The organism is Streptococcus sp. SCPM-O-B-15294 (M123) (genome assembly GCF_058200455.1).
The window spans coordinates 1-57,671 of the sequence record NZ_JBYQGU010000012.1 but is presented as its reverse complement, the minus strand read 5'-3'; the positions used below and the strand labels follow the sequence as shown (position 1 = coordinate 57,671).

Annotated in this window: 50 protein-coding genes and 5 tRNA genes (1 of these 55 running past the window's edge); 5 read left to right on the top strand and 50 right to left on the bottom strand. The window is 44.2% G+C overall.

Going from position 1 to position 57,671, the window contains the following annotated elements:
* The 6 genes from AC3E8G_RS08165 to AC3E8G_RS08140 form a co-directional block, all read right to left on the bottom strand.
* Positions 1 to 594, bottom strand: partial view of a sensor histidine kinase gene (locus AC3E8G_RS08165; protein WP_414286469.1) — the 5' portion only. Its footprint begins 726 nt before the window's first position; the window shows 594 of its 1,320 coding nt (coding positions 1-594); the start codon lies at positions 592 to 594; the stop codon falls past the left edge of the window.
* Entirely contained in the window at positions 594 to 1,580 is a 987-nt protein-coding gene (locus AC3E8G_RS08160; protein ID WP_490677457.1) for a substrate-binding domain-containing protein, read from the bottom strand. Before AC3E8G_RS08160 ends, AC3E8G_RS08165 begins: the two co-directional genes overlap by 1 nt.
* 219 nt (positions 1,581 to 1,799) lie before the next feature.
* Positions 1,800 to 2,195, bottom strand: a complete 396-nt coding sequence (locus tag AC3E8G_RS08155; protein WP_061564657.1) for a single-stranded DNA-binding protein — start codon at positions 2,193 to 2,195, stop codon at positions 1,800 to 1,802.
* 238 nt (positions 2,196 to 2,433) lie between these two features.
* Positions 2,434 to 3,060 (bottom strand): YtpR family tRNA-binding protein, encoded by a 627-nt coding sequence (gene ytpR, locus AC3E8G_RS08150; RefSeq protein WP_485769776.1) that lies wholly within the window; start codon positions 3,058 to 3,060, stop codon positions 2,434 to 2,436.
* A 14-nt stretch (positions 3,061 to 3,074) separates the two neighbouring features.
* Positions 3,075 to 3,392: a thioredoxin family protein gene (locus tag AC3E8G_RS08145; protein WP_048789487.1), complete on the bottom strand. Its 318-nt coding sequence runs from the start codon at positions 3,390 to 3,392 to the stop codon at positions 3,075 to 3,077.
* Entirely contained in the window at positions 3,389 to 3,679 is a 291-nt protein-coding gene (locus tag AC3E8G_RS08140) for a DUF4651 domain-containing protein (protein WP_233331953.1), read from the bottom strand. The genes AC3E8G_RS08145 and AC3E8G_RS08140 overlap by 4 nt, the downstream gene beginning before the upstream one ends.
* Before the next feature lie 146 nt (positions 3,680 to 3,825).
* Between AC3E8G_RS08140 and pepA the strand changes: the two genes are divergently transcribed.
* Both pepA and AC3E8G_RS08130 read left to right on the top strand, forming a co-directional pair.
* Positions 3,826 to 4,890: a glutamyl aminopeptidase gene (pepA, locus tag AC3E8G_RS08135; protein WP_485769774.1), complete on the top strand. Its 1,065-nt coding sequence runs from the start codon at positions 3,826 to 3,828 to the stop codon at positions 4,888 to 4,890.
* A 158-nt stretch (positions 4,891 to 5,048) separates the two neighbouring features.
* On the top strand, positions 5,049 to 6,533 hold the full coding sequence (locus AC3E8G_RS08130) for a DUF1846 domain-containing protein (RefSeq protein ID WP_154859072.1): 1,485 nt from the start codon (positions 5,049 to 5,051) through the stop codon (positions 6,531 to 6,533).
* Positions 6,534 to 6,642: 109 nt separating this feature from the next.
* On the opposite strand, the gene AC3E8G_RS08125 is transcribed toward AC3E8G_RS08130, so the two are convergent.
* The 24 genes from AC3E8G_RS08125 to pbp1b form a co-directional block, all read right to left on the bottom strand.
* Entirely contained in the window at positions 6,643 to 6,798 is a 156-nt protein-coding gene (locus AC3E8G_RS08125; protein ID WP_233331956.1) for a hypothetical protein, read from the bottom strand.
* 96 nt (positions 6,799 to 6,894) lie between these two features.
* The gene (gene folK / locus AC3E8G_RS08120; RefSeq protein WP_233331989.1) at positions 6,895 to 7,710 is read right to left on the bottom strand and encodes a 2-amino-4-hydroxy-6-hydroxymethyldihydropteridine diphosphokinase; all 816 of its coding nucleotides are present in this window, start codon (positions 7,708 to 7,710) and stop codon (positions 6,895 to 6,897) included.
* A gap of 26 nt (positions 7,711 to 7,736) precedes the next feature.
* The gene (folE, locus tag AC3E8G_RS08115; RefSeq protein WP_006595126.1) at positions 7,737 to 8,291 is read right to left on the bottom strand and encodes a GTP cyclohydrolase I FolE; all 555 of its coding nucleotides are present in this window, start codon (positions 8,289 to 8,291) and stop codon (positions 7,737 to 7,739) included.
* A gap of 1 nt (position 8,292) precedes the next feature.
* Complete coding sequence (locus AC3E8G_RS08110) at positions 8,293 to 9,597, bottom strand: bifunctional folylpolyglutamate synthase/dihydrofolate synthase (RefSeq protein ID WP_233331957.1); 1,305 nt, start codon at positions 9,595 to 9,597, stop codon at positions 8,293 to 8,295.
* Positions 9,598 to 9,613: 16 nt separating this feature from the next.
* The gene (folP, locus tag AC3E8G_RS08105) at positions 9,614 to 10,570 is read right to left on the bottom strand and encodes a dihydropteroate synthase (RefSeq protein ID WP_490677456.1); all 957 of its coding nucleotides are present in this window, start codon (positions 10,568 to 10,570) and stop codon (positions 9,614 to 9,616) included.
* Between the two features lie 158 nt (positions 10,571 to 10,728).
* A complete protein-coding gene (locus AC3E8G_RS08100; protein WP_490677455.1) occupies positions 10,729 to 11,403 on the bottom strand; it encodes a CPBP family intramembrane glutamic endopeptidase in 675 nt (224 codons plus the stop codon).
* A gap of 153 nt (positions 11,404 to 11,556) precedes the next feature.
* The gene (locus tag AC3E8G_RS08095) at positions 11,557 to 12,753 is read right to left on the bottom strand and encodes an acetate kinase (protein ID WP_154859083.1); all 1,197 of its coding nucleotides are present in this window, start codon (positions 12,751 to 12,753) and stop codon (positions 11,557 to 11,559) included.
* 48 nt (positions 12,754 to 12,801) lie between these two features.
* Positions 12,802 to 13,755 (bottom strand): class I SAM-dependent methyltransferase, encoded by a 954-nt coding sequence (locus tag AC3E8G_RS08090; RefSeq protein ID WP_154859085.1) that lies wholly within the window; start codon positions 13,753 to 13,755, stop codon positions 12,802 to 12,804.
* A 31-nt stretch (positions 13,756 to 13,786) separates the two neighbouring features.
* Positions 13,787 to 14,233, bottom strand: a complete 447-nt coding sequence (gene comGG / locus AC3E8G_RS08085; protein WP_490677454.1) for a competence type IV pilus minor pilin ComGG — start codon at positions 14,231 to 14,233, stop codon at positions 13,787 to 13,789.
* Entirely contained in the window at positions 14,199 to 14,651 is a 453-nt protein-coding gene (gene comGF, locus AC3E8G_RS08080; RefSeq protein WP_490677462.1) for a competence type IV pilus minor pilin ComGF, read from the bottom strand. Before comGF ends, comGG begins: the two co-directional genes overlap by 35 nt.
* A complete protein-coding gene (gene comGE, locus AC3E8G_RS08075; RefSeq protein WP_006595134.1) occupies positions 14,635 to 14,928 on the bottom strand; it encodes a competence type IV pilus minor pilin ComGE in 294 nt (97 codons plus the stop codon). The genes comGF and comGE overlap by 17 nt, the downstream gene beginning before the upstream one ends.
* A complete protein-coding gene (comGD, locus tag AC3E8G_RS08070; RefSeq protein ID WP_490677461.1) occupies positions 14,894 to 15,298 on the bottom strand; it encodes a competence type IV pilus minor pilin ComGD in 405 nt (134 codons plus the stop codon). Before comGD ends, comGE begins: the two co-directional genes overlap by 35 nt.
* The gene (comGC, locus tag AC3E8G_RS08065) at positions 15,288 to 15,605 is read right to left on the bottom strand and encodes a competence type IV pilus major pilin ComGC (protein WP_023022076.1); all 318 of its coding nucleotides are present in this window, start codon (positions 15,603 to 15,605) and stop codon (positions 15,288 to 15,290) included. The genes comGD and comGC overlap by 11 nt, the downstream gene beginning before the upstream one ends.
* Positions 15,602 to 16,633, bottom strand: coding sequence for a competence type IV pilus assembly protein ComGB (comGB, locus tag AC3E8G_RS08060; RefSeq protein ID WP_490677460.1), 1,032 nt, complete (start codon positions 16,631 to 16,633; stop codon positions 15,602 to 15,604). The genes comGC and comGB overlap by 4 nt, the downstream gene beginning before the upstream one ends.
* Complete coding sequence (comGA, locus tag AC3E8G_RS08055; RefSeq protein WP_490677453.1) at positions 16,566 to 17,507, bottom strand: competence type IV pilus ATPase ComGA; 942 nt, start codon at positions 17,505 to 17,507, stop codon at positions 16,566 to 16,568. Before comGA ends, comGB begins: the two co-directional genes overlap by 68 nt.
* Positions 17,508 to 17,610: 103 nt before the next feature.
* Positions 17,611 to 17,988, bottom strand: a complete 378-nt coding sequence (locus AC3E8G_RS08050) for a DUF1033 family protein (RefSeq protein WP_006595139.1) — start codon at positions 17,986 to 17,988, stop codon at positions 17,611 to 17,613.
* 532 nt (positions 17,989 to 18,520) lie between these two features.
* On the bottom strand, positions 18,521 to 19,624 hold the full coding sequence (locus AC3E8G_RS08045) for a family 8 glycosyl hydrolase (RefSeq protein WP_272123310.1): 1,104 nt from the start codon (positions 19,622 to 19,624) through the stop codon (positions 18,521 to 18,523).
* Positions 19,625 to 19,632: 8 nt separating this feature from the next.
* The gene (locus AC3E8G_RS08040; protein WP_490677452.1) at positions 19,633 to 20,943 is read right to left on the bottom strand and encodes a glycosyltransferase family 2 protein; all 1,311 of its coding nucleotides are present in this window, start codon (positions 20,941 to 20,943) and stop codon (positions 19,633 to 19,635) included.
* Positions 20,936 to 21,076: a hypothetical protein gene (locus AC3E8G_RS08035; RefSeq protein ID WP_006595142.1), complete on the bottom strand. Its 141-nt coding sequence runs from the start codon at positions 21,074 to 21,076 to the stop codon at positions 20,936 to 20,938. The genes AC3E8G_RS08040 and AC3E8G_RS08035 overlap by 8 nt, the downstream gene beginning before the upstream one ends.
* Positions 21,077 to 21,085: 9 nt before the next feature.
* Positions 21,086 to 21,874, bottom strand: a complete 789-nt coding sequence (locus tag AC3E8G_RS08030; RefSeq protein WP_490677451.1) for a hypothetical protein — start codon at positions 21,872 to 21,874, stop codon at positions 21,086 to 21,088.
* 2 nt (positions 21,875 to 21,876) lie between these two features.
* Entirely contained in the window at positions 21,877 to 23,028 is a 1,152-nt protein-coding gene (gene wecB / locus AC3E8G_RS08025; protein ID WP_490677459.1) for a non-hydrolyzing UDP-N-acetylglucosamine 2-epimerase, read from the bottom strand.
* A 389-nt stretch (positions 23,029 to 23,417) separates the two neighbouring features.
* Complete coding sequence (gene rpoC, locus AC3E8G_RS08020; protein ID WP_314368360.1) at positions 23,418 to 27,071, bottom strand: DNA-directed RNA polymerase subunit beta'; 3,654 nt, start codon at positions 27,069 to 27,071, stop codon at positions 23,418 to 23,420.
* Positions 27,072 to 27,221: 150 nt separating this feature from the next.
* Positions 27,222 to 30,791 carry a DNA-directed RNA polymerase subunit beta gene (rpoB, locus tag AC3E8G_RS08015; protein ID WP_048717467.1) on the bottom strand — a complete coding sequence of 1,190 codons (3,570 nt, stop codon included), beginning with the start codon at positions 30,789 to 30,791 and terminating at the stop codon, positions 27,222 to 27,224.
* Positions 30,792 to 31,212: 421 nt separating this feature from the next.
* Positions 31,213 to 33,654, bottom strand: a complete 2,442-nt coding sequence (gene pbp1b, locus AC3E8G_RS08010; protein ID WP_490677450.1) for a penicillin-binding protein PBP1B — start codon at positions 33,652 to 33,654, stop codon at positions 31,213 to 31,215.
* 199 nt (positions 33,655 to 33,853) lie between these two features.
* Here pbp1b and tyrS point away from each other — a divergent pair, with 199 nt between their 5' ends.
* Positions 33,854 to 35,110 (top strand): tyrosine--tRNA ligase, encoded by a 1,257-nt coding sequence (tyrS, locus tag AC3E8G_RS08005; RefSeq protein WP_272080422.1) that lies wholly within the window; start codon positions 33,854 to 33,856, stop codon positions 35,108 to 35,110.
* A gap of 56 nt (positions 35,111 to 35,166) precedes the next feature.
* The gene (locus AC3E8G_RS08000) at positions 35,167 to 36,009 is read left to right on the top strand and encodes a methyltransferase domain-containing protein (protein ID WP_490677449.1); all 843 of its coding nucleotides are present in this window, start codon (positions 35,167 to 35,169) and stop codon (positions 36,007 to 36,009) included.
* Between the two features lie 51 nt (positions 36,010 to 36,060).
* Here AC3E8G_RS08000 and AC3E8G_RS07995 read toward each other — a convergent pair whose 3' ends face one another.
* The 10 genes from AC3E8G_RS07995 to AC3E8G_RS07950 form a co-directional block, all read right to left on the bottom strand.
* Positions 36,061 to 37,359: a response regulator transcription factor gene (locus tag AC3E8G_RS07995; RefSeq protein ID WP_490677448.1), complete on the bottom strand. Its 1,299-nt coding sequence runs from the start codon at positions 37,357 to 37,359 to the stop codon at positions 36,061 to 36,063.
* 12 nt (positions 37,360 to 37,371) lie between these two features.
* Positions 37,372 to 39,018 (bottom strand): sensor histidine kinase, encoded by a 1,647-nt coding sequence (locus AC3E8G_RS07990; protein ID WP_490677447.1) that lies wholly within the window; start codon positions 39,016 to 39,018, stop codon positions 37,372 to 37,374.
* A 2-nt stretch (positions 39,019 to 39,020) separates the two neighbouring features.
* A complete protein-coding gene (locus AC3E8G_RS07985) occupies positions 39,021 to 39,632 on the bottom strand; it encodes a YesL family protein (RefSeq protein WP_154859119.1) in 612 nt (203 codons plus the stop codon).
* Positions 39,633 to 39,826: 194 nt separating this feature from the next.
* Positions 39,827 to 41,308: an ABC transporter substrate-binding protein gene (locus AC3E8G_RS07980; RefSeq protein WP_154859121.1), complete on the bottom strand. Its 1,482-nt coding sequence runs from the start codon at positions 41,306 to 41,308 to the stop codon at positions 39,827 to 39,829.
* Positions 41,309 to 41,371: 63 nt separating this feature from the next.
* Positions 41,372 to 42,304: a carbohydrate ABC transporter permease gene (locus tag AC3E8G_RS07975; protein WP_048717481.1), complete on the bottom strand. Its 933-nt coding sequence runs from the start codon at positions 42,302 to 42,304 to the stop codon at positions 41,372 to 41,374.
* A gap of 13 nt (positions 42,305 to 42,317) precedes the next feature.
* Positions 42,318 to 43,247, bottom strand: a complete 930-nt coding sequence (locus AC3E8G_RS07970) for an ABC transporter permease (RefSeq protein ID WP_023022063.1) — start codon at positions 43,245 to 43,247, stop codon at positions 42,318 to 42,320.
* 216 nt (positions 43,248 to 43,463) lie between these two features.
* A complete protein-coding gene (locus AC3E8G_RS07965) occupies positions 43,464 to 45,344 on the bottom strand; it encodes a beta-N-acetylhexosaminidase (protein ID WP_490677446.1) in 1,881 nt (626 codons plus the stop codon).
* On the bottom strand, positions 45,338 to 46,207 hold the full coding sequence (locus AC3E8G_RS07960; RefSeq protein ID WP_233331972.1) for an ROK family protein: 870 nt from the start codon (positions 46,205 to 46,207) through the stop codon (positions 45,338 to 45,340). The genes AC3E8G_RS07965 and AC3E8G_RS07960 overlap by 7 nt, the downstream gene beginning before the upstream one ends.
* A gap of 83 nt (positions 46,208 to 46,290) precedes the next feature.
* A complete protein-coding gene (locus AC3E8G_RS07955) occupies positions 46,291 to 48,936 on the bottom strand; it encodes an alpha-mannosidase (protein ID WP_490677445.1) in 2,646 nt (881 codons plus the stop codon).
* 241 nt (positions 48,937 to 49,177) lie between these two features.
* Positions 49,178 to 50,458, bottom strand: coding sequence for a glycoside hydrolase family 125 protein (locus AC3E8G_RS07950; RefSeq protein WP_490677444.1), 1,281 nt, complete (start codon positions 50,456 to 50,458; stop codon positions 49,178 to 49,180).
* A gap of 348 nt (positions 50,459 to 50,806) precedes the next feature.
* Between AC3E8G_RS07950 and AC3E8G_RS07945 the strand changes: the two genes are divergently transcribed.
* Entirely contained in the window at positions 50,807 to 52,885 is a 2,079-nt protein-coding gene (locus AC3E8G_RS07945) for a GH92 family glycosyl hydrolase (RefSeq protein ID WP_490677443.1), read from the top strand.
* A 60-nt stretch (positions 52,886 to 52,945) separates the two neighbouring features.
* Here AC3E8G_RS07945 and AC3E8G_RS07940 read toward each other — a convergent pair whose 3' ends face one another.
* The 10 genes from AC3E8G_RS07940 to AC3E8G_RS07895 all read right to left on the bottom strand — a co-directional run bounded on the left by AC3E8G_RS07940 (position 52,946) and on the right by AC3E8G_RS07895 (position 57,656).
* Positions 52,946 to 53,491 (bottom strand): DUF6287 domain-containing protein, encoded by a 546-nt coding sequence (locus AC3E8G_RS07940; protein ID WP_490677442.1) that lies wholly within the window; start codon positions 53,489 to 53,491, stop codon positions 52,946 to 52,948.
* Positions 53,492 to 53,604: 113 nt separating this feature from the next.
* On the bottom strand, positions 53,605 to 55,104 hold the full coding sequence (locus AC3E8G_RS07935) for a zinc ABC transporter substrate-binding protein AdcA (protein WP_490677441.1): 1,500 nt from the start codon (positions 55,102 to 55,104) through the stop codon (positions 53,605 to 53,607).
* An 8-nt stretch (positions 55,105 to 55,112) separates the two neighbouring features.
* A complete protein-coding gene (locus AC3E8G_RS07930) occupies positions 55,113 to 55,916 on the bottom strand; it encodes a metal ABC transporter permease (protein WP_023022055.1) in 804 nt (267 codons plus the stop codon).
* Entirely contained in the window at positions 55,909 to 56,613 is a 705-nt protein-coding gene (locus AC3E8G_RS07925) for a metal ABC transporter ATP-binding protein (protein ID WP_048691339.1), read from the bottom strand. The genes AC3E8G_RS07930 and AC3E8G_RS07925 overlap by 8 nt, the downstream gene beginning before the upstream one ends.
* On the bottom strand, positions 56,613 to 57,050 hold the full coding sequence (locus tag AC3E8G_RS07920; protein ID WP_125335638.1) for a zinc-dependent MarR family transcriptional regulator: 438 nt from the start codon (positions 57,048 to 57,050) through the stop codon (positions 56,613 to 56,615). The genes AC3E8G_RS07925 and AC3E8G_RS07920 overlap by 1 nt, the downstream gene beginning before the upstream one ends.
* A gap of 185 nt (positions 57,051 to 57,235) precedes the next feature.
* Positions 57,236 to 57,319, bottom strand: a tRNA-Leu gene (locus AC3E8G_RS07915).
* A 9-nt stretch (positions 57,320 to 57,328) separates the two neighbouring features.
* Positions 57,329 to 57,400: transfer RNA gene (locus tag AC3E8G_RS07910), tRNA-Gln, on the bottom strand.
* 13 nt (positions 57,401 to 57,413) lie between these two features.
* Positions 57,414 to 57,486: transfer RNA gene (locus tag AC3E8G_RS07905), tRNA-His, on the bottom strand.
* Positions 57,487 to 57,498: 12 nt separating this feature from the next.
* Positions 57,499 to 57,569, bottom strand: a tRNA-Trp gene (locus AC3E8G_RS07900).
* Positions 57,570 to 57,575: 6 nt separating this feature from the next.
* Positions 57,576 to 57,656: transfer RNA gene (locus tag AC3E8G_RS07895), tRNA-Tyr, on the bottom strand.
* Positions 57,657 to 57,671: the final 15 nt, after the last annotated feature.

Below are 57,671 nucleotides of genomic sequence, written 5' to 3'. Positions count from 1 at the left end.
AGAAATAATAAAGACAACCATATTCAAGGAAGCTAGCGCATTTTTAGCGAATAGGATGAGCATCCGAATCGATGAAGGGTAGAAGGTGATATAGGTATCTAGCGATGGCAGTTGCACGACGAGAGAGAGGATGTCATAGTTGGTCACAAGGAGGACAATGAAACTCAAAAGGATAAAGGCAAACCAGTAGCGCCTGTCCTTGGAACTACTAAACTCCTTAGAACCGTAAAAGATATCAGCAAATACCAAAAGAATGATCCCATTGTAGGAGAAGCTGAGGGACATCATGACGCCTAACATCAGTAATATTTCTAGGATATTCCACTTGTCAAAAACCGACCACTCCTGTGTCCCTGGGCGCATCCGATAAAAGGTAATGAGAAGAATCCCTCCAAAGAGGAGGATGGAGATCCAAAAGTTCTGAGCGGGAGAAGTTGGTATTTCTCTCAATTGCTCCAACAATTGATAGCCCTGCCCCTTGGCAATGATGTAATTGGTCGCATGCAAGTAGAGGGAACTGCTAAATAAGATGGCGATAAAATTAATGATTTTTAGCAAAATCAAACTATACCGAATGCCACGAAGTTTGGTCATTACTGCCACCCGTTGACATCATAGTGGTCAACATTATCCTTATCAATCATCTCTACTGGAATCTTATATTGTTCCTTGTAGGATTTACCTGTCCTCATGCACTCAATCACTTGCATCACCTGTCTCCCCATTTTAAGAGGAGATTGGGCAACCGTCCCTTCGATATCATCCGTCGTCGAGAGCAAAACTTTCATATCCGGAGAGCCGTCGATTCCATAGATAGAAATCGGCTGAGCTAATTGGTTTTCCTTGATGGCCGCTAGAGCTCCGATAGCTGCCCGATCATTTAAAGCCACGACAGTATCAAATACCAGACCATCCTGAATGACCTGGGAAACAGCTGGTAAGGCCAGTTCCGTTTGGCCACGGGTCTCTTCTCTCCCAACAACCTGATAGGCAGGATCCGACTGAATGGTATCTAAGAACCCTTGGATCCGTTGCTCTGCCGATACCGTCCCCTTATGCTCTAAGAGTAGGATCTTCGCCTCATTTTTCTGCTTCATCAAGCGCTGGGCGACCAAGACCCCGGCTTGGTAATTATCCGACACCACACTGGCATCCACCGTGAAATGGCTGAGCTGACTATCCACTGCAATGATTTTAATCCCTGCCTCTTGAGCTCGCTTCAGGGAAGCAATGATTTTAGGGCTATCTCCTTTGACGGGGTTAATCACAATCACATTGACCTTTTGTTGACGAAAATAATCTATTTGCTGACTTTGTTTTTCCTCGTCCAGTTCTGGATTACGAACTAGAAGCAAATCCCCTTTTTCGTCAGCCACTCGTTCAATCTCTGCATTCAGTGTTTGGTAGAATTCATTGTTCATGGTCATGTAGGTCACACCAATCCGCATCTGCCCTTTTACCGGTTTTAGTTGGCTAGCATTCAAATAGATGACCACTACCACAAAAACCAGGCTCCAAAATATCGTATAGATCATCACTCGATTGTGTTTCTTTTGAACAGCTTCCTCTTCTAACCTCATCTCTTCTCCTCTTAAAAAACGAACCATTTTACTATATAAAGATTTTTTGTTCGTATTTATTACCTTGTATTATAGCATTTTTTACCAAGAGCTTGAAGGTTTTCAGAAATGAATGCGTTTTACTCATAAATCTATATGATGACTTCCCCCTGCAACTTCCGTGAGAAGTTTCGAAAAAGAAAAAACGACACAGCTGACCAGCTGCATCGTTCTCTTCTGTTAAAAGGGAAGCTCTTCCTCTTCCAGGATCAGATCCGCTAAATCTCCTCCTGCTCCATTGGCCCGCATCGCTCGTTGAGCACGACTTTCTAAGAGTTGGAAGCCTTGACAGAGCACTTCTGTCACATATTGTGTCGCCCCATTCTTCTCATAGCGTCTGGTTCGAAGCTCCCCATCCACAGAGAGCAAGCTCCCTTTATTGGCATAGGAGACAAGAGTCTCTGCTAATTTCCCCCAGACCACGAGAGTGATAAAGTCCGCCTCCCGCTCGCCATTTTGATCCTTATAACGACGATTGACAGCCAGGGTCGCACGCGCAACTGACTTGTCCGTACTGGTCTTATGAAGCTCTGGGTCAGCCACAAGGCGCCCGATTAAAATTACTTTATTGTACATATTTCTTCCTCCTACTTATATAATTCGTAGTTTTTTAGCCATTTGGAGAAAGAAAATAAAAAAGAAGCTGGGACAAAAGTCCTAGCCTCTCAATTGTCTTTGGATTGTCGAGCAAGGCGCAGTGGTTGAGTGGGCTCTACTACGCTGATTTCATCAGCTTTTACAGCCCTACTCAACTGTGCGGAGGTGGGACGACGAAATCGAATTCTAACGAATTACCGATTTCTGTCCCACTCTCTTATCCTTGCCAGTGACGGGCAGGGTCAAAGGGAGTTCCCACCTCTTCTGTATCTTGCAATTCGATAATACCACGTTTTTGTGGAGCATTTGGCAAGTGCAATTCGCGTGGACTACACATCATGCCAAAGCTCTTTTCTCCACGAAGGGCTCCTGGGAAAATCAGGCTGCCATCTGGCATCATGGCACCTGGAAGAGCCACAATCGTCTTGAGACCTTCACGCGCATTTGGCGCACCTGCTACGATTTGAACTGTCTTGTCTGATCCGACAGCCACTTGGCAGATGTTGAGGTGGTCACTATCTGGATGAGCCACCATTTCCACGATTTGCCCCACGACAAACTTAGGCTCCTTGTCATTGACCAAGACCTCTGCAAATCCTTCAGCTTGCAATTCTTGATTAAGGCGTGCAACCTGCTCATCACTCAAGAAAATTTGCCCCTTACCTTCAAGGGCAAAGAAAGTCGAAGCCTCAAAAATATTCCAGGCTACGGTTTCTTGCTTGTCTTCACGGTAGACACGGGCTACTTTGCCTTTGCGCTCTACTGCTAACTTGGCATCCCCACTGTTTTTCAAGGTAAGCATTAAAACATCGCCGACTTGTTCTTTATTATAGGTTACAATCATTCTTTCTCTTTCTCCTACTTCAATCCTGCTAAAAATTCTGAAATCTGAGCCTTGGTTTTGCGATCACGATTGACGAAACGACCCAGTTCCCTATCCTTATCTAGGACCACTAAACTCGGAATACCATAAATATCCCAAAGCTTAGCCAGGTCTAGATACTGGTCTCTGTCGACCAAAATGAAGGTAAATTCAGGGTTTTCTGCTTCAATCTCTGGCAAAAAGGGCTGGATATACCGACAATCACCACACCAATCCGCTGAAAAGAAGAAAACCTTCTTTCCTTCTTGCTCGACGTAGCTAGCTAACTCCTCTAAAGACTGTGGAATAATCATAGTTTTTCCTCTTCATAGTGAAGGAGGCCCTCTTCATAGACAAAGCGATAGTGGCGCTCATCTTCAAAAATGAGCCCTCCTACCAGACGCTCTTCGCTTGATTCATAGAGCTCCACATAAAGGGTCGCAATCTTCCCCATATTCTCCATTTGCTCACGGACTTCTGCGACTAACTCTTCTTGCGTCCGCAGACGTTTTTGATCTTTGACAATTTTATAGGCCCCAAGGGCAAGAGCACTTGCACTAGCTGCTGCAAGGCTGGATAAAATGATTTTTTTAGCTTTCATACCTCATATTGTAACACAAAATACAAGCTGGGACAACGAAGGAGAATAGTTCTCCCCATCATGACGATCTGCTTTCATTCCCGTCAACTGCCACTACCATCTCGACTAAAAAAGTGATAAAATAACAATCAGAAAGAAGGTAACTTATGACTGATTTATTTTCTAAAATCAAAGAAGTAACAGAACTTCCTGCCATCTCTGGCCACGAAGCGCCTGTTCGCGATTATCTACGCAAACAGATCACTCCACATGTGGATGAAGTGGTCACAGACGGCTTGGGAAGTATTTTTGGGGTACGCCACTCAGAAGTGGCTGATGCTCCTCGCATCATGGTCGCAGGCCATATGGATGAAGTTGGCTTTATGATCAGTGAGATCAAGGCAGACGGCACCTTCCGCGTGGTGGAAATCGGTGGTTGGAACCCTATGGTGGTCAGCAGCCAACGTTTCACCCTTTTGACCCGCGATGGCCATTCCTACCCTGTCATTTCTGGATCTGTTCCTCCGCATTTGACACGGGGCGCAAACGGTCCTGCCCTTCCAGCAATCGGGGATATTGTCTTTGATGGTGGCTTTGCCAACAAAGAAGAAGCTGAGAGCTTTGGGATCCGTCCAGGCGACACCTTGGTCCCTGAAAGCACTGCAATCTTAACAGCCAATCAAAAAAACATCATTTCCAAAGCTTGGGACAACCGTTATGGGGTCTTGATGGTCAGCGAATTGGCACAAGCCCTCTCTGGACAAGCCCTAGCAAACGAACTCTATGTCGGAGCGACTGTCCAAGAAGAAGTCGGACTGCGCGGTGCAGGGACTTCTGTGACCAAGTTTGATCCAGACATCTTCCTGGCTGTTGACTGTTCTCCAGCGGCAGATGTCTACGGAGGCCAAGGAGCTATCGGTGAGGGAACCCTCCTTCGTTTCTTTGATCCAGGTCATCTCATGTTGCCAAATATGAAGGACTTCCTCCTCACCACCGCTGAAGAAGCCGGCATCAAATACCAATACTACTGTGGAAAAGGCGGAACGGATGCTGGAGTAGCTCACTTACGAAGTGGTGGTGTTCCATCTACTACCATCGGAGTCTGCGCACGCTACATCCACTCCCACCAAACCCTCTACGCTATGGATGACTTCCTTCAAGCCCAAGCCTTCCTTCAAGCCTTGGTCAAAAAATTGGATCGTTCAACCGTTGATTTAATTAAGAATTATTAATATTTTTCCAAAACAATTGTTTTAAACCCCCATTTTGGGTTTTTTTTGATATAATACTGAATGAATATTGCAACGGGTGTTCTTTTGCACTCCCCTTTCCCTATGTGAAAGGCGGAGCACCGCTAAAGATCACCCTCGCTTCTTTATTGGAGGTTTAAATGAAGAAACAAGCTTTTAGTTCCGAAAAGTATTTGAATTTGCAACGCGATCATATCCTCGAGCGCATCAACCAATTTGATGGCAAGCTCTACCTAGAGTTTGGAGGAAAAATGTTGGAAGATTTCCACGCAGCTCGTGTCCTTCCTGGTTATGAACCAGATAACAAAATTAAGCTTCTCCAAGAACTTCGTGACCAAGTGGAGATTGTGATTGCTATTAATGCTAATAATATTGAGCATTCAAAAGCGCGTGGTGACCTAGGAATCTCTTACGACCAAGAGGTCTTCCGCTTGATCGATAAATTCAACGAATTGGGCATCTATGTTGGCTCTGTCGTCATCACTCAGTACGCTGGTCAACCTGCTGCAGACCTTTTCCGCAAGCAGTTGGAAAAGAACGGCATCGCTTCTTACCTCCACTACCCAATCAAGGGCTACCCAACGGATATGGACCACATCATCTCTCCTGAGGGAATGGGGAAAAACGACTACATTCAAACTAGCCGTAATCTCGTTGTCGTGACAGCTCCTGGTCCTGGTTCTGGTAAATTGGCGACTTGTATGTCCAACATGTACCATGACCAATTGAATGGCATCAAATCTGGTTATGCTAAATTTGAAACCTTCCCAGTTTGGAACCTGCCTTTGCATCACCCAGTGAATTTGGCCTATGAAGCTGCTACTGCAGACCTTGACGACGTCAATATGATTGACCCCTTCCACCTCCAAACCTATGGCGAAACAACGGTCAACTACAACCGGGATATCGAAATCTTCCCTGTCTTGAAACGGATGTTGGAACGCATCCTCGGAGAATCTCCTTACGCTTCCCCAACAGATATGGGTGTGAACATGGTCGGCTTTGCCATCGTGGACAATGACGCAGCGATTGAAGCCTCTAAGCAAGAAATTATCCGCCGTTACTACCAAACCATTCTAGATGTGAAAGCAGAGCGTGTCGGAAACGGAGCTATTAAGAAAATTGAACTCTTGATGAATGACTTAGGCATTTCACCAAAAGACCGCCAAGTCACCATCCTTGCCCGTCAAAAAGAGGAAGAAACCGGTGAACCTGCCTTGGCACTAGAATTGCCGAACGGAGAAACTGTGACAGGTAAGACTTCTGACTTGTTTGGTCCAACGGCAGCTGTTCTCATCAATGCTATCAAGAAATTAGCCCATATTGATAAAGAAACCAATTTGATTGAGCCAGAGTATGTCAAACCAATCCAAGGATTGAAGATCAACCACTTGGGCAGTCGCAACCCTCGCCTCCACTCAAATGAAATCCTCATCGCCCTCGCCATTACCGCCATGAACCATCCAGAGGCCAATCTTGCCATGCAAGAATTGGGTCGATTGAAAGGGAGCGAAGCCCATTCAACAGTCATGTTGACCGACGAAGATAAGAACGTTCTTCGCAAACTGGGCATACATGTGACCATGGATCCAGTTTACCAATACGATCGCTTGTACCGCAAATAATGAAAAGCAAGGCTAGATCATTGGTCCTAGCTCCATATAGAAAAAATCCCCTGAGTGCTTGAACCAGTTGGCACCCAGGGGATTTTTCATAGTCTAATTGGATGGAGAGTTACCTCTCCTTAAAAAGATAGAGACCCACAATCAGTATCGGGACAAGGAGAATGGGATACACTTCTTTTGGCAGTAAGTTCGTTTCCAAACTCAACCAAAGGAAAAGAACAGCCAAGACAATCGCGATCAACCATTTTACAAGATAAGATTTCATGACACCCTCCTACTCCTAATCTATTTATGCATAGTATACTCCTGCTCAATTAACCTGTCAAGGTAAAAAAAGTAGTTGACCATTGGATCAACTACCCTATGTTTCTTTCACAGCCTCCCACAGTTGTCGGATCTGTTTTCTTTGGACAGGATCCACAAAGTAAGGAGCAATTTCATTTAAGGATTCTAGGACAAATGCCCGTTCTGCCACATACGGATGAGGGAGAATCAAATCTGGACTATAGAGGATCAAATCCTCCATATAAAGAAGATCCAAATCGATGACCCGTGGTCCCCATTTGATCTCACGGACCCGGCCCATTTCTAGTTCGATTCCTAGCAAGGTCTCAATCAAGTCTTGGGGCGTAAACCAAGTTTCGACCTCTACGACTTGGTTGAGGAAGCTATCCTGCTCGACCCCTCCCCAAGGTGCTGTCTCAATCTGAGAAGAGGTTTGGAGAATCGTGATCCCCTTTTCTTCTAGTCTAGATACAGCCGTCGCCAACTGTTGTCCCTTATCGCCCATATTGGTTCCCAGACCAATAAAGGCTCGTCTTTTTTCTCGTTCAATCGTGACCGAACAAGTATCCAAAGGTAGAGGAACTGGCGCCCAAGGTTTTTTCAGCTCAAGTCGAACCTTTTTGACAAAGTCATAGGTCGCAAAAATCTTCTCCACAAGCTGAAAAGCTACTGTCTCAATCAAATCAATTTTCTCAGCTTGAACCCAGTCTGTCAGTTGCTCTGCTAAGATTCCATAATGGATCGAAGCCGTCAAATCGCCCGTCCGAGCAGCCCGGGTCATCTCATAATCGACACAGACATCCAAGACAAAGCGCTGTCCCAATTCCTTTTCAGCGGAAAACACACCATGATAAGCATAAATTTCCAAATCTTTGATCCGTAATTGATCCACCATCGTCACCTCAGTTTATCTAGGGATTAGTGTCCCATTAGTTTATAGGCTTCGTTTTTCAAGTCTTTATCTGTCTCTAACAAGCCACGCGCTGCTGTCGTCACAGTAGCTGTCCCTGGTTTGCGCACCCCACGCATGTTCATACACATGTGCTCTGCTTCCACCCAGACAAGGGCTCCCTGCGCCCCCAGATACTCCATCAAGGCATCCGCGATTTCCACCGTCAAGCGCTCCTGGATTTGAGGCTTTTTGGCGTACACTTCCACCGTCCGAGCTAACTTAGAGAGTCCTGCTACGCGTCCATTTGGGATATAGGCAATGTGAACCTTGCCATAGAAGGGCAAGAAATGGTGTTCACACATCGAGTGGAAGAAGATATCCTTTTCCACCACCATATTGTTGTCCACAATCTCAAAAGATTTTGATAGGTGGACTTCCGCAGTTTGGTTGAGACCTGCAAAAATCTCTTGGTACATCTTGGCAATGCGTTCTGGTGTTTCTTGCAATCCCTCACGGCTTCCGTCTTCACCGACTGCGTCGATAATCATCTTCACGGCTTCTTGAATTTTCTTTGTATCCATGTCATCTCCTACTGATTTCTTCGATTAGAAAGGCTCTCACCTGAGCCAAAAAGTACAAGGATCCCGTCACTAAGAGGAGATCAGATTGTTGCGATTTTCTTTCTAGATATTGGGTTAAAAACAACTTCCATTCTTGATAAGGCAGGCCTTTTTGATGGGCTATTTCCTGCATGTCTCTCACGGAATAGGCGCGTGAATCCTCAAAGGTCGTCAAGGTTAATTGACTCTTTTCCAATCCGCTCCACAGTTCCAGCATCTCCTCAATCGCCTTGGTCTGGATACAGGTAAACAAGACTTGTTTGTCCAACTGTCCATACCGTTCTTTCATGGTGGCTACAAGAGGGGCCACTGCATGCGGATTATGGGCGCCATCTAGAATGATGAGGGGCTGGGTCGAAATAACCTCTAGGCGTCCCGGCCACTGGACCCCTTCCCAAGCTTGGAGGATTTCTTCTCGACTTAAGAAAGAGAGCCCCTTTTCTTGACAGAAGATATCGCAGAGAGCCAGGGCCAGCCCAGCATTGTCAACTTGATGAAGTCCCAAGAGCCCTGTCTTTAGTTGCAGTTCTTCCCGATACTGGCTCCGATAGCCAAAAACTTCCCCATCAACCAAAGACGCTTGGTAGCTAACTATAAAGTCCTGGCCTAACAGCTCTACTGGTGCCGATAAGCAGTTCGCTCGCTGCACAATGACTTCTTGGGCTTCCAGTTCCATCCGACCTAGCAAGACCGGAATCTTTTCCTTGATGATTCCCGCCTTCTCTCGAGCAATGGAGGCCAAATCCGGACCTAAGAGAGCCACATGGTCCAGGCCAATCGTCGTGATGGCTGTCAAGATAGGCTGACAAACATTGGTACTATCGAGACGACCACCCATGCCCACTTCCAGAATGACCACATCTGGCTTTTCTGCTGCAAAATAATCAAAAGCCAGAACGGTCATCAACTCGAACTCGGTTAAGCCCAGCAAGGTCTGATCAGAACTGTTTTTTGCAAGCAAGTCCTGATAGAGGGACAGATAAGTCTCTAAATCCTGATCTGAGATAGGAAGACCATTGATACTGATTTGCTCATGAAAGGAAACTAGATAGGGGGATGAGAAAACACCAACCCGCAACCCTTTTGCCTCTAGTAAAGACCGTAAATGGGCTAGGGTCGATCCTTTTCCATTAGTCCCAGCTAGATGGATTACAGGACAGGCTAAGTGTGGGTTTCCCCTCAAGGCCAGCAGGGCTTCCATTCGCTCCAAGCCAAAATGGGGCTCGGAAGAACGATAAGTGGCTAACCAACTGAGATCTACTGTCATATCTCTTCTCTTTTCTTTAGCGATATTGTTTCAAATGAAGGTCCTGCGCTTGATCGGCTTGGTAGACCGCACTACCGATAGCTACCGCCATCTTATGAAGAGGGATATCATGCACACGCACAATTTCTACCCCTTGGCTGGCAGCTACACTCGTCAAATGACTAGAGGCCAAATCCCGATTATAGAATCCTTCTTTCGTTTCAGGGTCAGTCTCAAATCCCTCTTCCTCCAGAATATTTACCACAAAGCGCTTCCGAGAGACTCCTAAAAAGATTGGATACCCCTTAGCATGAATGCTTTTTAAGTCCTGAAAGAGTTGGAGGTTTTCCCGTTTGGTCAAGCCAAAACCAATACCAGGATCTAAGAAGAGTTGATCCGGACTCAATCCTGCTTCCTCTGCCCGCTCAATGCTCTTAGCAAAGAAGGTCCACATGCTGTCTTGGATAGAAATGCTTTCAAACTGCGCCAACTCCTCTGATGAAAAGACCGGCTCAAAACCAAAGGTCGGAAAAATGACGGAACTTGGATGATGAGGACGAGCCATGACTGGATTAAACATAAGAATGGCTCCAGCCTGATCTTCTGCAATCACCCTCGCCATTTGCGGATCTCCTAGCAAGCCTGTGATATCATTGACCAAGTCTGCACCAGCTGCTAGGGCTGCACGAGCGACCTCTGACTTCCAAGTATCAACCGAAATCAAGATATCACTCTCTGCTCGAATTGCTTCAATGACGGGCACGACTCGCTGAATTTCTTCCTGAATTTCCACAAAATGGCTCCCTGGACGTGTGGACTCCCCACCAATATCCAGTATGCTTGCTCCTTCTGCTATTAACTTTCGAGCTTGCTCGAGAGCTCCTTCTACCGTTTGGTAGCGCCCCCCATCTGAAAAGGAGTCGGGGGTGACATTGAGGATACCACATAGAAGAGTCCGATCCTTGCCTAGTTGTCTCCATTCACTCTTTGACATATCTTCCTTCATCTTTCTAAGAAAAGCCAACCAAGCATAGAAAAGAGGTTAGAATCTTTCCAACCTCCGAGTTTGTCTCTATCTGCGCCTAGATGCTTCTTTGGTAGCTTACCAAAGCTTCTGAATAAAACCCATTGGTCCTATCATTCTACCATATTTTAAGCGGGAAGAAAAGAAACCAGAATAGTTATCAGAAAGGCAAAAGCATTCATGGTAAAGTGCAATAAAATCGAATATTCTACTCGTTTGTAGCGGTAGGCAACCCAAGTCAAGATGAGAGACATACCTCCATAGATGACCCAGGAGCCAAGATTACTTGGTGTGTGTAAATAGGCAAATACAAGAGCCCCAACCAAATAACCAATTTTTTCGTGCCCCTTAAAGATCAAGCGGGGAATCACAGCTCGACAGATAATTTCTTCTCCTAAAGGCGCCACTACGACAATGAGTAAACCCATTGCCAGCTGAGGGGCCAGGGAAGCCACCCCTTGGATGGTCTCTTGGTTAGCTGTTGTCGCCTCTCCCAACTGCCGAAGAAGGTTAACCCCAAGAGCATTATTGGCCAGCAACAGGAGAAAATAAAGGAAATTTCGCCCAATATCTCTGCCTTTGATTCGTGAAAAATCTAGTGAATCAAGTGGACTCCATTTCATAAACCACCAAAGCAAATAAACGAGGAGCATGGTAACCCCAAGGACTAGACTATTGATCGTCCAATTTGACCAAGCATTTTTAATCCCCAAGATCAAAGCGATCATGGGTAGTTGAGTCGCTATAAATAACGGTATTCCAATTAGTAACCACAGACCATTCGAAACCCATTTTTTCTCCATCCAATTTTCCATTATTTTACCTCGATTGTCAAACTATTTTTCTAGTATAGCATAGATGAGCTACTGGGGCAAGCCCAAGTAGTAGTCGCACAATAGAAAAAAGAGGCGCTTCAAATCAGCCTCTTCTCTCTTGTTTTTTTTTAGAATAAAGTCTTACCCCTTATTTTTAAAGCGTTCAACATCACGGGCAATGACTAATTCTTCGTCCGTTGGGATGACCAAGACTCTCACTTTAGCATCCGCTGTTGAAATATCGCCTTCTGCACCAAAGACATTCTTTTCTGGATCAAGCTCACAACCAAACCAAGTTATCCCGTTAATGACTTGTTCACGGATTGTTTTAGAATTTTCCCCGATACCAGCTGTGAAGATGATAGCATCTGCTCCATTCAAGACAGCAAAGTATTGACCGATGTATTTCTTAATACGATCGACAAAAATGTCGTTGGCCAAAAGTGCCTTGTCATTCCCATTGCGCATGGCTTCGTGGATATCACGCATATCGCTAGAAAGTTCAGACACCCCTAGAAGACCAGATTCACGGTTCAAAATACGACTGATATCTTCTGGATTATTGAAATCTTCTGTGTGCTCCATCAAGTAAGGAATAATGGCAGGGTCAATATCCCCTGTACGTGTTCCCATCATGATGCCACCAAGTGGTGTGAAGCCCATAGACGTATCGACAGAAATCCCTTTGTCTACCGCTGTAATAGAAGCTCCATTCCCAATGTGGCAGGTGATTAATTTCAACTCTTCGATTGGTTTTCCAAGAAGCTTCGCTGCTTCGTGGGCTACATACTCATGACTGGTCCCGTGAGCTCCATATTTACGTACCTTGTTTTCTGTATAGTACTTAGTTGGAAGAGGGTAACGATAAGCTTTTTCAGGCATTGTTGTATGGAAAGAGGTATCAAATACAACAACGCTGGTAATATCTGGTAACAATTCTTTAAAGGCACGAATCCCAGCAGCGTTGGCAGGATTGTGCAATGGAGCCAACAAAGAAAGTTCCTCAACCTTTTGAATGACTTCTTCATCTACAAGAGCAGACTCTTTGAAGTACTCACCACCTGCAACGACACGGTGCCCTACTCCAGTGATTTCATCGTAGGAAGCAATAATATTAAAACGAATCAAATCATCGAGAAGGATTTTAACCGCTTGTGTGTGGTTCTCAATATCTAAAACCTGTTTTTCTGCTCGACCATCGAATTTTACTGTCGAAATGGAATCTTTAAGTCCAATTCTCTCGATGAGCCCTTTTGCCAAAACTGTTTCTTCTGGCATTTGGTATAATTGCCATTTCAAACTTGAACTACCTGCATTAATTGCAATTGTTTTCGTCATTTTTTTACCTCTTTAAGCGTTTTCACTCCTATTATAGCAAAATTTTGTTTAAATTTCACTTTCTTTATTCCAGTTTTGAAAACTTTCACGGAATTTCATGAGGTCTTCCTGGTCTTGCAAATCAGTCAAAGGATAGACAAATGGTTGGACCACCGCTTCTTCTTGCTTGCGGAAAACAAAGATGGTTTTTGCTAGATTGGCTGATCGAAAGAGGTTCTCTGGCAAGTTCACCATGGCCAAGACCTGAGCATGATCCTGCATCCATTTTTTCAGCAGAGGACTCTGCTCACTCGTCAAGAGATCATTCGGAGCTAGAAAAATAGCGACGCCACCTGGTTTTAAGTATTTTAGCGATTGTTCAATCAATAAATGATGGGCATAGGTGTGGCCCTGAGGGGAAGCGACCTGGTAACGACTCGCAATGGCATCATCTGGATAATAACCGACAGGTAAATCGCTGATAATCACATCGCTCTCTTTCAAAACTTGTGGACGAATGGCATCACCTTGGGCAAAATTCACATCCGCCTTCATCACTTCTGCCATACTAGCCGCAAGGTCAATCAAGAGATCATCAATTTCCAAGCCCAAATAATCTAAGGAACGCTGACAGTTGTTCATCAAGGTTTGGGCCAAGTTCCCTGTTCCACTCCCCATTTCTAGCACATCTACTTGATCGGAACTAGCCAACTGATCCACTAGGAAGACCAGAAGAAATCCAATCCCATCTGGCGTAAATTGGTGATTGGCCTGTAGGGGCTCTGTTTGGGCAGCCTTCATCAAAAGATACTGGAAGGAACGACGCCACTCTTCCTTGTTTAAGTTCAAGTCCTTCAGGCGCTGGTTGTTTTCCTTCACTAGAGTCAACTCTGTTTGCCCATCCAGATAGATGGCATTCTGCTCCACTAGAGCATCATAAAAGTTGGTCTGTAAATCATTTTGGATAGTTTGGGTATTCTCTAATAGGTAGCCGTAGGCTTTCTCAATTTTTTCGAAATTCATGCTTTCCTCCATCTCTTAATCATATCAAATTTTAAGAGTTTTCGCTATGCTTTTCGAAGGCCTGAGGCTTCTCTTTCTCTGTTGTGGTCGAGTGATCTGTAGCCGAATCTGGAGTCTGCTTCTCCTTCTCCTTCTTGTCGGTTTTTTTCTTTTCCCGAGGAGGTAGAGCAAAGGTGAAATGGTAGCTTCCCCCATCTTGTAAGTGACTCGTTACGTTGGCAAAGCCCAATTTTTCTTCCAAATCGACTCGGCCAGTTGAGAAGGTCATGTTTTTTTCTTCCCGATCCCAAGTATCAATCGCCAATTGAGCTTGCGCATAAGCCTGGATCCGGTGCTGACTAGCAAGGAGGATCCGTCTCTCTGCCACTTGTCTGTTCAGGTAAAACTGAAGCAAGAGACTAAAAACCGCCGACATAAAAAGGGCATAAAGAAGGATCCCGGCCTCAATCTGCTTCTTTTTTATCCTTTTCCACCACACGGTAGACCACCTCCCTTTCTAACCCTTCTTCAAAGCGCAGTTGAATAGACACCAGATCCCCTCTTTTTTCAATCCAGGCGGATTCAACTCCATCTATCATCGGTTGATAGCCGCGGCCAGTCGCATCTGTCTTTCGGATATCTCCCCCCTTAGCCAGTCCAATGGCTATGGGTTTTTGATCTTGAACAAGATAGAGTTTGTTGTTTCTGACCTCTTCAAATTGACTACGAGACAATTCAATGTCCAGCTGATCCTGAAAGAGTAACCATTCCTCTTGCTTGATGTGACTTTGGTACTGGAGTTCTTGACGCAAGAGGCTTGTCAATCCTTGAAACACCAATAAACCACCGCTAATGACGAGCAGGGCAACCAAGGCCTCCAGTAAAGTAAAGGCTGGCAGTTTAGTTCTTTTCAACAGCAATCACAACCTTTCCTTCATGATAGACCTTTAAGGACTTGGCAGACCTCTCCACCTGGACACTGACCTGATTGATGCTCAATTGATCCTGCCTGGTCTGGATTGCCATTTTTGCGACTCGCAAGACTTCTCCTTGTCTCAACTCTTCTAAGCGCTGCTGTCGCGAGTCCCCTAGCTCTCCCAGCACAAGGGTCGTGAGGACACCAAACATCGCTAAGGCAATCAGTCCTTCTAACAAGAGACTAGCGGGGAGCCGTCGATTTTTTAATTTTTCCATTCCCAATTGCCAACTGATAGGTCACCACCTCTTTCTCTGTCTGAAATTGAATCTTGGTCAGGCTTGAATTGCCTCCTGCTGGATCAAAGGTCAGTTGCTTCTCTCTGACCACTTCCACCCCTTTTGGAAGCGGTAATTCTTGATAGGGACTATGAACCCCACCGTGGTCGATGGAAAGGAGAGCTCTCTCCTCTTTTGCAATACTCATCTTTTGCGTCTCCTGATAGACCCGTTCGAATTCCGAGAAAAACAATGTTTCTTCCACCTGCCCAAAGGCTTGATGGACTGACCCAGCTAGCAGCCAATATAGAAGGCTGACGACACCTAGAGTTAGTAAGCTCTCTAGAAGGGTGAAAGCCTTAATCTGCAACCGCACGGTGATCACCTGCATTCTTCACATAGTGAGCACGGTAGGCTTCTGCTTGTTTTTGAGTGATTTGTCCTTCTGCGACAAGCTTAGAAAGACTGGCTTTTTCATTCTGATGATTGAGTTCATAAAGCTCAGCCTGGCTCTCCACGACTTTGACGACTGCTCGATTTCCTGTATCTGTTACCGAATCTTTCTGCTTGGTCAAGTTCGGAACAAAGAGCAAGAGAAGAACGCTGATAATGAGCAAAACAACTAACATTTCAATCAGAGTAAAAGCTTTTACCTTGAGTGTACGCAATGATTTCATAAAGGAACCTCCAAATTTTCATAAATAGGCAGCAACATGGCTGCATAGAGCAAAACAATCATAAGAGCAACAAAGACAAAGACCAGTGGTTGGACGGCATTCATGGCCTTGTTCAAACGATGGAAAAAGCCTGCCCAAGTCTTGTCTGCATAGATCTCCAGCTCACTACCGAGCTTGGACTTAGCCTCCCCATATTCAATCATGAGGGCCAGCTCTCGTTTAAAGAAAGGATAGGTCTGAATATGGTCAGAAAAAGACCTGCCACGAGCCAATGCCCGTTCTAAATCCTGTCCAATCTCTCGAAAGAGACGGGAACGTTGCCCCTGCATCACAGGAAAAATTTGATTCAGCTCCAACCCTTGGGCAATCATACTTCCCCATTCTCGAGCATAAAAAGCTGTCAGATAATCCTGTAGGAAGGGGCGAAGAAAAGGAAGTCTAGCCAAATATGAAACCAGGGCCAGTCGCTTGGCACGACGGCCTAGGAAAAGGAGCATCAAAACTCCAATCGTCAGCACCATACTCCCTAACAAAACATACTGGGGAAAGACACTGATCAGTCGTGTCGCCCCGTTTTGACTCTCCAACTGAGGCAAGAGATAGTTTTTCAGCCCCAGCATAATCAAGATCAAAAATCCCAACAAGAGCACGGGATAGGTCGCCACCTCAACTAATTTCTTTCGAACCTGAGCCAAATTTTCCAGGTAGCTACGGATTTTTTCCAAACTTAAGGTGACATTTCCATGCTGCTCCGCTAGTGCTAATTGAGTCGTTACCTGATCGGAGAAACCTAGATCAGAGAGAATGGCTGACAAGGGCTTCCCGTTAGCCAGTCCAGCTTGCATTCTTTCAACAAAATTGGCTTCTACCAAATGGCTCCGACGGAGAAAGTCGATGACCTCAGATAAATGAAAGCCACTGCTGTAGAGATTGTGAAAGAGCTCAATGACATGTTCTTGCTTAGCAATCGATAATTTTTTCGGCTTGCGCCTGATCCAGCTCAATATGTCCCGCTTCATAAAGCGCATCCATTTGCTGGTTCCACTTTTGACTGGAGTGGTTTTGGTAATCTTGGATGGCAAAGTCAGTGACACCTCCTCCCTTTATCAAACGCTGGTAACATATTCCTTGAAGGACAATCCGTAACTCCTCCTCACTCACCCCCAACTCCAATAGGCGTTCGTAGACCCCAGGAATACTCTTGGCATGGATGGTGGAAAAGACCGTCACACCTGTCAGACTAGCCCGAATAACTGCACGAGCTGTCTCCGTGTCACGGATTTCTCCGATGAGGAGGAGATCTGGGCGATGGCGCAGAGACAGTTTAATCAAGCTATCATAGGTCATGCCAATCGCTTCATTGAGTTGCAGTTGCAGCATCTCTTCTTGCTTAATTTCTACCGGATCTTCAATCGACATGACTTGTTGCCCCGAAAATTTCTTCTTGGCCAAGGCATGCATCAGTGTCGTCTTCCCCGATCCGACTGGACCCGCAAATAAGTAGAGCCCCCGCTTACTCACCTTCTCTTCTAGCTCTTGAAGTTGGTCGAACCAGAAACGGAGCTCCCGGTCCTCATTGTGGAGCAGGCGAATGACCAAACTCTCATATCCCCTATAGTCTCCCACAGTAGACAAGCGTAAGGACAAGACCTTATCCCCTAGAGAATAGTCACAGGATCCCAATTGACTCCGGCGCCTTTCCCCCACATTCATCCCTGCCATAAACTTAAAATGGCTGATGACCGCTACCATTTGTTCTTGCGAATAGGTCTCGACAAAGCGTCGCTCATCCCCAACCCTTAGAAAGAGCTGATAGTCTGACGCTCGAGGAACAAAGTAAATATCCTGAGCTTCGGCATCCGATGCCATTCGAATTATAGATTGTGCAATTTCTTGAACCATATTTCCTCCTTTCACTATATAATTCGCAAATAATTGGCCAACTAGCGCTGGATTTAGAAAAAAGAGCAAAAAAAGAAACTCAACTGCACATTGAATTTCTCTTCTATAGATTATTGCTCTCGTAGTCTAGCTTACAAGAGCGATGAGCCGTGTGGGCATTCTCTTTTTCGTAACCTGGACGACGCTTGCTTCTCGGAATCTTCTGATCGTTTTCTAACAAGGCGACTGAATGATATTGTTGCACGTATTCCGCACACTCTTCACACCAGCGCTGATCCTCAGGATCCCAAAAAATCGTCATTAAATCACTTCTACTTTTAAATAATGGAGATTGCTCTCTTAAAAGCAACCATTGGCGTTTGTAGTATTTGAGGGCTTCATAATAGTCATCAAAACTCTGACTAGTGACAATGTCCTTCTCCCAATCTTCTAAAAACCACCAGGGTTCGTAATCCCCATACATTTCAATTACTTGATACATATTTCTCTCCGTCCTTTGTATCCAATATTATATATAAAATCCTTTGATAATAAAAGAATTCTGCTTATGAAAGAAAAATACAGTAAATTTTCCGAACATTTCCACTGATTTCTTTCAAAATCTCCCCTTATGGAGGAGAGACAGGCTATTTTTTGACAAGAAAAAACTGAGAAGCCTAAGCTCTCAGTTCAGATTGAATATAAAATCTTCTGAAAAACTTCCTTTAGGTGAGTACGGACGTCAGCGACCTTCTACGAAGTTCCATGACTTAGTTTTGAGCCTCTTCGCTTTTCAATTTTTAGGCTCAGGCTAAAACAGTTTCCCAAACTGTTTTACTCTCAAAACTCCCGAGTGCTAGAAACACCAGTGTTTCTAGCACTTTTCTCACTGTGGAAAGTTTTTAATCTTCTTAAACGGCTAAAAAATAAAAGTCACTTTTTTGAAAATCAACTAGCCGTTTTATGAAAAACAATAGTTTGTCTACATTCAAAAATGAGAACCTAAAGTTCTCATTTTTTCAAATGCCGATTCATTAGAACAATTGAAGGGCAATCATGGTTGTCATGGTTGCATCGTAATAATTTTCTGTTGATAGATCTTGCATAAAGATAAACTTGTTCTGCTGCACCAACTTGAGATAGCCATCTCCATTTTCAGCTGCATAAGATACAGGAGCAATGAAGCTGGCTGCTTGGTACTGATGAAGGGCATTGCCTTTCAGATCATAGCCTGCATAGATATTTCGTTGCTTCATAAAGAAGTCCAGCATTTTCTTGCCCAATTTTTGACTGGTCTTGTCCTGGCTTTGAGCCAAGTTGTATGGCAGGCGACAAGCGTTGTAAGAATAAGCACCATCGTACTTGGATTCGATGGTATCTGGATCCGCTACACGCGCCCCTTGCTCATCTACCCACATAAAGTCTGGCAGAAGGCCTGTCTTAGTTTGCGAACTGATGACGTCAAGCTGGGCCAACATCTTCTCTTTAATACTTAACCATTGGTCATTTCCAGTCAACTCATAGAAGGATTGGAAAAAGGATGGAAGGGTATCAGAGGTTCTCATCAAGTGATAGAATTCGGAATCTTGATTGGCCCAATTCCCAACGGTCAAGACACCCGTTGTCTCATTGTAGTTGTACTTGAGAATGTCGTCCAAGATAGCCTTGGCTTGCTGTTGATAGCCTTCACCTTTTTCAGGCCACTGTTTTGCAGCCTCCATCAAGGCATAGGCTATATATAGATCACCATCCGTCGCATTTTGATGCTCAGATGAAAGCTCCCCTTTTTTGATGATTTGTTTCCAAGCCATCAATTGGGTGTCGTCTAAGCGATTGTTTTGATAATATCGATACAGACGGTCAAAATCCTCTTGATTGGCTAGATCTTTCTTGGCAGCCTCTACTGTAATCAGCATGCCATAACCTTGCGCTTCTGACAAGACAACCGTTTCTTGATCGCTGTTAGTCGTACGAACATAGGACTGTTTTCCATCCGTCACGAGGTAGTGTTCCGTCCATTGACGATAGAGGCGGTTCCGCATCTCTACCTTACTTCTTGTCCGAGCCAAGAAGAGGGTCAAACAAAAGACCGCCAGGATGACCACAAACCATAAATATTTCATTTTTTTTGATCTCATAAGTCCTCCTAACCAGCAAACCGTTTCGTTTTCACCCACTTGGTTCCTTCCCGGTGAAGCAATTTATCCATAATGATAGATGAAATCGAATCGATCGAAACAATGATAAAGAGTTGGGAATAGCTAAAGTAGGCTGCTAGGGCCAACCAAATCTGTTTCACCGTCGCCTGACCAAACTGAGAAGCCATGGCAATGTTGATTTGCAACAAATATAAACCAATCATCAGCACCCAGTTAAAGAGCATCAATTGGGCAATGTAGATATTTTCCGAGTCAAAAGCAAAGGGAATCTGTACGCCTGGAGCGAAGAGATGGATAAACATGGCAAGGACGTTGGCAAAGAAAATCAAATCAGAAAGAACAATGGCAAAGTTAAACCAAAAGAAGATACAAGAATAGTTAAAGACTTCTAACTTAACACGCCAGTTTCCTTTGCCGAATAAGTGTTTAAAGTTGGAAAGTACAACCTCGTAGTTCCCTTTTGCCCAACGTTTCCGTTGCATGTAGTAGGTTTTTAGGGTCTCAGGCTCTTGTTGGAAAGCTTCAGAGTTATAAGCCAAAGCGATCAGTTTTCCGCTTTGCATAATCTTGAAGGAAATATCCGTATCTTCCGTCAAGGCACCATTCTTCCAACCACCGATACTTTTGACAAATTCTGTTTGGATAATAAAGTTGGTCCCTGGAATCCGTCCAATTTTGAAGAGATTCCACATCCCGACGTGGTGAACCCGTTGGGTCACGACGATTTCTTGGTTGATACAACGCGTCAAGAAATTCTGGTTGGCATTTCTCGTCTTGTTGCGTCCAAATGAAGCCACATGGCGTTCTGGATCTTTAAGAACTTCCTTGACCAAGAAATAAAGAGCATTTTTCTCAGGCATGGCATCCGCATCATAGACACAGATATAATCCCCTGTCGCCATCTTCAAGGCATCGTTCAAGACTCCAGCTTTCCCACCTGTACCGGTACGGTCAATAATGGTTACCTCTCGGCCAGCGTATTCCGGAAGGGCTTTGACGGCCAAACACTCCTCATAGGTACGATCCGAGCAGTTATCTGCAAAGAGAAGCAACTCCACACGATCATGAGGGTAATTCATATCCAAAATGGCCTTAGCAGTTTGAGCAATCACCACATCTTCATTGTGGGCAGGTACCACGATGGTTACTTTAGGATAATAGAGAAGCGGGCTTGTATCCACACGGAAATCACTGTGTTTCAACCAGAATTGAACCGCTGAAATCAAGATCACCAAGCCCCAGGCTAGAGACAACCAGATAGAAATCAAGGTGAAAATCATTAAAATTTGACTAATCATGGTCCACCGCCTTAAAGTTTTTGTTTACCCGATGGTAGATGACCAAGTAGGCAATGAATAATGCACAGAAGCACACCGCAAAGAAGAGACTAATCCCAAGGGCTAGCCCAAAAAATAGGTTTGTAAGAGTCATCGGTTCCTCCTAATATTCCACAATAATATCCGTTTCAAGTTGACGTTTCAAGTTACTAATAGCTTCCTGGTAGCTATGGAATTTCGTCCGATTGGTCGAATCCACCACCAAGTATCCTGTTTGAAATTGAATCGCTTGATTACCGTCTTCTCCCTTAAAGACCAAAGATTCTAATTGATTTTTTAAATACAACTGATAATATTCTTGCAAGTTTCGTTGCTGACTATTCGTAAGTACTAGAAAATTGCCATCTGAAACATAATAAAGTCTCTCATCTTGTATCAAATGGTGGCCAATCAGATAATGAATTTGGTTCAGCGTCCGATTGTACTCACGAGGATGAATTTGATAGAAGAGTTCCTCATGAGACCAATGGATCAAGAGGGCTTGTAATTTCTGTTCCTGTTGAACACCTGAGTGTTCCAGCAAGCCACGGTAGGCAACTTCAGCGTCCTCTTCTTGGTTTTGAACCTTGGCAACTTCTTTAAATAAATAGTAGCGAATTTTTGATAGTATTCCAATCAGAATAGGGAAAGAGAAAAGCAATAACAGTGCTTGGTTTGCAGGGATATACACAACTCCTGCCACCAGAAAGACAATTCCTAAACCGACTGAAATTAAAATCGTCCAAGTCAGAAGCAAATTGGATAAGACAAGAGAGGCAAACAAGGCTAACACGAGAAAAAGAACTTCCTCTATAATAATCTCGCGTGCAAAGAATAGACAGTACAACAGGACAGCCAATTCAAAGCCGACTAAAATAAGCATCCAGTCCCCTAAATGATTCCTTCTTTTCATTCCTAAATCTCTCCCTCCATAAATTCAGATACTGAGTCAACGAAGCCATAATAGTGCTGAATGGCTTGAACAATCCGCTCAGATGCCTTCCCATCTCCATATGGATTTCGGGCCGAAGCCATTTTTTGATACAGATCTGGATCTGTTAACAGAGCCGTCATTTCCTCCTTGACCCGCTCAGGATCGGTTCCGACCAATTTTAAGGTTCCAGCCTTGACACCTTCTGGACGTTCGGTCGTATCCCGAAGGACTAAGACAGGCTTGCCTAAAGAAGGGGCCTCCTCCTGAACTCCTCCCGAATCAGACATAATAAAATAACTTCTCGAAGCGAGGTTATGAAAGTCAAAGACGTCCAAAGGCGCAATCAAATGAATGCGGTCGTGCTCTCCTAAAATGTCTTTAGCCGCCTCTTGAACAGCTGGACTGAGGTGGACTGGATACACAACTTCCAATTCCGGATGGGCATCCACCATTTCTCTCAAGGCACCAAACACAGCTCGCATCGGCTGGCCTTGGTTTTCCCGACGGTGCATGGTCACTAAGACCAGCTTCTTCTGTGGATCCAGCTGATCAAGGACCTGGTGGTGATAATCCTCTTGTACCGTTAATCGCAGGGCATCAATCGCCGTATTCCCAGTAATGAAAATGGACGACTCCGGATGATGTTCCATGAGAAGATTGGCCTTGCTTTCACTGGTTGGGGCAAAATAGAGATCCGCCAAGTTATCCGTCATTTGACGGTTCATTTCCTCAGGGAAAGGCGAATACTTATCGAAGGTTCTGAGACCCGCCTCCACGTGACCGATACGGACTTGGTTATAGAAGGCAACAAGACTAGCCGCAAAAGTCGTCGTTGTGTCCCCATGGACCAAAATCATATCCGGTTTCACTTCTTTCACGACTGGATCAAATTTTTCAAGGATTCTAGCCGTGATATCTAAAAGAGATTGGTTTTTCCCCATGATGTCTAGATCGTAATCCGGTTGAATACGGAAAGTTTCTAGCACTTGATCCAGCATTTGACGATGCTGTGCAGTTACCACTGTGATCGTTTCAATGGTCTCACTTTGCTTTTGGAGCTCTAAAACCAGGGGAGCCATTTTAATAGCTTCTGGGCGCGTTCCAAAAACAACCATCACTTTAATCTTTTTCATCATCTCAACTTTTTACCTTGTGATTTTATTAACAAAATCAACAACATATTTCCCATCCATTCTACCGCCAATAGCTTCAAAAGTCAAACTATCTCAATACTTTCGTAATACATTTAATGGAATTTTAATAATCTGTAATTTATGTGTAATATTTGTGCATCTTAAGTCCTTAAAACCCTTGAAATGGCTGGTTTTTATACCATATTTATTTTAACATTCAAATGTTTTTAAAGCTTGTTTTAAAATTGTTGAATATGCGTTTTGTCAAATATATATTTATCTTTATGCATATTTTTAATCTGGTATTATAGGAGAAAACAGTGTCTTTCTATTCATTTTTAGGCATAAAAAAGAAGCCTTACTGAAGATCAGTAAAGCTTCTTTTAGGATTAATTTTCTTCCACTACAGTAGATTCAACCATTTCAGTTGCTTCTTCTGTAACAGGAACTTCTTCGATAATTTCGACTTCATTGACTGCTTGTGGTTCCAAGTTACGGTAACGAGCCATACCTGTACCAGCAGGAATAATCTTACCAATGATAACATTTTCCTTAAGTCCAAGGAGATGGTCTTTCTTACCACGAATCGCTGCATCAGTGAGGACACGAGTTGTTTCCTGGAAGGAAGCCGCTGACAAGAAACTATTGGTTTCAAGAGAGGCTTTGGTGATTCCCATAAGGACAGGACGAGCCGTCGCAGGAACCCCACCAGAAATAACCACATCACGGTTGGCATCTGTAAAGTCTGTGATATCCATAAGAGTACCCATGAGAAGGTCTGTATCTCCTGGATCCATAACGCGAACTTTACGGATCATTTGACGCACCATTACCTCGATGTGTTTGTCGCCGATTTCTACCCCTTGGCTACGGTATACTTTTTGTACTTCTGCAAGGAGGTAAGTTTCAACAGACAAGACATCACGAACAGCAAGGAGACGTTTTGGTTGGATAGACCCTTCTGTAAGAGCCGCACCACGAGAAACTTGATCTCCCACTTCGACTTTCATGCGGGCTGTGTAAGGGACAACGTATTCTCCCTCTCCAGTCGCACCACGTACAAAGACTTTCTTGGTCCGTGTCGAAGCATCTTCTTCAATGGCTGTGACTTCCCCTTTGACTTCAGTGATGACCGCTTCCCCTTTCGGATTGCGGGCTTCAAAGATTTCTTGGACACGAGGAAGACCTTGCGTGATATCGGTATTTGAGGCAACCCCACCCGTGTGGAAGGTACGCATGGTCAACTGTGTACCAGGTTCCCCGATAGATTGGGCAGCGATGGTTCCGACTGCTTCACCAACTTCAACCGCATCACCAGTCGCCAAGTTGATACCATAACAGTGACGGCAGACACCATGACGAGTGTTACATGTAAAGACAGAGCGGATGGTCACTGCTTCAACACCTGCATTGACGATGTCGCGAGCGATATCTTCTGTAATCAAGGTATCTGGACCAACGATGACTTCTCCTGTTTCAGGATGTTTAACAGTTTTCTTGGTATAACGACCTGTCAAACGTTCTTCCAATGGTTCAATCATTTCTTTACCATCTGTAATAGAGGTAATCAGAAGTCCACGGTCAGTTCCACAGTCATCTTCACGAATGATTACGTCTTGGGCAACGTCAACCAAACGACGAGTCAAGTAACCTGAGTCAGCTGTCTTAAGGGCCGTATCGGTCATCCCTTTACGCGCACCGTGAGTAGAGAAGAACATTTCCAAAACGCTCAAACCTTCGCGGAAGTTTGAAAGGATAGGCAATTCCATGATCCGTCCGTTTGGAGCGGCCATCAAACCACGCATACCGGCAAGCTGTGAGAAGTTTGAGATGTTACCACGGGCTCCAGAGTCCATCATCATAACGATTGGGTTCTTCGGATCTTGGTTATCAATCAGACGTTTTTCCAATTTCTCACGGGCTGCACGCCATTCAGCTGTAACCGCATTGTAGCGCTCATCATCTGTAATCATCCCTTTACGGAACTGTTTGGTGATTTGTTCTACACGTTTGTGAGATTCTTCAATGATTTCAGCCTTGTCTTCAACAACTGGAATATCGGCAATCCCCACTGTCAAACCAGCAAGGGTTGAGTGGTGGTAACCTAAGTCTTTCAAACGGTCCAAGAAAGCAGATGTTTCTGTTGTACGGAAGCGTTTGAAGATTTCTGCGATGATGTTTCCAAGGTTTTTCTTCTTGAATGGAACGTTTAATTCCAATTTCTCAATCGCTGCTTTGACATCTTGACCAGGCTCCAAGAAATACTTAGCTGGAACGCCTTCTGTCAAGTTAGCATTATTTGGCTCTTGAAGATATGGAAGTTCTGCAGGCATGATATCGTTAAAGAGAATCTTACCAACAGTTGTCAAGAGAATCTTGTGTTGTTGCGCTTCTGTCCATGGCTTGTTCAAACTATCGGTCGCAATTCCGACGCGAGTATGCAAGTGAACATAGCCATTGCGAAGGGCCATAACCGCTTCATCACGGTCTTTGAAGACCATGCCTTCACCTTCACGACCAGCTTCTTCCATAGTGAGGTAGTAGTTCCCCAAAACCATATCCTGTGATGGAGTAACAACCGGTTTACCATCTTTAGGGTTCAAGATATGCTCAGCAGCCAGCATCAAGATACGTGCTTCTGCTTGGGCTTCTTCTGAAAGCGGTACGTGGATGGCCATTTGGTCCCCGTCAAAGTCGGCATTGTAGGCTTCACAGACAAGTGGGTGCAAGCGAAGGGCTTTACCGTCAATCAAGACAGGTTCAAAGGCTTGGATACCCAAACGGTGAAGGGTAGGTGCGCGGTTCAAAAGTACTGGGTGTTCTTTGATAACTTCTTCGAGGATATCCCAGATACGTTCATCTCCACGTTCGACCAAGCGTTTAGCGGCTTTTACGTTTTGCACGATGTCACGCGCAACGATTTCACGCATCACGAATGGTTTAAAGAGCTCGATGGCCATTTCACGTGGCACACCACATTGGTACATCTTAAGAGTTGGACCAACGGCGATAACGGAACGTCCTGAGAAGTCCACCCGTTTACCGAGCAAGTTTTGACGGAAGCGTCCTTGTTTCCCTTTGAGCATGTGGCTCAATGATTTCAGTGGACGGCTACCTGGTCCTGTGATTGGACGACCACGACGACCGTTGTCGATCAAAGCATCAACGGCTTCTTGGAGCATCCGTTTTTCGTTTTGCACGATGATACCAGGGGCATTCAACTCAAGCAAACGTGCCAAACGGTTGTTCCGGTTGATCACACGACGGTAAAGGTCATTCAAGTCAGAGGCAGCAAAACGGCCACCATCCAATTGGACCATCGGACGAAGATCTGGTGGAATAACTGGAAGGATGTTGAGAACCATCCATTCTGGCTTGTTGCCAGATTTGTAGAAGGCATCTAAGACATCCAAACGGCGAACAGCCTTCACACGTTTTTGACCAGTTGCAGTCTTCAATTCTTCTTTCAAGACAGCAATTTCAGCTTCCAAATCCACTTGTTTCAAGAGGTCTTGGATCGCTTCTGCCCCCATCTTAGCTACAAAGGAACCTGGTCCGTATTCACGCAAGCGTTCACGGTATTCACGTTCTGTCATGATGGACTTGTGCTCAAGCGGTGTATCTTTTGGATCGATCACCACATAAGCTGCGAAGTAGATGACTTCTTCAAGGGCACGAGGACTCATATCCAAGGTCAACCCCATACGAGAAGGGATGCCTTTGAAGTACCAGATGTGTGATACAGGCGCTTTCAATTCGATGTGTCCCATGCGTTCACGACGAACCTTGGCACGTGTTACTTCCACACCACAGCGGTCACAAACGATCCCTTTGTAACGGATCCGTTTGTATTTTCCACACGCACATTCCCAGTCTTTTGTCGGTCCAAAGATGACTTCATCAAAGAGACCTTCACGTTCTGGTTTCAATGTACGGTAGTTGATTGTTTCAGGTTTCTTGACCTCTCCATAAGACCATGAACGGACCTTGCTTGGAGAAGCTAGGGTGATTTGCATACTTTTAAAACGATTTACATCAACCACTATTTCTTACCTTTCTTTATGTTCATTATCGATTGTATGTTCTTCTGCTTTTTGGCGAAGGAGAGAAGGAATTTCCTTCACTCCTTCAAGCCTAAAGCTTGGGATAGAGAACCTTCTCAGGTTTTCCATCCTCTTGAACTACATATTAAATTATTCTTCTTTTCCTTCAGCTTCGAAAGCCGCACGAGCTTCCTTAGCTGCTTTTTCACGTGCTTTTTCTAGATCATCTACGTGGATGACATCGTCGTCTTCCCCTTCGTCAAGATCGCGAAGTTCGACTTCTTTGTCATCTTCATCTAGGACACGCATATCCAATCCAAGTGATTGCAATTCTTTCACGAGTACTCGGAAGGACTCTGGTACACCTGGTTTTGGAATTGGTTTTCCTTTGGTAATCGCTTCATAAGCTTTCAAACGTCCGTTGACATCGTCTGACTTGTAGGTCAAGATTTCTTGAAGGACATTAGACGCACCATAAGCCTCAAGGGCCCAAACTTCCATTTCCCCGAAACGTTGTCCACCAAACTGAGCTTTACCTCCGAGTGGTTGTTGGGTAACCATTGAGTATGGTCCGACAGAACGAGCGTGGAGTTTATCATCAACCATGTGGTGAAGCTTGATCATGTACATGACACCGACAGAAACACGGTTGTCAAATGGCTCACCTGTACGACCATCGTAAAGAATGGTCTTGGCATCGCTATCCATACCAGCTTCACGAACGGTATCCCAGAGGTCTTCTGAGCTTGCTCCGTCAAAGACTGGTGTTGCGATGTGGATACCCAAGTTACGAGCTGCCATACCAAGGTGAAGTTCCATAACCTGACCGATATTCATACGTGATGGCACCCCAAGTGGGTTCAACATGATATCAACTGGTGTACCATCTGGAAGGTAAGGCATGTCTTCAACAGGAACAATACGGGATACAACCCCTTTGTTTCCGTGACGACCGGCCATCTTATCTCCGACGCGGATCTTGCGTTTTTGTGCGATGTAAACACGAACCAACATGTTCACACCCGATTGCAATTCATCTCCGTTTGCACGCGTAAAGATCTTGACATCGCGAACAACACCATCTCCACCGTGAGGTACACGAAGAGAAGTATCACGCACTTCACGAGATTTATCTCCAAAGATAGCGTGGAGGAGACGTTCTTCAGCAGAAAGGTCTTTTTCACCCTTCGGTGTCACCTTACCAACTAAGATATCGCCTTCTTTTACTTCCGCACCGATACGGATAATACCCATTTCGTCAAGGTTTCTGAGAGCATCTTCCCCAACGTTTGGAATTTCACGAGTGATTTCTTCAGGGCCTAACTTAGTGTCGCGCGTTTCTGATTCGAATTCTTCCAAGTGAACAGATGTGTAGACATCTTCTTTCACCAAGCGTTCGCTCATGATAACGGCATCCTCGAAGTTGTAACCTTCCCATGTCATGTAGGCAACGATTGGGTTTTGACCAAGGGCCATTTCCCCTTTTTCCATCGATGGACCGTCTGCGATAAAGTCGCCTTTTTCAACGACATCGCCAACTTTTACAAGGGTACGTTGGTTGTAAGCCGTACCTGAGTTTGAACGACGGAATTTTTGGATATGGTAAACATCAAGAGATCCATCTTCCCGACGAACTTCTACCTTGTCAGCATCGGCATAAGTAACCTTCCCATCATGTTGGGCAATGACTGCAGCTCCTGAGTCATGGGCTGCTTGGTATTCCATACCAGTACCAACGTATGGCGCTTTTGGATCGATCAATGGCACAGCCTGACGTTGCATGTTGGCACCCATGAGGGCACGGTTGGAGTCATCGTTTTCCAAGAAAGGAATACATGCTGTCGCAACGGCAACTACCTGTTTTGGAGATACGTCCATGTAGTCGACTTGATCAGATGGGAACTCTTGGTTGTTACCACGGTGACGTCCCATAACGATTGGCTCAGCAAAACCACCTTTTTCGTTCAACTTAGAGTTGGACTGGGCTACGATGTACTCATCTTCTTCATCAGCTGTCAACCAAACGATTTCGTTGGTGACCACACCTTTTTCACGGTCTACTTTACGGTATGGCGTTTGGATGAAACCATACTTGTTCAAGTGTCCATAGGATGACAAGTTGTTGATCAAACCGATGTTTGGTCCTTCAGGTGTTTCGATTGGACACATACGACCATAGTGAGTGTAGTGCACGTCACGGACTTCATATCCAGCGCGATCACGTGTCAAACCACCAGGCCCTAAGGCAGACAAACGACGTTTGTGAGACAACTCAGAAAGTGGGTTGTGTTGGTCCATGAACTGTGACAATTGAGAAGACCCAAAGAATTCTTTGATTGCTGCAGTTACTGGACGGATGTTAATGATTTGTTGAGGTGTTAATACTTCGTTATCTTGAACAGACATCCGTTCACGAACGTTACGTTCCATCCGTGAAAGCCCAAGACGCACTTGGTTGGCAAGCAATTCACCAACGGCACGAATACGACGGTTTCCAAGGTGGTCGATATCATCCACGCGGCCAAGACCTTCAGCCAAGTTAAGGAAGTAGCTCATCTCAGCAAGGATATCGGCTGGAGTGATAGTACGAACCTTATCATCTGGATTCGCATTGCCGATGATAGTGACAACGCGGTCTGGATCCGTTGGTGCCACAACCTTGAATTTTTGAAGAACGACTGGTTCTGTCAATACTGCTGAATCATTTGGAGTGTAGACAATCTTGTTCAAATCACCGTCCAAATGTTCTGAGATGCTGTCGATGACATCGCGTGTCATCACGGTACCAGCTTCTACAAGGATTTCTCCTGTTTCAGCATCTACCAATGGTTCTGCGATCGTTTGGTTCAACAAACGGTTCTTGATATTGAGTTTCTTGTTGATCTTGTAGCGACCAACTGGGGCCAAGTCATAACGACGTGGGTCAAAGAAACGGGCTACCAACAAGCTACGTGAGCTTTCCGCTGTTTTTGGCTCACCTGGACGAAGACGCTCATAAATTTCTTTAAGGGCTTCATCTGTACGAGAATCCATTGGGTTTTTGTGAATATCTTTTTCAACAGTGTTGCGAACCAATTCGCTATCCCCAAAGATATCAAAAATCTCGTCATCTCCAGAGAAACCAAGGGCACGAACCAAGGTCGTAAATGGAATCTTACGCGTACGGTCGATACGAGTATAAGCAATATCTTTTGAGTCTGTTTCAAGCTCTAGCCAAGCTCCACGGTTCGGAATAACCGTTGATCCATAGCCAACCTTACCGTTCTTATCCACCTTATCATTGAAGTAGACACCTGGTGAACGTACGAGCTGAGATACGATGATCCGCTCTCCACCATTGATGATAAAGGTTCCCATCTCAGTCATGATCGGGAAATCACCAAAGAAGACTTCTTGAGTTTTGATTTCGCCAGTTTCCTTGTTGACCAAGCGGAAGGTTACAAAGATTGGGGCAGAATAGCTCGCATCATGGATACGTGCTTCTTCCAAGGTATACTTTGGTTCTCTGATTTCATAGCCGACGAATTCCAACTCCATTGTGTCTGTAAAGTTCGAAATTGGCAATACATCTTCGAAAACTTCTTTCAAACCATGATCCAGAAAATCTTTAAATGAATCCGTTTGGATTTCAATCAAATTTGGTAAATCAAGAACTTCTTTGATTCTTGAAAAACTACGACGGGTCCGATGTTTCCCGTATTGAACGTCATGTCCTGCCAAAGTTTTAACTCCTTTTCTATACTAGGATACCAGCTAGGGGAAGCCCCTCTCTGAAGATCCGATTTCTAGATCGTTCCTGACCACATCAGTATAGTTCTGATCCAGTCGAAACGATGTTATGAAGGGGGTGTGATCTACATCACGTGAGAAGAAATCTCCTCCGTATCATTCATCCTTTTCGGAATTTTTAGAAAGATTAAGTTTGTGTGACAAGCTCGGTTTTTTCTAAAAATAGGCACAAAAAGAGCAGCTAAATCGACTTTTATAAAGTTTGATTTAACTGCTGTAAGCTTCTATTTGGACAATATTTCAAATAAAGCGCACGACAAATTACTTGTCCTTATTATATCGTATTTTCACAAAAAACACAAGGTTTTCTCTAGACATGAAAACGATTTTATGGTATTGCCCCTGATAATTTTTATCGATTTTGTCCACTCGATGATGAACTGCTTGGCGTGCTAGAATTGTTTGTCCGGTTGCTACTGCGATTTCCATTGGAAGGATTTGCTGAACCGCCTAGAATTCCGGCCCAAGCGCTCGCATAATCACTATCTGAACCACCAATCGCAAAGCGGTAGGTCGTTTGTGGAGCACCATTTTTAGCCCAATAGCTGGTAACCGTCGCACCCGACACATCGATATCACGACCATTGACATTGACACGACCAGGTCGTTGTCCTGTCGATTTGAGAACAGTCGATGAAATGACGCTGCTATCTAGGGTGAAGCGATCTTGAACGCCCCAAGCATTTGGATCCGCCTGATAGATGGCATTGGCTAAATAGGCCATGTAGCTTGCGTTGTTGTTGTAACCTGTCAGCGGAGCCATAGAAGCATTGTTATCGTGTCCAATCCAGCCACCTAAGGTGAGATTTGGAGTAGACAGCATGAGCCACATATCTCCATTCTCATTGGTAGTTCCGGTTTTCCCGATCCAATCGGCATTAGCAAGGGTTGGGTTGACCTGGCTGATTCGACTCTTGAAGGTCGTTGTCGCACCGGAGCTGATGACACCTCTTAACAGATCCTGCATGATAGTCGCAGTTGCTGCTGAGTAAACTCGAGTTGGTTTGCTTTCGTGCTGGTAAACAACTTTTCCGTTTTGATCCATGATTTTTTCAATCATGTAGCGTTTTTGGTAATTCCCGTTATTGGCAATAGTTTGATAGCCATTTGTATGTTGGGCGACGCTTACTTCAATCCCACCTCCCATTGGCAGACTTTCAATGCCGTACTCAGCGATATCGTAGCCCATTTTTTCCATATAGCCAGGGACGTCGACACCCTTCTCACGGAGAGTACGATAGGTCCAATAAGCCGGGATATTCCATGAGGTATTGAGAGCCTCTCGGAGGTCCATCATCCCAGTCCCTCGGTTATCCACGTGCATAATCGGCTCTCCACTAGAGAAGTTAGTTGGGTAATTGGAGACGATACTATTGCTTCCCATCAAGCCTTGGTCAATGGCGATTCCATAAGCCAGCAAGGGTTTAATGGTAGAACCTGGAGAACGCTCCGTATCAAAAGCATGGTTATTCTGATTCCCGTCAAAATTCCGTCCCCCAACAAAGCCAAGAATCGCTCCTGTTCGGTTATCCATAAGGACGTTTCCGACTTCTACCGTACCCGTTCCATCGTCCAAGATGCCTCCATAATTGGCAACGGCTTCTTGCATGGCATTGTAGATAGCTTTGTTGATAGTGGTTTGGACCGTATAGCCACCCTCTCTCAATTCTTTCTTCGCCAACTCTTGATAAGATTTAACAGTCGAATTATTTTTTAGGTCATGGCTAGAGACGTTGTCTCTCTTGATTAAATACTCATACATGGCCTCTTCCGCTTCACTAACAGCTTGGAAATACAAGTAGTCGTGTGGCGTCTTCTCGATGCCATTTGACGGAAGGAAATCCTTACTTAAATCATATTGACTATATTGGTCGTACTCTTCCTTAGTGATAGCCCCTGTCCGATACATGTTGTACAAGACATCCTTGGCACGATCCAAGCCTAAAGCTTGATTTTCTGGGGTCTTGAGGCTGCCATCAGAAGCGTAAGGTGAGTAGACAATTGGACTCTGTGGCAAACCAGCAATGAAGGCTGCCTGTGGAACAGTCAAGTCTTTGGCAGAAACACCAAAAATCCCTTGAGCTGCAGCTTCCACTCCTGCGATATTTTGTCCCCGGTTGTTTCGACCAAATGGAGAGACATTGAGGTAGGTCGTTAAAATTTCGTCCTTATCCATTACCCGCTCCAGAGCAAGGGCATCGATAATCTCAGCGGCCTTCCGTGAGAAGGTCGGTGCATCTCCCACAACTTGTTGTTTGATCAACTGTTGGGTCAGAGTCGAACCACCACTAGAGGACCCTACTCCAGCAACTGAACCCAAGGTAGCCCGGATTACCGCTTTCGGAACAACCCCGTTATGGCTATTAAAATTTTCGTCCTCAGTTGCAATAACAGCCTTTTTGACATTGTCCGAAATCGCATCCTTTTGGACAGGAATCCGAATCAAGTCACTGTCAATATCAGAAATGATGCTTCCATCTGAGTAGGAAATCTTTGAAACACTCGAAATATTTCGCACTTGTTGAACCAATTGGGTCGGATCCGGTGTCTCTGTCTCATTAAAGAGGCTGGCTGCATAACCAATCGCAATCCCTGCACCAAACAAGAGACCACCTAAAGCAAACACCAATAGCACATCCCAAAGGAGTTTCATGGTCCGGAGAATCGTTGCCACGAAATCTCCTAGTGACCAGCCCTCCTTGTCTTCTTTCTCATCGACTTCAACAGTCATCTTGGCAAAGAAGTCTTTTATTTTCTTCCCGCACTTTGTAAAAAATTCTCTCATTTGACTCACTCTATTTCTCCTTGTCCTTCCTATTATACCAAATGGACCTCTTTCTTTTCAATTCCTAAAGTTGAGAACACTGCTTCCGATTGGATTTTTTTCGTCCATTCATTGCTATTTCAAGTCATTATGGTAAAATAGAGAGAAACCATACAGATACTGGGCTGTTTTCATCGATCCGGCCAGTAGCTTAGAAAAGGAGAGAACGATGCACATTTTTGATGAGCTAAAAGAACGTGGTTTGATTTTCCAAACGACTGACGAAGATGCTTTGCGTAAAGCCCTAGAAGAAGGACAAGTATCGTATTATACTGGCTACGATCCAACTGCTGATAGTTTGCACCTTGGGCACCTTGTTGCAATCTTGACCAGTCGTCGCTTACAATTGGCAGGCCACAAACCTTATGCGCTTGTCGGTGGTGCGACCGGACTCATTGGAGACCCTTCTTTCAAAGATGCCGAGCGCAGTTTACAAACTAAGGAGACTGTAGACGGTTGGGTCACTTCTATCCAAGGGCAATTGTCTCGTTTCTTAGATTTTGAAAATGGGGAAAATAAGGCTGTCATGGTCAATAACTACGACTGGTTTGGCAGCATCAGCTTCATTGACTTCCTTCGCGACATCGGAAAATACTTTACTGTCAACTACATGATGAGCAAGGAATCTGTGAAGAAACGTATCGAAACAGGAATTTCTTACACTGAATTTGCCTACCAAATCATGCAAGGCTACGACTTCTTTGTTCTGAACCAAGAGCACAATGTCACTTTGCAAATCGGTGGTTCTGACCAGTGGGGAAATATGACAGCTGGTACAGAGTTGCTTCGTCGGAAGGCGGATAAGACCGGTCACGTCATCACTGTTCCCCTCATTACAGATGCGACTGGTAAGAAATTTGGTAAATCTGAAGGGAATGCGGTTTGGCTCAACCCTGAAAAGACTTCTCCATACGAAATGTACCAATTCTGGATGAATGTCATGGACGCTGACGCTGTTCGCTTCTTGAAAATTTTTACTTTCTTGTCACTGGACGAAATCGAAGAGATCCGCAAACAGTTTGAGGCTGCGCCACACGAACGCTTGGCTCAAAAAGTCTTGGCTCGTGAAGTCGTAACACTTGTTCACGGTGAAGAAGCCTACAAGGAAGCCCTTAACATCACTGAGCAACTATTTGCAGGAAACATCAAAAACCTTTCTGTCAAAGAACTCAAACAAGGACTTCGTGGTGTACCAAACTACCAAGTACAAGCGGACGAAAACCACAATATCGTAGAATTGCTCGTGTCTTCTGGCGTGGTGAATTCCAAACGCCAAGCCCGCGAAGATGTTCAAAATGGAGCTATCTACGTCAACGGCGACCGCATCCAAGACCTTGACTATGTCTTGAGCGATAGCGATAAATTAGAAAATGAATTGACCGTTATCCGTCGCGGTAAGAAAAAATACTTTGTTTTGACTTATTAAAAAGAAGACCTCTGAAGCTATGACTTTCAGAGGTTTTTTGGTACACTAGATGTATCATGACGATCAAACCAAAATTACAACGATTTCAGACAGTCACTGCTTTTGCCTGTCCCATCTGTCAAGAAGCCCTCGACCTAGTCCAACAAAGCTTGGTCTGCACGAACCGCCACTCCTTTGACCTTGCTAAGTTTGGCTATGTGAACTTGGCTCCACAAGTGAAGGCTTCGAAGGACTATGACAAGGAGAATTTTCAAAACCGGCAACTCGTTTTAGAGAACGGTTTTTACGACCATATCCTCACTAGCCTATCAGAATGCTTGTCTCCACTGGACCATCCAGCCAACATTTTAGATATTGGTTGCGGAGAAGGCTACTATTCGCGCAGCTTGCAAGAACGGTATCCAGACCATTCCTTTTACGCCTTTGATTTATCTAAGGAATCGATCCAACTGGCTGCCAAAAGCGACCAGGAATGGAAGGTCAAGTGGTTTGTCGGAGATCTAGCCCGTCTCCCTCTTTTAGACCAGAGCATGGACCTTCTCCTAGATATCTTTTCACCAGCAAATTATCAGGAATTCAAACGTGTCCTGGCCCCAGACGGTCGTCTTATCAAGGTCATCCCAACTGCCGCCCATCTGCAAGAGATTCGTCAGAAGGTGAAGGACCACCTAGATCAGGCCGATTATTCCAATGAGCAGATTATTCAACATTTTTCTGATCATTTTACGATTGAAAACACCATCCATTGCCAGGAAACCTTCGAACTCACACCAGCATTGCGGGAGGCCCTTCTGAGCATGACCCCTCTCCTCTTTCACGTCGATCCAGCGCAAATTGACTGGAGCGATTTGACTCAGGTCACCATTTCTGCCACAATTTTGATCGGAAGAAGCAACTAAAAAACACCCTCCATTTTTTAATCAATGGAGGGTATTTTTCATGTTTTCAGATCAGTCACTTTCCTCTACGCCGATCTGCTGACGGTAGGCTTTAGGAGACTTGCCACACAACTTGCGGAATACTTTATAAAAGTAACCGACATTGCTATAGCCGACCTCATAGCAAATATCTTCGATACTTTCCGTTGTGGACAACAGCAACTGTTGAGCTGCTTTGATCCGTTGTTTATTCAGCAGTTCCGCAAAGGTGGAATTGGTCTCACGCTTGATCAATTGCCCCAAATAAACAGGATTGATATAAAGGTCTTTGCTGATATCCTTGAGCGACAGTTCCTTCCGATAGTCGCGTCCAATTACTTCTAAGACGGTCGCCACATTATTGTTCATCCGATATTGAGAGAAGAAGGTCTCCAATTGATTCCGAACGCAGGTAACAAGATCCTCGAAAGTCGTTGTCTCATGAACGGCTTTCACAACTTCTGTCAGGTTATCTCCCTGCAGGTGTTCAAACAAATGAAAGACATCCATAATGAATTGAATAAAGAGTTGCTTGGCTATCGCCACTTTTGGGGTATGGCTTCTCACGGTTTCTTCCAACCAGTTCAACTCCTCTAAAATCTGTTGGATATTCCCCTGGATGATGACACGGTAGATGGGTTCGTAGTAATTAAAGACACCACCTTCTTCCTCCAAGGGGAGATCCCCATAAAACAGACTTCGTTCAACAAGCTCTTTAAATTGTTGAAAATGTTCTTTGTAAGGCGCTTGGAAACGGCGCTGTAGGAAAGCTCCCTCATCCTCATCTGAAAGATAGAGTTGAAGATTTTTCCCTAAGACCTGATAAGACGAACTGGCAAAACCTTTCCTCTCCTTATCCACTCCAATCCAGAGTTCTTTTCTCCCCCGAATGGCTTGTTCGAATTCTTCCTCTGACCAGTCTTCATGAAGGAGGCGATTGGCCGTCTCTTGGTCTGGGTTTTTTAGAGTTTGAGATAACTTTTCTAGGATATTCCCCAGCTCCACCTTATTGACAGGCTTTAACAGGTAGTCTGCTACCCGGAGATTTAAGGCTTTTTTTACATAAGCAAAATCTTGGTAGCCCGACATAATGATATAGGCTGCATGGGGAAGAATGGACTGCATTTGATCAATCATTTCTAGACCAGTTTTTCCTGGCATATTGACATCCGTAATCACGATATCCACTGGATAATCCGCAACATAGGCCAAGGCCTGGTCTGCATCCTCTGCTGTGTATACAACTTCCATGTCCCATTTTTCAAAGGGAATCAGTTTTTTCAGCCCCTCCGTAATCATATATTCGTCGTCAACCAATAAGACTTTATACACGATTTTTTCCTCTTAAGCATCCTCGATGGTAATCGTATAGAGGACACCTTTTCCTTTTTCTGATGTAATTTGAATGTGGTAACGATCCCCAAAGTAGAGAAGGAAACGCTCGTGGACATTGACAATCCCAATGGATTGCCGTCCCTTGCTCTCTTCTACTTCCTCTCGTGGATCCCTATGACTCAATATTTGTTGGATCCGTTGCAGTTGGCTCGGTTCCATTCCTCTCCCATTGTCTTGAACACGAATTTCCACCGCTTCTCCAACACGACGGACTTTGATACTAATGACATTGTCCTTGCGCTTGTGATCAATCCCATGGACAAAGTAATTTTCCACTAATGGCTGAAGAGTAAACTTTGGAATGACCAACTCTTCTAGTCCTGGTTCAATCTTAAAGCCATAAGCAATCGATTTTGGATAACGCACCATACAGAGATAGCTGTATTTTCTACAAAATTCCAACTCATTTTCGATGGTCGTCTCCTTCTCCTCTGAAATATTATTTCGAAGGAGACTACTAAATTCGTAAATAATATCGGCTAATTCTTCTTGATCCTGCATGACTGCATACATGCGAATAAACTCCATGGTATTATACATGAAATGCGGATTAATCTGCGCTTGCAAGGCCTTCATGTTGGCATCTTTTTGGCTCAGTTGTAGTTGATAGATATCCCGGATTGACTTGTCCATATTGTCCAACATGGTATTGGTCATTTCCGCAACTAAGAGGAGCTCCTGCTCTTTGGTATCCACATTGATCCGACGCTCGGAATCCCCCTGGCTGATGGCTTCCATAGTATCTACCAAATCCAACACTTGTTTTTGGTAATTACGGAAAATACGTTGAAGCAAGAGATACAAGACCAAGACCAGGATTAGGGCGACCGAAATCATCCAGGTAAAACTAAATAAGGCTGCTCGAATCGTGTAAGAGGTCGGGATTCCAACCCAGATTTGATAGCCGTAAGCCGTATCTCGCACAATCCACTGGCTATGATCTTTAGGGTTGATATCCCCTCTGTGGTAAAAAACCTTCCCCAAGGGATTATAAATCTGGACGGCTACTGGAATCGTATCTTGGATATTATCGACAACAGAATCCAATAGCGCTGGATTGATTTTAATGTAAGCCAGTCCAATATCCTGGCCAGTCGTAACATCCGTTAAGGAGACTGGGATGGCTTGCGAGCTAGCTATGTATTGATCCGCTGGAACTTGTTCTCCCCCTTTTTTATTCTTACTGGAAACAAAGACCGTTGTATAATCGTTTAACACCAAATCGATTTTGTCGAGTGCGTCGTGTTCCAAGTAAAGGGTTTCAACATTGCGGTGCAGGGAGACTTGAATATAGTTGGAGAAGTAATTGTCCAGTCGCCAACTTTCGTATTCAGAAGGCGACATTGAAAAGTACTTGTAAACTCCTTCGAGCTTGGCAGGGTTCTCTACCAGACTCTTTCCCCATTGTGTCGATCTTTTGTAGATATCCTCTACCTCAGCAGTCAAGCGAGAGGAAATCAACTGAGCAATCCGTTCGTTTTCTGCTCGCTGATTATGCCAATAGACCAAGGATACCGTCACACCTAAGGTCGTGATGATCCCCACCATGATATAGGCATAGAACTTCAAAAGAGTTGCTAACCATATTTTTTTCATAATTAAGAAACCACTTTAGAGCGAATTGTTTCATAGACTGGTTGAAAAATATCATTGACAAAGAAATGCCACAAGCCCAGTAAAACAAAGAAAAACAAAGCCGGAACGAAATGGGTAACAACCCCTAGAAGAAAGGTCCCCAAGAGAAACTTGGTCACTGCACGAATATCTAGAAAAGCACCGATGAAACTCAACTTCAAGCTGTTGAGATAGGACAAGTCAAAATGGACTTGAAGCTTGAGATAGACTGCAAAAGTCAGGGGAGCCACCAATAAGAAAATCAAATTGACCAATAAGATAAAAATCTGAAACAGGGACAAGTGGGGCAATTGAACCATCAGATACATGCCATAAATAAGAATAGCTTCGATTAAAAAAAATGTATAGAAAACCTGGTTGGCCCGACGAAAGTTTTCTTTATAAAGCGACCAAGCTTCAGACCAACCATATTGTTTGTAATCAGATCCATGTTCGGCATATAGACTCATAATCGTTGCACTAGCCGGCCCAAATCCAAATAGGATCCCTCCACAAAAGGTTAAAGCCCAAAAAATCCCTGTTGCCAGCATGGCTAAATAGACCCTTGTAAAAATAAATTCAATCATTCTTCCCATAATTTGTCTCCATGTTCATTTGCTGTAGAGGGGAGCTTACGACTTAGTATAGTTTCCCTAGTACAACTGATGATTATACCCTATATTATAGCACATTTCCCCTGATGGTTTCGATTTCAAAATCATCAACAGAAAAGACTTTGAAGCGCGAAGACCTCAAAGTCTTTTGATAGACTTAAGCAAGTAATGTTAGCTTATTTCTTAGAAGCAAGGTACTCATCGTATTGTTTTTGGATTTCATCCAAGACTTTTTGGTAGGCACCTTCTGATTTCAATTTTTCAAGCATCTTAGGAATTTCAACTTCAGGATCTACTGTACCTGTATTGATGGCACTTGTGAATTGGTTCAAAGTGTTAGTAAGGGCAGTAATTTCTGATTTCACGTTTTCAGTGTTGAAGATGAAACCAAGTGCTGGAGATTCTTTTGCAGTTTCCAAGTCTTTCTTAGATTGTGCAATTTGCTCATCCGTTACGTTTTCGTTGATGTAAAGAATCCAGTTGTTACCAGTATTCCATCCAGACATGTGAGTGTTTCCGTTGTAGCCATCCAAGACTTTCACACGGTTTTCTTTACCTTCAACTTTTTCCCAGTTCTTGCCTTCTGGACCATAAACAAGACCGTTCAAGAGTTCTGGGTTTGTGTTCAAGAGGTTCAATACCTCCATTGCTTTTTCTTTGTTCTTAGAGTTGTTTGAGATGACAAAGTTTGCAACTTGAGTAGTGTTGTTCTTCTTGTAAAGTTGAGTGAATGGTTTGATTTCGATCTTACGGTTTGCTACACGAGTAAGCAAGCTGTTACCGTAGTCAGCAGGTCCTACTGTTTCTTCACGTACCAACCAAGTATCTTGAGAAAGGTCATATCCAGTGTCGCTTGTAGCTACGTCTTTTGGAATGTAGCCAGCTTCATAGTATTTATGAAGAGTCTTCAAGTTTTCAACATAACGTGGAATAGTGTAACGGTCAACGATCTTAGTTGTGTCACCTTGCAAATCGACAACGAATGGAAGTCCATCTACTGCAATGTAATCGAAGTCATCAGAAGGTCCACCGTAGCTCTTGTTCATTGCGAATGGAACAACGTTTGGATCTTTTTCTTTGATCGCTTTCAAGACTGGTTCAAGAGAAGCATAGTCTTTTACGTTTGAGATGTCGATACCATATTTTTCAAGAAGTGGTCCGTTGAAGGCAAAGTTTTGTGAAGATGCAACGTTGGCTGCAACTGGAACAGCATAGATCTTGCCGTTTACAGTATTCCCTTTGATGTAAGCTGGGTCAAGTGCTTCATAGAGCTCTTTCCCTTCTTTCTTGTACAAGTCTGTCAAGTCAGCGTAAGCACCTTTTTGAGCATTGATGACATAGTTGTTTGCGAAAGCAATATCGTAGCTTTCACCAGATGAGATGATAACGTTCATCTTCTTGTCGTAGTCACCCCAACCAAGGTATTGGATGTCTAATTTAACGCCAGCTTTTTCTTCGATGATCTTGTTGGCATTTTCTAACAAGGTATCCAAGTTATCCGGTTTGTCACCGATTTGGTACATTTTGATAACTGTTTTGCCATCTTCACTCTTAGATGATTTTTGGTTATCACCTGTCAAGTTACCACAAGCAGCAAGAGTTGCTCCAAGTGCGAGAACGCTAGCAGAAGCTAAAGCATATTTTTTCCAATTTTTCATAAGAAAAACTCCTTTTTTATTTTTCTTTATTAACATTATGAAGGGTGGGTGGGAAAGGTTCGCTTACTCTTTCACACCACCGATGGTCAATCCTTTTACAAAGTAACGTTGGAAGAATGGATAGAGGATAGCGATTGGAACTGTTGCCACCACCACCATGGCCATCCGACCAGTTTCCTTAGGAAGGGATTGGACTGCACCAGCGATTTGGCTAGATGCACCGACTGATTTAGAGATGTAATCCATATTATTTTGGATTTGCATCAGCAAGTATTGAAGGGGATAGAGGTTTTCACTCTTGATATAGAGGAGAGCGTTGAACCAGTCATTCCAGAAGCCGAGGGCTGTAAAGAGACTGATGGTCGCAATCCCTGGGAGAGAAAGTGGTAAACAGATCTGGAAGAAGATCCGTGTCTCACTGGCTCCATCTATCCGAGCAGACTCAAGAATGGCTTCTGGGATCGTCCGTTTGAAGAAGGTCCGCATCAAGATGATGTTAAAAGGACTCAATAACATCGGAATGATGAGGGCTCCAACCGTATCTCCTAAATGAAGCAGCTGAGTGGTAACGATATATCCTGGTACCATCCCTGCGCTAAAGAGCATGCTCAAGAGGGCAAAGACAGTAAAGAAGTTTCTGTACTTAAAGGTTCTACGAGAGATCGCGTAGGCATAGGTCGTTGTAATGAAAACATTACATGCTGTCCCTACAATCGTTACAAACAAGGTAATAAAGAGGGCTTGAAGAATCTTATCCTTAAATTGAACAAGGAAAAGATAGCCATCTGTACCGAATTTAGCAGGCCAAAATTGGAAGCCGTGAATTGCCAAACTTTGTTCATCTGTCAAGGAAATCATGACAACGAAGATAAAGGGCAAGATACAGGATAGAGCAACCAAGCCAACGATACTACTAAAAAAGATGTCTGCTTTCTTACTGAAGGAGTGGATCCCAACATTATCAACTTTTTCTTTTTTAATTTTTGATTTTGCCATGGTATCCTCCTTTCTAGAAGAGCGCTGCATTCTTATCAATCCGACGTGCTACAATATTAGAAAGTAAAACGAGAATCAATCCGACAACTGATTGGTAAAGACCAGCCGCTGCGGCCATCGCAATATCTCCTGATTTAGCAAGTCCGTTGTAGACATAGACATCAATTACGTTTGTCACACTATAAAGGGCACCTGAGTTATGTGGGATTTGGTAGAACAATCCAAAGTCAGCACGGAAGATATTTCCGATGGCAAGGATGGTTAAGACCGTGATCAAGGAAGCCAACTGAGGAATGGTAATGTGGCGGATTCGCTGCCACTTAGATGCTCCATCCACTGTTGCGGCTTCGTAGAAGGTTGGATCAATTCCCATGATGGTTGCATAGTACATAACACTGCTATAACCAAAGCCTTTCCAGATTCCTAAGAAGAGGAGAAGCGCTGGCCAGATGGCAACCTCTGTATAGAAGTTGATTCCTTTCATCCCAAGTGATGTTAAGATGTGGTTAATCAAGCCTTTATCGACGTTTAAGAAGGCATCTGTAAAGAAGCTGATGATAACCCATGACAAGAAATAGGGGAACAACATTGATGTTTGAAACACTTTAACCAACCGTTTGGAACGCATCTCACTAAAGATGATGGCAATCCCAACGGAAACAATCAAGCCCAAGAAAATAAAGGCAAGGTTGTAAAGGACGGTATTTCTTGTAATGATATAAGCATCTTTAGAACTAAAGAGGAATTTGAAGTTATCAAATCCTACCCACTTACTCTTCATTACACTATCAATAAATCCCTCTCCGGTGATATGATAGTCTTTAAATGCGACAACGTTTCCCAAAACAGGTATGTAGAAGAATAAAATCAACCACGCTGCACCTGGTAAAACCATCAAGAAGAAAATGAGATTTTCTCTCAAGGTCTTAACAAACTTTTTCATCTGACTCCCCCCCTTTGTCATTTTATTTTTTGGTAACGTTTACATTTTTTATTATAAAACTCTATGAAAACTTTTTCAAACTCCTAATTATAGAAAAAATTCTACAAATTTATGACATAGCCTTAAAAATGGAGAAAAAAGGAGAAGAAATTCCTCTTTTCATAGGAAATCCTTCTCCTCCTTAAAATTCATTTTCTTTAAAGACAGCCTTTTGGATTAGGTTGTATAAATAGTCGAAGCTGTCGCAATGGTATGCCACTGGTTAGCTGTTGTAGCTGCGAAATCCTTGTCTGCGTAAAAGTCATTAAATGGCAAGATCTCTACTTCTAGTTCATCGATACGAGAGATTTCGCCTGCTAGGTAGTCTTCAATCCGATTTTCTGCTCGCTTGATGCGTTGCAAGAGTCCACCCATACGGATGTCTACTGTATCCAAACCAAAGACCTTGTTTTCTTTCAACCATTGGTGGCTAAAGAGGTTATGGAAGTGTTCAATCTGACTTCTGAGTTTTGGTAATTCTTCTCTAGCGATTTGTTGCAAGCTCTCTTTATCACCTGTGCGATAAGCCTCACGGATGCGTCGTCCTACATCCACTTTACTGCTTAAAATCTGGTTCAACTGAGCCTGAGTTTCAAAGAGATAAGCGTAGATGCCTGCTTTTTCTTTGATAGTAGCAAGAGTCTCCGCTGCCTGGGCAAAGTGAGGTTTGTCCTGATCAGGAGTCATGTGCTTGTCAAGGATTGGACAGAGAACATCCTGATAAAAGACATAGCGGTTCGGGTTGATCCCACTGAGATTATCTGGTAGGTCTGGCAAGAGGTTAGCCAGATCCAGCTGCATGAAGTCCTCAACCGATAGGCCTGCATTGGTCTTGAAATGGGCAGACAGACGCTCTAAGTCATTGCGGTAGCTGAGTTCTGCCCAGATTTGCAAGCTAGGCAGAATAGAGAACTGGGCTGTTTCCCCACCATTGTCCCCCCAACCCGTCACAATGACTTCTTTGATCTGATTGGCACGGCAGGCTTTGTTTGCTTCAAGAGCAATGAGACGACTGAAATGATTGTGGGGCGTGAAACCAATCCACTTCCAAGCACCACCTGCAAAGGCGATATCCTGGCTAATCTTATGGTGGTTACTGAAGTTGCGGTTGTATTTTTCTTCGCTATCTTGGTAATAATCCCAGTAAACCAAGGTGACACGGTCTTTGAGACGGTCTAGATAAACTCGTGTTTCCTCTGGAATTTCCACATCACGGTCGTACTGGCCATCTGCTGACATAAGCTTGAAGAACATATCACTCCACATCTGGCAGTGGAAACCATACTTGTCTGCAATATCCAGCACGCGCTCCAAATGTTGGCACATGAGAAGACTGCGGTCCACAATACCATTTAAGATGAGGTAGCGTCCCAAACCAACCAGGTGAGCTTCGTCCATTCCAATATTGACCTTGCGGGTTTGTAATTTAGACAAAGTAGCAAACATACCGTCAATCAGGTCGTAGACTTTTTCTTCACCGATGAGAAGAATATCTTCTACATCGCGGAGTTGCTGCACTTCCTTGACACCCCATTTGACAAAGGCTGATAAGTGAGCCAAGGTTTGGATACATGGTACAAAGGTCATGTCAAACTGCTGGGCGTAGGCTTCAATTTCCTGTAACTCTTCAGCTGAATAAGCCCCGCGGAAATAACCAAAATAAGGTTGCCCTTCAATCTGATAGGTGTCTTCCATGTAGAGCTCAAAGGTTGAATAACCCATCAGAGCCAAGACTTCAATCATCTGTTTGGCAGATGCGACATTGAGCACGGCATTGCGCGAACAGTCCGCCATATAGGCTAAATCTTCATAGGCCGCCTGCTCTTCAATCTCTACCTTGTCCCCTTCTGCTAAAGCTGTTGCTAGCACAGATAAAGCACGGTAGAGTTGATGAGGTTTACGGTAGGTCAGTTGATACTGCCCATTCTTACCCTTGATAGAGATAGAAGCTTGGTCAGACTGAGCGACTGCCACCTCTACATCCGGTAGAGAAATGTGATTTTTTAATACTTCGATAGATTGGGCTTGTTTGGGACTAAGTCCTGTAAAACTTACCATTGGTTTTCCTCCTGTAACCAGTTGACAAGGGCACCGTATAGATTGGCATCTGCGTGATAGGTGCAAGCTTGAATGACTGGAGCGATGGTATATTCTTCATAAGTTTCTACAAAGGCATCCACCGCTTTTTGCACGCCTTTGATAAAATCAGGGTTCTGACTGATAGAGCCGCCTAGACTAATCACATCTGGGTCAATCAGGTACTGGATATTGAGCAGGCCTTGAGCTAGGTTACGGTTCATGCGTTCAATGGCTTCTTGGCAGAGGTCATTTCCTGCTGCAGCCTCTTGGTAAACCTTACGGCCATCCCAGTCAGACTGACCTGATTTTTCAATGACGTAGCGAACCATGTTTCCTGTAGAAGCTAGTAGTGACCAGTTGTTGAGCTTTTCTGCAGGTTCGATGGTGGTCATATAACCAAACTCACCGCCCAGGCCATGGCGACCTCGGTGCAGCTTGCCATTGATAATCATGGCGCCACCGATCCCTGTACCAACCACGACACAGGCTGCATTTTCAATTTCAGGATGAGCTAACAGTTCACTCAGTCCAACACAGTTGGCATCATTTTCTAGATGAACAGGTAGCTGGTGATGAGCAAGGGCCTCATACCAAGAAAAACCATGAATGTAAGGGATGGCACTAATTCCTTCAATCACTCCTGTTTCTTGATGAACGGCACCTGGTACACTCATAGCAATCCCACGATAGTCTTGTTCTGACAATCGCTGGTCCAACCAAGCTAGCAACTCTTCCAGAGTCTCTGGCGTTGGGGTGCTGGCCTTATCTAAAATCTTTCCATCCGGAGTCAGACTGGCAAATTTTATACCGGTCCCTCCGATATCAATCGTTGCAATGGTCATGGCTTTTACCTGTAAAAAGGAGCGAGTCAGTAGTTAGTTCTTACTTTGTCGCTCCTCCTTTCTTTTATGTTACCTTTTTGAAATTAAATTTCTTCTTTTTTGATCAATTCTGTACGAATTTCTTGTGGTGCCAATAGTCCTGAGTGAACTGGATATGGGCGTTCCAATAAGTCAAGAATGGTTTGTTGTTTATCAGACACGCGAACATTTTCTTGGCTCATGTTGTAGTAACGAAGGACGTAACCTTCTTCATTCTCAGCAACTTTAAAGGCTGTTGGGCAGACTTGTGGCAAATTCAGTGCTGGATGGTTGAAGAGACTACCTGTTGCTGCAACGCTACCCTCTTGTTTTGCAACTTGAAGAGCTGTAAATGGCACTTGGAAGGCTTTGGCACGACGAAAGGCTGAGAAACGATCCTGAGCCTGATGGCATTCTACTGCAAACTCAACTTCGATAGCTCGCAAGCACTGGGCTTCTGGTGTTGGGAAGTAGCCCCAGTCACCGAGTTCCCCTGAAGCACGGAGAAGGGTTACAGCTATGGTGTCGTCTCCAAGAATTTCGTATTCATGCAATCCTTTGTTGGCTACGGTCACTCCTTTAACATCATCATACAAGCTGACAAAGGCTTGTTGGTGTTGTGGATTTTCAGGATTTTCCCAAGAAGCTGCTGGTTTATTCGGCCGTGTCACGACCTCATAAATGCTTTCCGAGTCATTGCTTGGACGAGTGTTATGAGTTTTGACCAAGAGACGAATGCGGTGATCCTTAGCAGTATTGGTAAAGCGCGTCTTGAAGCGAATTTGCGGGTCATCCACAAAGACGGTCATCACTGTTTCCAACGGAATGGTTGTCAGCTCTTCTGACCGTCCTGCTTCTCGGTTCATAAACTCGATAATGCCTCTTTGTTCCGCATCCAATTGTTCATCCGCGCTGACTGGGATGGTCAAGTCATGCTTGAGCAAGATTTTGGCATAGCGAGCATTATTTTCCAAGACCTCATGAGCTTTCAGCTCCGCATAGATGGGTTCTGTTCCTTTTGGTTGGAAGTAAATGTATTCATTGCCAATATCACCGCGGTCTTCGAAGCCAAGGAAGTCCTCATAAGCCTCATTGGTCGTCTTGTCGTAAAGGGTCAAGCCATCATCAATACTGAGGGTTACGAACGGCGTATCGAGAACCCCATTTTGGTAAATCCCATCATGATGGGAAGCTTTTCCTTCCAAGAGCTGGAAGGTGGTCCAAGAAAGAGGCGCTAGGTGAACCGGAACCGTCACGCGCACTTGGCGTGCAATATATGGTTGGCGGAATTTATCCTTAGGCAAAGTATAGCCAAAACTTGCCCCCAAATCTTCAATCTCTGCTTCTACAAGATGACCATCTAAATCCTCTACGTGATAATCTGGCAAGGTCAAAGCAGCCATTTTCTTGAAGCCCTCTGTCGGGTGCAATTCCTTAAATGGACAAACCGCTACATCAATAACCGTGCTGACGGTGTCCACCTTGCCATGCAAGCCAGTGTTCATCACAGTAAAGAGTTGTTCACTTTGGGCTTTCTGAGTCGCTAGTTTCTCTTTCCATTCATTGAGAAGGTTGGTCTTGACAAAGTTACCGACTTGGTTGACCTTGGCAAAACGAACTTCCATTTCGCGGTGAACTTCGTCCACGCTACATCCACAAATACTATCGTGTGGTGCATTTTGCAAGAGGGTCTTCCAAGCATAGGTCAATTGATCCTTGTGGTTGTGCCCACCAGTGATGATGGTCAAAGGTTCCACCACTTGCTCTAACAAATTGCTGTTTTCTTGGAAGGCTTGTTTGAGGTAAACCCGTGAAGAAGAGGTATTCGCCAGAGTATACCAACCATCGGTTTCCTGACTGGTCAATTCTCCTGTAACCGTTGATAATTGCTCAGGAAGCGCACTTTCCACTGCTTGCACATATTCGTCAAAGGAGCTATGAATAAAGGTCACGTCTGGGAAGAGTTCATTGGCCACGCGAATGGCTTCACTAATATTTCTCTGTACAGGCTGGTGGTCACAGCCGTTCATCATCAACCATTGGTTGGTCGATGCATAGTCACGGACGTCTGCTAATTTTTGTTTCCAGAAAGCCAAAGCCTCATCTTTATCCACTGGAATTTCATTCCCGTTACTGTACCAGTTGGCAAAGAGAATGCCGAGTACACAGCTACCATCCGCCCCCTGCCAGTACATCTCAGAGAATTGAGAGGTAAACTGTTCATCTTCGAGGACTTGGTTGTCAAATCCAATCGGTTTAACACCGCGCCCAAAGGCTGCTACGTGAATGCCTGATTTTTGAAGGATTTGAGGAGCCTGCCCCATATTTCCAAAGGTATCTGGGAAATAGCCGATTTGAGTTGATTTGCCCCATTTGGCACATTCCGCTTGTCCAATCAAGGTATTGCGGACGTTAGCTTCACTGGAAATCAAGTAATCATCCTGCAAGATATAGAAAGGACCAATCTTGAGCTTGCCTTCGTCGATATAACGCTGCACCTTGTCACGGTTTTCAGGGCGAATTTCCAAGTAATCATCAAGGACGATGGTTTGTCCATCCAAGTGGAAGCTTTTGAACTCTGGGTCATTTTCAAAAAGATCAAAGAGATTATCAAAAAGTTCCACCAATTGCATCCGGTGACTTTCAAAAGGTAGATACCACTCACGATCCCAGTGGCTGTGAGAGATGATATGTACAACAACATTTTCCATGAGTAAAACCTCATTCTAACTTAAATTTTTAATGTTTTAAATATAAACTTGTGATTCTAACAAGAATCAGTGAAGCTAAAGCGTGCTCCTTATACTCAATGAAAATCAAAGAGCAAACTAGAAAGCTAGCCGCAGGTTGCTCAAAGCACTGCTTTGAGGTTGTAGATAGAACTGACGAAGTCAGTAACATATATACGGCAAGGCGAAGCTGACGTGGTTTGAATTTGATTTTCGAAGAGTATTAGCGAATATCCAAGTAATCCAAGACCAATTCACAGAACATCATGTTGGCCCAAGAGAACCATTCACGCGAATATTTAGTTGGATCATCCACGTGGAAACTTTCGTGCATGACACCTGTTCCACCATCGCAGGCAACGAGCTGATCCAACAAATGTTTTTTCTCAGCTTTATCTGTCGTTGTCAATCCTTGGATGGATAAAGCAATCGGCCAGATATAGCGATAGAAGGTATGAGAACTTCCGAGTCCGCTTGCGTACTTTCCTTCATAGAAGTAAGGATTCTCAGGACTCAGAATAGTGCGACGAGTTGCTTGATAGACTTCATCGTTGACATCACAGTAACCCAGATAGGGAGCGGCCAACAAGCTTGGCACATTCGGATCGTCCATGATGCTAGCATTTCCCAAACCGTCTACCTCAAAGGCATAGATTTTCTCGCCCTTGCTGTTAGTGGTGTAGGCGTAGTTTTCAATCCCTTCTTGAATCTCAGTCTGCAGACGTTTGGCATCAGCAATGATTCTCTCGCTATCAGCTAGATTCAATGTAGCAAAGATTTCTTGGACATAACCTAAGACAACGACTGCAAACATATTTGACGGAATCAAGTAGCTATATTGACAGCAATCATCACTTGGACGAAAGGCTGACCAGGTCATTCCTGTCACGGCAAAATCAGGACCAAAACCTTCATTCACTAACGTGTCTTCCTTACGATCCGTATCCCGAACAAAGCGATAAGGGGAGTTGTTGTGGTCTTGCTCTACTGTCCAGAGATGAAGGATTTCCTTAGTCGCTGTGACAAAGGTTTCATCAAATTGGCTAGTCTCACCAGTTTCCTTCCAAAGGAGGTAAGCTAACTGCAAGGGATAGCAAAGCGAATCCACTTCATACTTGCGCTCCCAAATCCAGCCATTCAAATCGGTGTGGTCGGTCTCGTGATGGCCCTTCCAGTTCTCCTCAATATTAAAAGAGTTAGCATAGGGATCCTTGAGGATCAAAGTCATCTGACGTTTGACCAAACCTGCAATGGTCTGACGTAAACGAGGGTCTCTTTTTGCCACATGAAGGTAGGGTCTCAGCTGGGCTGTCGAGTCACGCAACCACATAGCTGGAATATCTCCCGTCAGTACAAAGGTCGAGCCATCTTCCAAAATTTCCACTGTATTATCTAAAGTGTCTGTATAGCAACGCTCAAAGACATCCACCCACTCAGGGTAATCCTTGGCACGTTCTGCTACTTGATCCAACCATTCTCTGACGATTTCTTTTGAATAGGTCATTTGTTTTCCTCACACGTATCGATTCTTTCCTATTCAGTATAAAAGATTTCAAAGGGGAAATACATACGCAAATTATAGCCCTTTTTCTACAAACTTTTCTAGTTTTGAAAAAGACTTTCCGATTTGAGTGGCTTCTGCTAAAATAAAGAAAGAGAGTGGGACAGAAATCGGTAATTCGTTAGAATTCGATTTCGTCGTCGCACCTCCGCACAGTTGAGTAGGACTGTAAACGCTGATGAAATCAGCGTAGTAGAGCCCACTCAACCACTGCGTCTTGGTCGACAATCCAAAGAAAATTGAGAGGCTAGGACTTTTGTCCCAGCCTCAGTATGACACAGGAGGTCCCGCATGAAGACCGATATTACTCACATTGATACCCGCTTAGGAACAGACAATCACTCAGCTTATTCCAACGGCAACACCCTCCCTTATACAGGAGTTCCTTTTGGGATGAATTATTTTCTCCCTCAGACGACACATGAACAGGGTGCTTGGTTTTTCAACCCCAACCTTCCAATCTTTCAAGGCATTCGCTTGACCCATCAGCCGAGTCCTTGGATTGGGGATTTTTCTTGGTGCCTCCTTACCCCACTAACAGACATACCGACTCAAGAAGACCTCTATTTTAGACAGAGCAGTTACCGGATCCAAGAAGCTATCTTTCAGCCCCATTATTTAGCCCTCACCTCAGAACGCTATCAAATCCACACCGAGCTGACTCCCAGCCTCTACGGGGCCATCCTCCGCTTTAGAGGGCCGTCTGCACTTTCACTGGCCATTCATTGCCCCAATGGACTAACTGAAGTAGAATTCGGAAAAACGGATCTACATTTTCACATCCTAGACCAAAATCATACCGACCAACAAACCTATCCTTTCTATCTTCATGTCGAATTTGATCAAGCCATCACTCACACTCACTGGCTGGGTCAAGATTTGATCCTAGAGTTTGACAGCCCCACGCTGGAAGCTCGATTAGGCACTTCCTTTATTAACCCTGAGTTAGCCCAACTACATCTCCCAAAAGCTAGCTTTGAAGAGATGAAAGAAGAAGCCGGTCGCAAGTGGCAAGAGCTAATGGACCGATTTGAAATTTTAGATACAGGTGGAGAGGATCGAACCTTTTTCGATCACTGTCTCTACCGTAGTCTGCTCTTTCCTCAGACTTGTTATGAAGTGACCCCTGAGGGGAAAGCAGTCCATCGCGACTTCGCTCACAACCGCATTCAAGAAGGAAAATACTTCATGAATTTGGGCTTCTGGGATCTCTTTCGGACCACCTTTCCTCTTTATAGCCTAGTCTATCCAGAACTCTATCAGGAATTTCTCGAAGGCTTCCTTAGCCATTACCGGGACACGGGCTTCCTTCCTAAATGGCTAGCACCGGACGAAAGAGGCATGATGCCAGGGACACTCATTGACGGGGTCATTGCAGATGCTATCCAAAAAGGTCTGGCTTCCGGCCTTCAGACGGAACTTTTTGAAGCCATGCTAGATACAGCTAGGAAAGAAGATCCAAATGGTCATTACGGTCGACGAGGAGCTAAAGAATACAAGAAGTTAGGCTATCTATCCACCGACTATCACGAAAGTGTGAGTCATACCATCGACTTCTCCTATAGCGATTTTTGTATCGCCCAAACAGCCCAGCTACTTGGCAAAAATGAACTGGCCAAAGAGTATGCTCAATCCAGTCTTTCCTACCGAACCCTCTTTGATCCCGAAACAGGTTATATTCGGGCCAAAGATAAGGAGGGCCATTTCAGACCAGACTTCTCACCCATCAGTTGGGGACGCGACTATGCAGAGTGCTCTGCCATTCAAGCAGCTTTAGGTGCCCTCCATGATATCGAAGGACTCAAGCAACTCTTTGGAGGAGAAGAAGGCTTTACCCACTACTTAACCCAACTAGCAACCCAAGCACCGCGCTATGAAGTGACGGGCTATGGCTACGAAATTCACGAAATGACTGAGATGGCCCAAGCTCCTTTTGGGCAAATTGCCATTTCGAACCAACCGAGTTTCCACATTCCCTATCTCTTTCGCTATAGCCAACACCCGGAATACACTAGCTTACTAATTCAAGCCCTTCGCAAGGAAGCCTTCCAACCGACCTTCCAGGCCTATCCAGGAGATGAAGATAATGGCAGTCTATCTTCTTGGTATATCTGGTCCGTCTTAGGACTCTATCCGACTTGCCCTGGTAAACCTATCTATGACCTAGGGATTCCTCTCTTTAAACACTTGCGCCTCTATCTCCCTCAAGAGAAAAAATGGCTGCATATCCATTGTACAACCCACACAGCCCAAGCGCACTTCCTTCAAGATGTTTCCCTTGATGGGAACAGAATCGATAGAGTAAGCCACCAAGACCTCTTGAAAGCAGAGAAGCTGGATTTCCACCTTTCTTGGCTCCCTAAGATCTAAAAAACGAAAAAGAATGAAGAGTTGGACACTCCTCATTCTTTTCTATTTCATTTATACGACCTAATCCCCAACCTTATAGAGGAAAGACCCTTGTTCGGTAAAACTGTACATCCCAGTTCCAGTCCAGAGACGATCCTTGCTGGCATCAGAGTTATCATGGAAGACGACTTCTCCATTTTCATCCGTTTGATCATCAATCGTAAGCCCAGCAGGGATGAATTCCATTAAAAATCCACCTGTGATTCCTCCGTAGACTCCTCCTGAAACAGTCCCATAATCCGTCAAGGAGAGACCGTAAGATTCATATTCGTTAGAGACCAAACCATTTTGATCAAAGACCAATTTATTCCCCTTGTCATCTTGCCAGACACCAGCTACGCTACTATAATCCCCTTGAGCAATTGCTTCAATATCCATCTTTGTTTTCTCTTTCTTATCACTCGAACTCTCAGCTTTCTTTGCTTCACTCGTAGCTGAGCTATCCTTCGATTGACGAACCGTACTTTCTTTACTTTCAGACCCTGCCTCCTGCTTTTTCTGACCGCAGGAACCAAGGAAAAATAGTAGAGCAGAAAGCAATAATAGCAAACGATACTTTTTCATCATGAATCTCCCTTAATTCAATGTATTCTCTAAGCCTAATTTTATCCTTTTTCTAGCAAATTGACAAGTTTCTGTTACTATCAAAAAAGGAACCAGTTGGTTCCTTCTCGATTTGATTAATGGGCTAACATTTCCTGTGCAATTTCAAAGCCGGATAAGTCACTTGGGTAGTAGGTAGGCCAATTTTCCAATTCATTGTAAAGAGCCTCTTGACTTTCCCCACCGAAGAAAATATGGAAGTGAGCTGCCTTATTAGGAGCAATTTGATGATCACTGAATTGAACATACTTGAATTCACCCGCATTCGGATCAGTTGCTTCAAAGAGATAACGCACTCCACGATTCCCTTTTGTATAAGTCAGCGTATGCTTCCCAGCATAGCGGTATTCGAACTTCTTCTCTTCCCCATTCTTATAGAAAGTCATGGTTTTGTCTGTAATGACAATCCGGTCGACATCTGTTTTATAACCTGTGGTGTAGTAAGCTTTATACTCTTCAGCTGTTTTTGACTTGGTTAGTTTAGCTTTGTAGTCAAAAACTTGGTCCAAGCTTCCATCTTTTAGATAAGGATACACAGACTGCCAATCACCTACATAGTCTGAAAGAGTTCGGTCCTTAATAGCACTGTCCTCAAAGTAGCCATTGGCTACTGTTTTGGTGTCTTCTTCCTCTTCTGGAGCGATTTCTTTTCCGGCTTGAGTCGTTGTTAACTCCAAAGATTTGAGGTTGGCTCCCATGATAGAGATGTAGTCTTCACCATCTTTCATCTGCTCATCTGTCAAGCTCTCTAATGGATTCAAAACAGCTAGATCCACACCGGTTTCAGCAGACAAGGTTTTCGATAAGGATTTAGAAGCATTTTCTTCAAAGTAGATGACCTTGATGTCGTTCTTCTTGATGTACTCTGTCAATTCACTCAAGCGAGTCGCAGACGGTTCACTATCTGGTGACAAACCTGAGATAGAGACTTGATTCAAGCCATAGTCCAGGGCCAAATAACGGAAAGCTGCGTGTTGAGTGACAAAATTTTTCTGTTTTGCTGCAGATAAGCTCTTCGTATAGCTATCATCCAATTTTTTCAACTTGGCAATATAGGCATCCGCATTAGCTGTAAAGCTATCCTTTTTATCTGGGTACTGTTTCACCAGTTGATCACGAATCGTTTCCACCATTTTAATGGCTCTCTGCGGAGAAAGCCAGACATGGGGATCGTAGTCATGATGGTGTTCTTCCCCTCCCTCATGGTCATGCTCTTCTTCACCACCTGGTAAAAGCAGCATATTTTCCGTCGCTTTGACAACCTTGGTTTTCTTGCCATCCATTGATTTCAACAACTGAGGCACCCACGTTTCCATGTTCTCATTCTCATAGACAAAGACATCTGACTCTTGGATTTTTGCGCGCCCCTTGGCAGACAATTCAAAATCATGGGGTTCCGAACCAGACCCGATTAAGAGCTCCACATCTCCCTCGTCTCCAACGACTTGCTTAGTAAATTCATAGACAGGATAGAAAGTCGTCATGACTTTCAATTTCCCTGACTGATTTTGACCACCACTACAAGCTACTAAAAGAAGACTACAAAAGGCTAATACCAGCCATGCAAGTTTTTTCATAAGATCACCTATTTTCTAAATTTAACAAAAAGATTTGAGAGCAAAAAGAAGGATACAAATAAGAGGGTAATGGTCGCACTAACCGGTGTATCCGGGTAATAAGAAAGAATGAGACCACTGACCATCCCTACAAAACCAATAACCACTGCCAAAAGCATGACTGAACGGAAGGTTTTTCCTAGCTTTAAAGCAATACTAGCTGGCAAGACCATGATGGTAGATACCAACAAGGAACCCGCAGCCGGAATCATCAAGGCGATAGCCACCCCTGTCACGATATTAAACAAGATAGACATGAGACGCACTGGTAAACCATCTACATAAGCTGTATCCTCGTCAAACGTAAGAATATACATCGGACGAATAAAGAGAACCGTCAAACATAAAACAATCGCTGCTATGACAAACAGAGCTAACACTTGCTCATCGGTAATGGTCAAGGTAGAACCAAATAGGTACTGGTCCAGACTCATGGAGCTTTTACCGCCGCCCTTCATGATCACCAAAGCCAAGGCCAAGCCGGTTGACATGAGAATCGCTGTCCCAATTTCCATAAAATCTTTATAGACTGTGCGTAAGTACTCTAGAAATACAGCCGCTATGATGACCACAATGACTGTAGAAATAGTCGGGGAGAAACCAAGGAAGAGACCAAAAGCAACCCCTGATAGAGAAACGTGACTCAGCGTATCACTCATCAAACTCTGACGACGTAAAATCAAAAATACACCTAAGATAGGAGAGAAGAGACTCATAGCAACCATCGCCAACAAGGCCCGTTGCATAAAATCATACTGAAAGAGACTAAGCATGGTCCTCACCTCCATCTTTCTCATGGACATTAAAGCAACGCCATGGAGAATTTTGTTTTCTCACCAGGTGAATATTGCGATCTGCGTAATGGCTCACCTCTTCAGGATCATGCGTAATCATCAAAACAGCCTTCCCATGATGATGGGCACTGTGGTGCATCAATTCATAAAACTCATCCTTACTGCCAGCATCCATCCCAGTAGTCGGTTCATCCAAGACAAAAATATCTGGATCAGACGCAAACATTCGTGCAATGACAGCCCGTTGTTTCTGGCCACCGGATAGAGCCCCTAAAGGTTTATCACGATGCTCTAACATCCCAACAGCAGATAAACTAGCTAAAATGTGCTCCTCATCGTGATGATTTAAGCGACGAAACCAACCCTTGCGAGGATACCGCCCCGATTTCACAAACTCATAAACAGAACTGGGAAAGCCCGCATTAAAGCTTGCAATTTGTTGCGGAAGATAAGCGATTCGTAATTTTTTACCAGCTACATTTTCCTTAGCAATTTCAACCGTTCCTACTTTTGGTTTTAAGATGCCAAGACTTGCCTTGATCAAAGTAGATTTGGCGGCGCCATTCTCACCAGTCAGCGTCACAAACTCCCCGCTATCCAAGTAGTAATTCACACCTTCTAGAACCGGTTCTCGATCATAATAAAACGAAAGATCTTTAACAGTGATATAACGCATTAACGAAGATCCTCCAATAAGCGAGATAAAAACCTAGAAATAACCATTTGTTCTTCTTGAGAAAATTCGCTCAAAACCTGATTATAAACAGCCAAAGTATGATCATGATGATGAGAATGTTCCTCAGCAACTGGACGCCCCAAATCTGTTAAACGGTACAAAACTATGCGAGCATCTTTCTCATCTTTTAGAGCTTCTAACATCCCAAAAGAAAGTAATTGTTTAACAGCCTTAGTAACAGCAGCTTGACTAACATTCAGCAATTTAGCAAGCTCAGAATTGGAATAATTATTCTTTGATAATAACATTAAAATGTGTTCTTGCGTATTGGTTAAAGAAAAACCACTTGTACAAGAACCTATCAATACTTCATGCTGATTCTCAGAAATAAGTAAGATAGAATTCAAAAACTCATCTATCTGATTAGCAACCTTCATAGGAACTTCCTTTCTATTAACCAGTAAATACTTTACCGGTTAATTATAACACAGTAAAGGAAAATAGTCAAAGTATTTTCAGAAAACAACAAAAACTATTTTTAGTAACTGTTAAGTAACTCGGCGTTAACAATTCAACGAAAAAAAGAAAAAGACAATGTCCGAAAACCTTGTCTTTAATACTATACCGGCGGCCGGGGTCGAACCGGCACGTCCTTGCGGACACTGGATTTTGAGTCCAGCGCGTCTGCCAATTCCGCCACGCCGGCAAAGTATAACTGGGGTAGCTGGATTCGAACCAACGCATGAGGGAGTCAAAGTCCCTTGCCTTACCGCTTGGCTATACCCCAATAATATAAAATAGGCGAGTGATGGGGATCGAACCCACGCATGCCAGAGCCACAATCTGGTGTGTTAACCACTTCACCACACCCGCCATATTCTTATACACGGGCAGTAGGAATTGAACCCACACTGAAGGTTTTGGAGACCTTAGTTCTACCTTTAAACTATGCCCGTAAAGGATGGAAGGGGAGGGATTCGAACCCCCGAACCCGAAGGAGCGGATTTACAGTCCGCCGCGTTTAGCCTCTTCGCTACCCTTCCGAATAATATTAAGTT

Coding starts and splice junctions, on each gene's coding strand:
- AC3E8G_RS08160 (WP_490677457.1), bottom strand. CDS start 1,580: ATGAGGTTAGAAGAGGAAGCTGTTCAAAAGAAACACAATCGAGTGATG.
- AC3E8G_RS08155 (WP_061564657.1), bottom strand. CDS start 2,195: ATGTACAATAAAGTAATTTTAATCGGGCGCCTTGTGGCTGACCCAGAG.
- ytpR (WP_485769776.1), bottom strand. CDS start 3,060: ATGATTGTAACCTATAATAAAGAACAAGTCGGCGATGTTTTAATGCTT.
- AC3E8G_RS08145 (WP_048789487.1), bottom strand. CDS start 3,392: ATGATTATTCCACAGTCTTTAGAGGAGTTAGCTAGCTACGTCGAGCAA.
- AC3E8G_RS08140 (WP_233331953.1), bottom strand. CDS start 3,679: ATGAAAGCTAAAAAAATCATTTTATCCAGCCTTGCAGCAGCTAGTGCA.
- pepA (WP_485769774.1), top strand. CDS start 3,826: ATGACTGATTTATTTTCTAAAATCAAAGAAGTAACAGAACTTCCTGCC.
- AC3E8G_RS08130 (WP_154859072.1), top strand. CDS start 5,049: ATGAAGAAACAAGCTTTTAGTTCCGAAAAGTATTTGAATTTGCAACGC.
- AC3E8G_RS08125 (WP_233331956.1), bottom strand. CDS start 6,798: ATGAAATCTTATCTTGTAAAATGGTTGATCGCGATTGTCTTGGCTGTT.
- folE (WP_006595126.1), bottom strand. CDS start 8,291: ATGGATACAAAGAAAATTCAAGAAGCCGTGAAGATGATTATCGACGCA.
- AC3E8G_RS08110 (WP_233331957.1), bottom strand. CDS start 9,597: ATGACAGTAGATCTCAGTTGGTTAGCCACTTATCGTTCTTCCGAGCCC.
- folP (WP_490677456.1), bottom strand. CDS start 10,570: ATGTCAAAGAGTGAATGGAGACAACTAGGCAAGGATCGGACTCTTCTA.
- AC3E8G_RS08100 (WP_490677455.1), bottom strand. CDS start 11,403: ATGGAGAAAAAATGGGTTTCGAATGGTCTGTGGTTACTAATTGGAATA.
- AC3E8G_RS08095 (WP_154859083.1), bottom strand. CDS start 12,753: ATGACGAAAACAATTGCAATTAATGCAGGTAGTTCAAGTTTGAAATGG.
- AC3E8G_RS08090 (WP_154859085.1), bottom strand. CDS start 13,755: ATGAATTTCGAAAAAATTGAGAAAGCCTACGGCTACCTATTAGAGAAT.
- comGE (WP_006595134.1), bottom strand. CDS start 14,928: ATGGAAAAATTAAAAAATCGACGGCTCCCCGCTAGTCTCTTGTTAGAA.
- comGC (WP_023022076.1), bottom strand. CDS start 15,605: ATGAAATCATTGCGTACACTCAAGGTAAAAGCTTTTACTCTGATTGAA.
- comGB (WP_490677460.1), bottom strand. CDS start 16,633: ATGCGCTTTATGAAGCGGGACATATTGAGCTGGATCAGGCGCAAGCCG.
- comGA (WP_490677453.1), bottom strand. CDS start 17,507: ATGGTTCAAGAAATTGCACAATCTATAATTCGAATGGCATCGGATGCC.
- AC3E8G_RS08050 (WP_006595139.1), bottom strand. CDS start 17,988: ATGTATCAAGTAATTGAAATGTATGGGGATTACGAACCCTGGTGGTTT.
- AC3E8G_RS08045 (WP_272123310.1), bottom strand. CDS start 19,624: ATGAGATCAAAAAAAATGAAATATTTATGGTTTGTGGTCATCCTGGCG.
- AC3E8G_RS08040 (WP_490677452.1), bottom strand. CDS start 20,943: ATGATTAGTCAAATTTTAATGATTTTCACCTTGATTTCTATCTGGTTG.
- AC3E8G_RS08035 (WP_006595142.1), bottom strand. CDS start 21,076: ATGACTCTTACAAACCTATTTTTTGGGCTAGCCCTTGGGATTAGTCTC.
- AC3E8G_RS08030 (WP_490677451.1), bottom strand. CDS start 21,874: ATGAAAAGAAGGAATCATTTAGGGGACTGGATGCTTATTTTAGTCGGC.
- wecB (WP_490677459.1), bottom strand. CDS start 23,028: ATGAAAAAGATTAAAGTGATGGTTGTTTTTGGAACGCGCCCAGAAGCT.
- tyrS (WP_272080422.1), top strand. CDS start 33,854: ATGCACATTTTTGATGAGCTAAAAGAACGTGGTTTGATTTTCCAAACG.
- AC3E8G_RS08000 (WP_490677449.1), top strand. CDS start 35,167: ATGACGATCAAACCAAAATTACAACGATTTCAGACAGTCACTGCTTTT.
- AC3E8G_RS07990 (WP_490677447.1), bottom strand. CDS start 39,018: ATGAAAAAAATATGGTTAGCAACTCTTTTGAAGTTCTATGCCTATATC.
- AC3E8G_RS07985 (WP_154859119.1), bottom strand. CDS start 39,632: ATGGGAAGAATGATTGAATTTATTTTTACAAGGGTCTATTTAGCCATG.
- AC3E8G_RS07980 (WP_154859121.1), bottom strand. CDS start 41,308: ATGAAAAATTGGAAAAAATATGCTTTAGCTTCTGCTAGCGTTCTCGCA.
- AC3E8G_RS07975 (WP_048717481.1), bottom strand. CDS start 42,304: ATGGCAAAATCAAAAATTAAAAAAGAAAAAGTTGATAATGTTGGGATC.
- AC3E8G_RS07970 (WP_023022063.1), bottom strand. CDS start 43,247: ATGAAAAAGTTTGTTAAGACCTTGAGAGAAAATCTCATTTTCTTCTTG.
- AC3E8G_RS07965 (WP_490677446.1), bottom strand. CDS start 45,344: ATGGTAAGTTTTACAGGACTTAGTCCCAAACAAGCCCAATCTATCGAA.
- AC3E8G_RS07960 (WP_233331972.1), bottom strand. CDS start 46,207: ATGACCATTGCAACGATTGATATCGGAGGGACCGGTATAAAATTTGCC.
- AC3E8G_RS07955 (WP_490677445.1), bottom strand. CDS start 48,936: ATGGAAAATGTTGTTGTACATATCATCTCTCACAGCCACTGGGATCGT.
- AC3E8G_RS07950 (WP_490677444.1), bottom strand. CDS start 50,458: ATGACCTATTCAAAAGAAATCGTCAGAGAATGGTTGGATCAAGTAGCA.
- AC3E8G_RS07945 (WP_490677443.1), top strand. CDS start 50,807: ATGAAGACCGATATTACTCACATTGATACCCGCTTAGGAACAGACAAT.
- AC3E8G_RS07940 (WP_490677442.1), bottom strand. CDS start 53,491: ATGATGAAAAAGTATCGTTTGCTATTATTGCTTTCTGCTCTACTATTT.
- AC3E8G_RS07935 (WP_490677441.1), bottom strand. CDS start 55,104: ATGAAAAAACTTGCATGGCTGGTATTAGCCTTTTGTAGTCTTCTTTTA.
- AC3E8G_RS07930 (WP_023022055.1), bottom strand. CDS start 55,916: ATGCTTAGTCTCTTTCAGTATGATTTTATGCAACGGGCCTTGTTGGCG.
- AC3E8G_RS07925 (WP_048691339.1), bottom strand. CDS start 56,613: ATGCGTTATATCACTGTTAAAGATCTTTCGTTTTATTATGATCGAGAA.
- AC3E8G_RS07920 (WP_125335638.1), bottom strand. CDS start 57,050: ATGAAGGTTGCTAATCAGATAGATGAGTTTTTGAATTCTATCTTACTT.